General features: G+C 70.1%; 55 protein-coding genes (2 of these 55 only partly in view). 39 read left to right on the top strand and 16 right to left on the bottom strand.

Translation table 11 applies throughout. The features are described 5' to 3' along the window. The 4 genes from cysC to G361_RS0117180 all read left to right on the top strand — a co-directional run. A protein-coding gene (gene cysC / locus G361_RS0117195; protein ID WP_019928339.1) for an adenylyl-sulfate kinase crosses the window boundary here: on the top strand, nucleotides 1–1,319 show its 3' portion. Its footprint begins 598 nt before the window's first position; the window shows 1,319 of its 1,917 coding nt (coding positions 599–1,917); the start codon falls outside the window, past its left edge; its stop codon occupies nucleotides 1,317–1,319. A gap of 150 nt (nucleotides 1,320–1,469) precedes the next feature. Further along, entirely contained in the window at nucleotides 1,470–2,690 is a 1,221-nt protein-coding gene (locus G361_RS0117190) for a hypothetical protein (RefSeq protein WP_019928338.1), read from the top strand. Between the two features lie 5 nt (nucleotides 2,691–2,695). Further along, nucleotides 2,696–3,463: an SDR family oxidoreductase gene (locus G361_RS0117185; RefSeq protein ID WP_036495165.1), complete on the top strand. Its 768-nt coding sequence runs from the start codon at nucleotides 2,696–2,698 to the stop codon at nucleotides 3,461–3,463. A 9-nt stretch (nucleotides 3,464–3,472) separates the two neighbouring features. Further along, on the top strand, nucleotides 3,473–4,606 hold the full coding sequence (locus G361_RS0117180) for a sulfotransferase (RefSeq protein ID WP_026343145.1): 1,134 nt from the start codon (nucleotides 3,473–3,475) through the stop codon (nucleotides 4,604–4,606). Between the two features lie 14 nt (nucleotides 4,607–4,620). On the opposite strand, the gene G361_RS0117175 is transcribed toward G361_RS0117180, so the two are convergent. Continuing rightward, complete coding sequence (locus tag G361_RS0117175; protein WP_019928335.1) at nucleotides 4,621–5,277, bottom strand: TetR/AcrR family transcriptional regulator; 657 nt, start codon at nucleotides 5,275–5,277, stop codon at nucleotides 4,621–4,623. 130 nt (nucleotides 5,278–5,407) lie between these two features. On the opposite strand from G361_RS0117175, the gene G361_RS0117170 reads away from it, so the two are divergent. The 5 genes from G361_RS0117170 to G361_RS0117150 all read left to right on the top strand — a co-directional run bounded on the left by G361_RS0117170 (nucleotide 5,408) and on the right by G361_RS0117150 (nucleotide 10,589). Then, a complete protein-coding gene (locus G361_RS0117170; RefSeq protein ID WP_019928334.1) occupies nucleotides 5,408–6,559 on the top strand; it encodes an acyl-CoA dehydrogenase family protein in 1,152 nt (383 codons plus the stop codon). 17 nt (nucleotides 6,560–6,576) lie between these two features. Next, on the top strand, nucleotides 6,577–7,335 hold the full coding sequence (gene fabG / locus G361_RS0117165) for a 3-oxoacyl-ACP reductase FabG (RefSeq protein WP_019928333.1): 759 nt from the start codon (nucleotides 6,577–6,579) through the stop codon (nucleotides 7,333–7,335). Between the two features lie 128 nt (nucleotides 7,336–7,463). Continuing rightward, the gene (locus G361_RS0117160) at nucleotides 7,464–8,621 is read left to right on the top strand and encodes an acyl-CoA dehydrogenase family protein (protein ID WP_019928332.1); all 1,158 of its coding nucleotides are present in this window, start codon (nucleotides 7,464–7,466) and stop codon (nucleotides 8,619–8,621) included. Between the two features lie 31 nt (nucleotides 8,622–8,652). Continuing rightward, complete coding sequence (locus tag G361_RS0117155) at nucleotides 8,653–10,140, top strand: long-chain fatty acid--CoA ligase (RefSeq protein ID WP_019928331.1); 1,488 nt, start codon at nucleotides 8,653–8,655, stop codon at nucleotides 10,138–10,140. Continuing rightward, nucleotides 10,137–10,589 (top strand): MaoC family dehydratase, encoded by a 453-nt coding sequence (locus G361_RS0117150; RefSeq protein WP_019928330.1) that lies wholly within the window; start codon nucleotides 10,137–10,139, stop codon nucleotides 10,587–10,589. Before G361_RS0117155 ends, G361_RS0117150 begins: the two co-directional genes overlap by 4 nt. Before the next feature lie 311 nt (nucleotides 10,590–10,900). Here G361_RS0117150 and G361_RS0117145 read toward each other — a convergent pair whose 3' ends face one another. Continuing rightward, complete coding sequence (locus G361_RS0117145) at nucleotides 10,901–11,770, bottom strand: NAD(P)H-binding protein (protein ID WP_019928329.1); 870 nt, start codon at nucleotides 11,768–11,770, stop codon at nucleotides 10,901–10,903. Between the two features lie 80 nt (nucleotides 11,771–11,850). Between G361_RS0117145 and G361_RS0117140 the strand changes: the two genes are divergently transcribed. Next, nucleotides 11,851–12,306, top strand: coding sequence for a MarR family winged helix-turn-helix transcriptional regulator (locus G361_RS0117140; RefSeq protein ID WP_019928328.1), 456 nt, complete (start codon nucleotides 11,851–11,853; stop codon nucleotides 12,304–12,306). 10 nt (nucleotides 12,307–12,316) lie between these two features. Here the strand turns inward: G361_RS0117140 and G361_RS0117135 are convergent, their stop codons facing one another. From G361_RS0117135 to G361_RS0117125, 3 genes are all read right to left on the bottom strand, one after another. Next, nucleotides 12,317–12,655 (bottom strand): hypothetical protein, encoded by a 339-nt coding sequence (locus G361_RS0117135; RefSeq protein WP_231387032.1) that lies wholly within the window; start codon nucleotides 12,653–12,655, stop codon nucleotides 12,317–12,319. A gap of 478 nt (nucleotides 12,656–13,133) precedes the next feature. After that, the gene (gene trpD, locus G361_RS0117130; protein WP_019928326.1) at nucleotides 13,134–14,192 is read right to left on the bottom strand and encodes an anthranilate phosphoribosyltransferase; all 1,059 of its coding nucleotides are present in this window, start codon (nucleotides 14,190–14,192) and stop codon (nucleotides 13,134–13,136) included. 87 nt (nucleotides 14,193–14,279) lie between these two features. Beyond that, a complete protein-coding gene (locus G361_RS0117125) occupies nucleotides 14,280–14,678 on the bottom strand; it encodes a hypothetical protein (RefSeq protein WP_019928325.1) in 399 nt (132 codons plus the stop codon). A gap of 258 nt (nucleotides 14,679–14,936) precedes the next feature. Here G361_RS0117125 and G361_RS0117120 point away from each other — a divergent pair, with 258 nt between their 5' ends. The 5 genes from G361_RS0117120 (at nucleotide 14,937) to G361_RS0117100 (ending at nucleotide 19,783) form a co-directional block, all read left to right on the top strand. Continuing rightward, nucleotides 14,937–15,548: a heme-copper oxidase subunit III gene (locus G361_RS0117120; RefSeq protein ID WP_026343143.1), complete on the top strand. Its 612-nt coding sequence runs from the start codon at nucleotides 14,937–14,939 to the stop codon at nucleotides 15,546–15,548. Between the two features lie 59 nt (nucleotides 15,549–15,607). After that, nucleotides 15,608–16,486, top strand: a complete 879-nt coding sequence (locus G361_RS0117115) for a c-type cytochrome (RefSeq protein WP_019928323.1) — start codon at nucleotides 15,608–15,610, stop codon at nucleotides 16,484–16,486. A gap of 26 nt (nucleotides 16,487–16,512) precedes the next feature. Then, nucleotides 16,513–17,643: a ubiquinol-cytochrome c reductase iron-sulfur subunit gene (locus tag G361_RS0117110; RefSeq protein ID WP_026343142.1), complete on the top strand. Its 1,131-nt coding sequence runs from the start codon at nucleotides 16,513–16,515 to the stop codon at nucleotides 17,641–17,643. Then, the gene (locus G361_RS0117105; RefSeq protein WP_026343141.1) at nucleotides 17,640–19,271 is read left to right on the top strand and encodes a cytochrome bc complex cytochrome b subunit; all 1,632 of its coding nucleotides are present in this window, start codon (nucleotides 17,640–17,642) and stop codon (nucleotides 19,269–19,271) included. Before G361_RS0117110 ends, G361_RS0117105 begins: the two co-directional genes overlap by 4 nt. 152 nt (nucleotides 19,272–19,423) lie before the next feature. Next, entirely contained in the window at nucleotides 19,424–19,783 is a 360-nt protein-coding gene (locus G361_RS0117100; protein ID WP_155981477.1) for a hypothetical protein, read from the top strand. A gap of 9 nt (nucleotides 19,784–19,792) precedes the next feature. Here G361_RS0117100 and G361_RS0117095 read toward each other — a convergent pair whose 3' ends face one another. Both G361_RS0117095 and G361_RS43895 read right to left on the bottom strand, forming a co-directional pair. Beyond that, the gene (locus tag G361_RS0117095; RefSeq protein WP_019928319.1) at nucleotides 19,793–20,068 is read right to left on the bottom strand and encodes an Lrp/AsnC family transcriptional regulator; all 276 of its coding nucleotides are present in this window, start codon (nucleotides 20,066–20,068) and stop codon (nucleotides 19,793–19,795) included. 65 nt (nucleotides 20,069–20,133) lie between these two features. Next, nucleotides 20,134–22,125 carry a DEDD exonuclease domain-containing protein gene (locus tag G361_RS43895; protein ID WP_019928318.1) on the bottom strand — a complete coding sequence of 664 codons (1,992 nt, stop codon included), beginning with the start codon at nucleotides 22,123–22,125 and terminating at the stop codon, nucleotides 20,134–20,136. A gap of 537 nt (nucleotides 22,126–22,662) precedes the next feature. Here G361_RS43895 and G361_RS0117085 point away from each other — a divergent pair. The 10 genes from G361_RS0117085 (at nucleotide 22,663) to G361_RS0117040 (ending at nucleotide 31,359) form a co-directional block, all read left to right on the top strand. Next, entirely contained in the window at nucleotides 22,663–23,301 is a 639-nt protein-coding gene (locus tag G361_RS0117085) for a C40 family peptidase (RefSeq protein WP_019928317.1), read from the top strand. Nucleotides 23,302–23,473: 172 nt separating this feature from the next. Further along, nucleotides 23,474–24,508: an NlpC/P60 family protein gene (locus G361_RS0117080; protein ID WP_036495162.1), complete on the top strand. Its 1,035-nt coding sequence runs from the start codon at nucleotides 23,474–23,476 to the stop codon at nucleotides 24,506–24,508. Between the two features lie 34 nt (nucleotides 24,509–24,542). Continuing rightward, entirely contained in the window at nucleotides 24,543–25,541 is a 999-nt protein-coding gene (locus G361_RS0117075; RefSeq protein WP_019928315.1) for a hypothetical protein, read from the top strand. 86 nt (nucleotides 25,542–25,627) lie between these two features. Beyond that, entirely contained in the window at nucleotides 25,628–26,791 is a 1,164-nt protein-coding gene (locus G361_RS0117070; RefSeq protein WP_019928314.1) for a glycosyltransferase family 4 protein, read from the top strand. A 10-nt stretch (nucleotides 26,792–26,801) separates the two neighbouring features. Then, on the top strand, nucleotides 26,802–27,206 hold the full coding sequence (locus tag G361_RS0117065) for a hypothetical protein (RefSeq protein ID WP_019928313.1): 405 nt from the start codon (nucleotides 26,802–26,804) through the stop codon (nucleotides 27,204–27,206). Nucleotides 27,207–27,265: 59 nt separating this feature from the next. Further along, nucleotides 27,266–27,703: an SRPBCC family protein gene (locus G361_RS0117060; protein ID WP_019928312.1), complete on the top strand. Its 438-nt coding sequence runs from the start codon at nucleotides 27,266–27,268 to the stop codon at nucleotides 27,701–27,703. Then, nucleotides 27,700–29,058, top strand: coding sequence for a TRC40/GET3/ArsA family transport-energizing ATPase (locus G361_RS0117055; protein ID WP_369797916.1), 1,359 nt, complete (start codon nucleotides 27,700–27,702; stop codon nucleotides 29,056–29,058). The genes G361_RS0117060 and G361_RS0117055 overlap by 4 nt, the downstream gene beginning before the upstream one ends. Next, nucleotides 29,051–29,419: a hypothetical protein gene (locus G361_RS0117050; RefSeq protein WP_019928310.1), complete on the top strand. Its 369-nt coding sequence runs from the start codon at nucleotides 29,051–29,053 to the stop codon at nucleotides 29,417–29,419. The genes G361_RS0117055 and G361_RS0117050 overlap by 8 nt, the downstream gene beginning before the upstream one ends. Then, nucleotides 29,416–30,474 carry an ROK family glucokinase gene (locus G361_RS0117045; protein ID WP_019928309.1) on the top strand — a complete coding sequence of 353 codons (1,059 nt, stop codon included), beginning with the start codon at nucleotides 29,416–29,418 and terminating at the stop codon, nucleotides 30,472–30,474. The genes G361_RS0117050 and G361_RS0117045 overlap by 4 nt, the downstream gene beginning before the upstream one ends. Nucleotides 30,475–30,633: 159 nt before the next feature. After that, nucleotides 30,634–31,359 carry a 1-acyl-sn-glycerol-3-phosphate acyltransferase gene (locus G361_RS0117040; RefSeq protein WP_019928308.1) on the top strand — a complete coding sequence of 242 codons (726 nt, stop codon included), beginning with the start codon at nucleotides 30,634–30,636 and terminating at the stop codon, nucleotides 31,357–31,359. 18 nt (nucleotides 31,360–31,377) lie between these two features. Here G361_RS0117040 and G361_RS0117035 read toward each other — a convergent pair whose 3' ends face one another. Further along, nucleotides 31,378–31,878, bottom strand: a complete 501-nt coding sequence (locus G361_RS0117035) for a polyadenylate-specific 3'-exoribonuclease AS (protein WP_026343139.1) — start codon at nucleotides 31,876–31,878, stop codon at nucleotides 31,378–31,380. Between the two features lie 143 nt (nucleotides 31,879–32,021). On the opposite strand from G361_RS0117035, the gene G361_RS0117030 reads away from it, so the two are divergent. After that, entirely contained in the window at nucleotides 32,022–33,407 is a 1,386-nt protein-coding gene (locus tag G361_RS0117030; RefSeq protein WP_019928306.1) for a class II 3-deoxy-7-phosphoheptulonate synthase, read from the top strand. A gap of 18 nt (nucleotides 33,408–33,425) precedes the next feature. Beyond that, nucleotides 33,426–33,725, top strand: a complete 300-nt coding sequence (locus G361_RS0117025) for a hypothetical protein (protein WP_019928305.1) — start codon at nucleotides 33,426–33,428, stop codon at nucleotides 33,723–33,725. Between the two features lie 4 nt (nucleotides 33,726–33,729). Here the strand turns inward: G361_RS0117025 and pknB are convergent, their stop codons facing one another. Next, nucleotides 33,730–35,691 (bottom strand): Stk1 family PASTA domain-containing Ser/Thr kinase, encoded by a 1,962-nt coding sequence (gene pknB / locus G361_RS0117020; RefSeq protein WP_019928304.1) that lies wholly within the window; start codon nucleotides 35,689–35,691, stop codon nucleotides 33,730–33,732. 137 nt (nucleotides 35,692–35,828) lie between these two features. Between pknB and G361_RS0117015 the strand changes: the two genes are divergently transcribed. Then, nucleotides 35,829–36,197 (top strand): Rv2175c family DNA-binding protein, encoded by a 369-nt coding sequence (locus G361_RS0117015; RefSeq protein WP_026343138.1) that lies wholly within the window; start codon nucleotides 35,829–35,831, stop codon nucleotides 36,195–36,197. 29 nt (nucleotides 36,198–36,226) lie between these two features. Here the strand turns inward: G361_RS0117015 and G361_RS0117010 are convergent, their stop codons facing one another. After that, the gene (locus G361_RS0117010; RefSeq protein ID WP_019928302.1) at nucleotides 36,227–37,144 is read right to left on the bottom strand and encodes a hypothetical protein; all 918 of its coding nucleotides are present in this window, start codon (nucleotides 37,142–37,144) and stop codon (nucleotides 36,227–36,229) included. 84 nt (nucleotides 37,145–37,228) lie between these two features. After that, nucleotides 37,229–38,149 carry a methylenetetrahydrofolate reductase gene (locus G361_RS0117005; protein WP_231387028.1) on the bottom strand — a complete coding sequence of 307 codons (921 nt, stop codon included), beginning with the start codon at nucleotides 38,147–38,149 and terminating at the stop codon, nucleotides 37,229–37,231. Nucleotides 38,150–38,432: 283 nt separating this feature from the next. On the opposite strand from G361_RS0117005, the gene G361_RS0117000 reads away from it, so the two are divergent. The 4 genes from G361_RS0117000 to G361_RS0116985 all read left to right on the top strand — a co-directional run bounded on the left by G361_RS0117000 (nucleotide 38,433) and on the right by G361_RS0116985 (nucleotide 44,028). Further along, a complete protein-coding gene (locus tag G361_RS0117000; protein WP_026343135.1) occupies nucleotides 38,433–39,572 on the top strand; it encodes a polyprenyl synthetase family protein in 1,140 nt (379 codons plus the stop codon). 16 nt (nucleotides 39,573–39,588) lie between these two features. Next, nucleotides 39,589–41,367, top strand: coding sequence for a phytoene desaturase family protein (crtI, locus tag G361_RS0116995; protein WP_019928299.1), 1,779 nt, complete (start codon nucleotides 39,589–39,591; stop codon nucleotides 41,365–41,367). Nucleotides 41,368–41,533: 166 nt separating this feature from the next. Continuing rightward, nucleotides 41,534–43,096: an alpha-(1->6)-mannopyranosyltransferase A gene (locus tag G361_RS43890; protein WP_019928298.1), complete on the top strand. Its 1,563-nt coding sequence runs from the start codon at nucleotides 41,534–41,536 to the stop codon at nucleotides 43,094–43,096. Further along, nucleotides 43,093–44,028, top strand: a complete 936-nt coding sequence (locus G361_RS0116985) for a phytoene/squalene synthase family protein (RefSeq protein WP_019928297.1) — start codon at nucleotides 43,093–43,095, stop codon at nucleotides 44,026–44,028. Before G361_RS43890 ends, G361_RS0116985 begins: the two co-directional genes overlap by 4 nt. Nucleotides 44,029–44,345: 317 nt before the next feature. On the opposite strand, the gene G361_RS43885 is transcribed toward G361_RS0116985, so the two are convergent. The 5 genes from G361_RS43885 to G361_RS0116955 form a co-directional block, all read right to left on the bottom strand. Next, on the bottom strand, nucleotides 44,346–45,539 hold the full coding sequence (locus G361_RS43885; protein WP_019928296.1) for a glycosyltransferase family 2 protein: 1,194 nt from the start codon (nucleotides 45,537–45,539) through the stop codon (nucleotides 44,346–44,348). Next, nucleotides 45,536–46,171, bottom strand: a complete 636-nt coding sequence (locus G361_RS0116975; RefSeq protein WP_155981695.1) for an LppM family (lipo)protein — start codon at nucleotides 46,169–46,171, stop codon at nucleotides 45,536–45,538. Before G361_RS0116975 ends, G361_RS43885 begins: the two co-directional genes overlap by 4 nt. A gap of 189 nt (nucleotides 46,172–46,360) precedes the next feature. Then, the gene (locus tag G361_RS50985) at nucleotides 46,361–47,401 is read right to left on the bottom strand and encodes a carotenoid biosynthesis protein (RefSeq protein WP_231386894.1); all 1,041 of its coding nucleotides are present in this window, start codon (nucleotides 47,399–47,401) and stop codon (nucleotides 46,361–46,363) included. Nucleotides 47,402–48,006: 605 nt separating this feature from the next. Then, nucleotides 48,007–49,611: an NAD(P)/FAD-dependent oxidoreductase gene (locus G361_RS0116960; RefSeq protein WP_019928292.1), complete on the bottom strand. Its 1,605-nt coding sequence runs from the start codon at nucleotides 49,609–49,611 to the stop codon at nucleotides 48,007–48,009. Then, nucleotides 49,608–50,234: an N-acetyltransferase gene (locus G361_RS0116955; protein WP_019928291.1), complete on the bottom strand. Its 627-nt coding sequence runs from the start codon at nucleotides 50,232–50,234 to the stop codon at nucleotides 49,608–49,610. The genes G361_RS0116960 and G361_RS0116955 overlap by 4 nt, the downstream gene beginning before the upstream one ends. Before the next feature lie 240 nt (nucleotides 50,235–50,474). Here G361_RS0116955 and G361_RS0116950 point away from each other — a divergent pair, with 240 nt between their 5' ends. From G361_RS0116950 to G361_RS0116920, 7 genes are all read left to right on the top strand, one after another. Continuing rightward, a complete protein-coding gene (locus G361_RS0116950; protein WP_052172674.1) occupies nucleotides 50,475–50,915 on the top strand; it encodes an SAV_6107 family HEPN domain-containing protein in 441 nt (146 codons plus the stop codon). Between the two features lie 125 nt (nucleotides 50,916–51,040). After that, a complete protein-coding gene (locus G361_RS0116945) occupies nucleotides 51,041–51,460 on the top strand; it encodes a DUF3040 domain-containing protein (RefSeq protein WP_026343131.1) in 420 nt (139 codons plus the stop codon). A 427-nt stretch (nucleotides 51,461–51,887) separates the two neighbouring features. Beyond that, a complete protein-coding gene (gene mraZ, locus G361_RS0116940) occupies nucleotides 51,888–52,319 on the top strand; it encodes a division/cell wall cluster transcriptional repressor MraZ (protein ID WP_019928288.1) in 432 nt (143 codons plus the stop codon). 150 nt (nucleotides 52,320–52,469) lie between these two features. Further along, on the top strand, nucleotides 52,470–53,510 hold the full coding sequence (gene rsmH / locus G361_RS0116935; RefSeq protein WP_019928287.1) for a 16S rRNA (cytosine(1402)-N(4))-methyltransferase RsmH: 1,041 nt from the start codon (nucleotides 52,470–52,472) through the stop codon (nucleotides 53,508–53,510). Further along, on the top strand, nucleotides 53,507–54,367 hold the full coding sequence (locus tag G361_RS0116930; protein ID WP_019928286.1) for a hypothetical protein: 861 nt from the start codon (nucleotides 53,507–53,509) through the stop codon (nucleotides 54,365–54,367). Before rsmH ends, G361_RS0116930 begins: the two co-directional genes overlap by 4 nt. After that, a complete protein-coding gene (locus G361_RS0116925; protein WP_081635406.1) occupies nucleotides 54,364–56,271 on the top strand; it encodes a penicillin-binding protein 2 in 1,908 nt (635 codons plus the stop codon). Before G361_RS0116930 ends, G361_RS0116925 begins: the two co-directional genes overlap by 4 nt. Nucleotides 56,272–56,425: 154 nt before the next feature. After that, on the top strand, nucleotides 56,426–57,046 hold the start of the coding sequence (locus G361_RS0116920) for a UDP-N-acetylmuramoyl-L-alanyl-D-glutamate--2,6-diaminopimelate ligase (RefSeq protein WP_036494136.1). The gene runs 975 nt beyond the window's last position; the window shows 621 of its 1,596 coding nt (coding positions 1–621); the start codon lies at nucleotides 56,426–56,428; the stop codon falls past the right edge of the window.

Here is a 57,046-nt window from a genome sequence, read left to right as displayed (position 1 = left end):
GGGCTCCCCTGCTGCGGCATCTCGAGGATGTGCACATCGCCTCCGATCGCAATCTGATCGATGCCCGGTTGCCGGTGCAGTATGTGATTCGGCACGCGGTGGCGGGGCCGCCGGATGGGTCGGTGCCGGGTGGGAATGTGACGGGGACTGCCGAGGCGCTCGCGAACGATGTTGTGGCGCAACGCAGTTATGCGGGCACGGTGTCGGGCGGGATCTTCAAGCCGGGCGACGAGGTGGTGGTACTGCCGTCCGGGCGCAGCACCCGGGTGTCGCGGATCTGGGGACCGGGCGGTGCGCCGGTGACGGAGGCGTTCACCGATATGGCGATCGCGCTGACCCTCGACGACGATATCGATGTCGGCCGCGGTGACATGATCGCGCGGCCGGGGAACCGGCCGCATCTCGATCGCGATCTGGACGCGATGGTGTGCTGGTTCTCCGATTCGACCGTGCTGCGCGTCGGCGGCGAATACGCCGTCCGCACCGCGGGACAGACGACTCGGGTGCAGGTGACCGGGCTGGACTATCGGCTCGACGTCAACACCCTGCATCGGGTCGAGGGTGCGGAAAGCCTGGCGCTCAACGATATTGCGCGGCTGAGCCTGCATGCGCGGCAGCCGTTGCTGTTCGACGCGTACCGGGACAATCGGCGCACGGGCAGTTTCATCCTGATCGACGAGGCGACCGATCAGACGGTCGCGGCGGGCATGATCCTGGCCCGCGACACCGGGGTGCGCCACGAGCGGCCCGCCGAGGTGGTGTGGCACGGGTCGGCGGTCGGCCGGGAGGACCGGCCGCATGCCGGGGCGACCGTGTGGCTCACCGGGCTGTCGGCGTCCGGGAAGTCCACCATCGCGGTGGAATTGGAGCGGCAGTTGGTGGCCGCGGGCCGTCCGGCCTATCTGCTGGACGGGGACAATCTGCGGCACGGGCTGAACGCGGATCTCGGGTTCGGCGACGACGATCGGCGGGAGAACATCCGCCGGGTCGCCGAGGTGGCGTCGCTGTTCGCGGATGCCGGTGTGGTCGCGATCGTCTCGCTGATCAGTCCGTTCGCGGCGCAGCGGGACCAGGCGCGGCAGGTGCACGCGGACAAGGGATTACCGTTCGGCGAGGTATTCGTCGACACTCCGCTGCGAGTGTGCGAGAGCCGGGATCCGAAGGGGCTGTATGCCCGCGCTCGCGCCGGGGAAGTGCGAGACTTCACCGGCATCGACTCGCCCTACGAACGGCCCGAGAACCCGGAACTGATCGTCACCCCCGACGACGGTGATCCCGCCCTGATCGCCGCGCGGATCCGCGACCGGTTGCGACTCTAGGCACGGCGGTGGCGCCGCCGCGCGGTCACAGCAGCGCGGCTGTCCGTGGTGGCGCCACCTCGTGGTCATCCCGGCGATCCGTGGTCGACGGCGATCACAGCAGCCCTACTCGCATCGACCATCGTTCCATCCAGTGCAGGAGGACAATTCATGGAACAACCCGTAACCGACACCCGGGAGGCTCTCGCCCCACCCGACCCGCCGTTGACCGAGCCGTTCCTCGCCGCGGTCGCCGAGGCCGAGAAGCTGGTCGCCGCAGCGGATTTCATCACCGATGAACACGATCTGGCCGAGGGCTACGACTATCTGGCCGGCAGTATCGCGGCCTGCGTGCAGCTGGCCCGGGTGCACGGCACCAGCCATCCGTCGTTCGTCGCCTCGACCGGGCCGACCACGAAAATGGCTCTGGACAACCCGGATACGCTCTACTACCACGCCGATATCGAGCCCGGTGCGGAGTATCTGCTGACCGGGACTCGGGGCAGCACAGTGGATCTCAGCTTCCAGGTGCTCAAGGGTGACTACACCGCGGCGAATGTGCCCGGTGGGGACGACGCCTTCGACGATCGGCGGCTCGAGATCGACGCGGACGGCAGCTATCGGCTGAGATTCGGCCCGCCCAAGGAGGATCCGGGGCCGAACTACTTCGTACTCGGCGAGGGCTCCTCGATGCTGGCGGTGCGCGAGGTGTACGGCGATTGGAATGCCGAGCGCAAGGGGACGATTCGGATCGAGCGGGTCGACACCGTCGGCACCGCGCCGGTCGAACCCGATCTGGCGGTGCTGCGCAAGCGGTACAAGGTGGCGGGCCGGATGCTGGTGCAGCGCATCCACACCTGGTTCAACTTCCCGAAGTGGTTCTACCTGGACCTGCCGGTGAACACGCTCACCCAACCCCGGCTGACGCCGGGCGGACTGGCCACCCAGTACTCCTCGGTCGGTCACTTCGATCTGGCGGAGGATCAGGCGCTGGTGGTCACGGTGCCGAAATCGGATGTGCCGTATCAGGGTTTCCAGCTGGGCAGCCGCTGGTACATCTCGCTGGACTACGTCAACCACCAGACCAGCCTGAACAGTACGCAGGCGCAGGTGGATCCGGACGGGATGATCCGGCTGGTGATCTCGGCGCGCAATCCCGGCATCGCCAACTGGGTGGAGACCACGGGGCGCCGCCGCGGCATCATGCAGTTCCGCTGGCAGCGCACACACCGGCCGATCGGGCCGGCGGAGGGGCCGACGATCGCGCTGGTGCCGATCGACGAGGTGGCGGCGCAGTTGCCGTTCCACGACACCAATCGAATCGACGAGGCCGGCTGGCGGGCGCGGATCGCGCAGCGGCAGCGGGGATTCGCGGAAAGGATGCTCGCGTGAAGGCGATGTTGGACGACAAGGTGGTCGTCGTCAGTGGGGTCGGGCCGGGACTCGGCCGCTCGGTGTGCCGGGCGGCGGCGGAGGCCGGGGCGAAGGTCGTGCTGGCGGCCCGCACCGAATCGCGGCTGCGGGACGTGGCCGCGGAGCTGGCCCCGGCGCAGACGCTGGTGGTGCCGACCGACATCACCGACGACGCCGCGGTGGCCAATCTGGTGGACCGCGCCGTCGACAGTTTCGGCCGGGTCGACGCGCTGGTGAACAACGCGTTCGCGGTGCCGTCGATGAAACCGCTGGAGCGCACCGACTTCCAGCAGATCCGGGACAGTCTCGATCTGACCGTGCTCGGCGGGCTGCGCATGACCAAGGCGTTCACCCCGGCGCTGGCCGAGAGCCGCGGTGCGGTGGTCATGATCAATTCGATGGTGCTGCGCCATTCGGAACCGCGTTACGGCAGCTACAAGCTGTCCAAGGCGGCGCTGCTGGCGATGTCGCAGACGCTGGCAACGGAGTTGGGCGGCAAGGGGATCCGGATCAACAGCGTCGCGCCCGGCTACATCTGGGACGACCAGTTGAAGTGGTACTTCGCCGAGGTGGCGAAGAAGTACGGCATCACCGCCGAACAGGTCTACGAGCAGACCGCGAGCCGGTCCGATCTCAAGCGGCTACCCGAACCGGACGAGATCGCCCGTGCCGTGGTCTTTCTCGCCTCCGACTGGGCCAGCGCGATCACCGGCCAGACCCTCGACGTCAACTGCGGCGAGTACCACGTCTGAGGAGTGAACATGGCCCCCCGTACCGATGTCGGCACCGTCGAGGATCTGCACTTCTCGGCCACGAAGATGTGTGGCCTGCAGGATTTCGGGCCCGACGACTACACCGAGGCGCTCGGTGTGCTGCTCGAGTCCTATCGCCGCGATGCCGATCTCACCGAACTCGGCAGCAAGATGAATCGCTACTTCCTGCGGGGTGCGCTGGTGGCCCGGGCGCTGAGCGAGGCTGCCTGGCAGGCGAATCCGAGTTATGCGGACACCCCGATCCAGCGGCCGATCTTCGTGACCGGCCTGCCGCGCACCGGCACCACCGCGCTGCATCGGCTGCTGGCCGCCGATCCGCGGCATCAGGCCCTGGAGCTGTGGCTGTCGGAATTCCCGCAGCCCCGTCCGCCCCGGGAGACCTGGGCGGACAATCCGGTGTATCAGCAGCTGGAGGCCGGCTTCGCCCAGCATCATGTGGAGAATCCGGAATTCATGGGCGTGCACTACATCAGCGCCGCCGATGTCGAGGAATGCTGGCAGTTGTTGCGGCAGACGGTGAAATCGGTGGCGTACGAGAGCCTCGCGTATCTGCCGACCTATTCGCAGTGGCTGCAACGCCAGGACTGGACGAATGCCTATGTGCGGCACCGGAAGAACCTGCAACTGATCGGCCTGCACGACACCCGGCGCTGGATCCTGAAGAACCCCAGCCACATGTTCGCCCTCGACGCGCTGATGGCGACCTATCCGGATGCGCTGATCGTGCAGACCCATCGGGATCCGGTGATCGCGATGGCCTCCTCGTGCAGTCTGTCCGACCATGCCGCGCGCGGCTGGTCGAACACCTTCACCGGGGCCTGTATCGGGGAGACCCAGTTGGAGCTGTGGTCGCGCGGGTTGCGCGAATTCACCTCCGCGCGTGGTCGTTACGATCCGGCGCAGTTCATCGACGTCGACTTCGCGGAGCTGCGTTCGGATCCGCTGGGCACGGTGGAGCGGATCTACCGCAGCTTCGGCCTGGAGTTCACCGAGCCCGCCCGCGCCGCGATGTCGGCGCTGGACGCGGCGAGCCGCACCGGTGACCGCAAGCCGGACCACCGCTACACGCTGGCCGATTACGGTCTGAGCGAGGCGCAGGTGAAGGAGTTCTTCCCGGGCTGACCCGGCCGGGTGGTTCAGGACCGGCGGCGCCGTGCGGCCCGCCGGTCCTGAATCAGCGTGTACCGCACCCGAAGTCCGTCCACGAACGCCTGCAACGCCAATTCGAAACTCTGCGAGTCGATTTCGTCGGCCTTGGCCCGCAGCAGATGCGCCTGCTCCAGATGCGGGTAGCGATCCCGGTACACCTGTACGTCGTCGACGAAGCCGCGGGAGAACGAGCCGATCGTCGAGCCCAGCACCAGATAGCGGGTCGAGGCGCCGATCATGGTGGCGTCGCGCGGCGGCCAGCCGGCCCGCACCAGCCCGCCGTGCACCGCGTCGGCCATCCGCAGCCCGGCGTCGCTGCGGCCCGGCCCGGTGGCGAGATACGGCACGAAATTCGGGTGCGCGACCAGCGCCGACCAGTACGAGCGGGCCCACGCGGTGAGCCCCTGCTGCCAGGGCGTGGTCTCGAAGGCCGAGGTGTCCACCCGTTCGATCACGTCGCGGGCGATATCGCCGAGCAGATCGTCCTTGGTCGGATAGTGCCCGTACAGCGAGGCCGCCGACACACCCAACTCGGTGGCGAGTTTGCGCATGGACAGCTCCGGCAGACCGTCCCGATCGATCAACTCCAGTGCCGCGTCGCGAATGCGTTCGCGACTGAGCAACGGCACGCGGGGCCTGGCCATGGTGCACCTCCTCCACAGGTTGAACGAACGTCGAACCTATCACCGACCACCCGCGGATCTTGAATAAACGAACGTTGTTAGGATATCGTGCAGCAGTAACCTAACAACGTTTGGTTAGGAGATTCCGGACATGGACCTCGAGCTCGGCGACGACCATCGGCAGCTGCGCGATGTCGCCCGCGACTGGGTCGACACACACGTCGTGCCGCACGCCGCGGACTGGGATCGGGCGGAATCCGTCGACCCGGCGATCGTCGGCGCACTCGGCACCATGGGCTTCCTCGGCATCGAGATCCCGGAGGAATTCGGCGGCTCCGGCGGCGACGCTCTGGCCTACTGCGTGCTGCTCGAGGAGCTCGGCCGCGGCGACAGTTCGGTGCGCGGCATCGTCTCGGTATCGCTGGGGCTGGTCGCGAAGACGATCAAGACGTACGGCACCGCGGCCCAGCAGAACCGGTTCCTGCCGCGGCTGTGCGCGGGGGAGGCGCTGGGCTGTTTCGCGCTGACCGAACCGGGTGTGGGCTCCGACGCCGGCAATCTGACCACCAAGGCCGTGCGCGACGGCGACGACTGGCTGCTGTCCGGCACCAAGATCTTCATCACCAACGGCACCTGGGCCGAGGTCGCGCTCGTCTTCGCCCGCACCGGCGGGCCGGGGCCGAAGGGCATCACCGCCTTCCTCGTACCCACCGACCTGCCCGGATTCACCCGCACCGAGATCCACGGGAAGCTCGGCCTGCGCGGTCAGCGGACCGCCGAGCTGCACTTCGACCGGGTCCGGGTGCCCGACGCGTTGCGCCTCGGCGACGAGGGGCAGGGCTTCCGGATCGCGATGGCGGCGCTGGACAAGGGCCGGATGGGGGTCGCCGCCGGTTGCGTCGGCGTGGCCCGCGCCGCGCTGGAGGCCGCCGTCCGCTACTCCACCGAGCGCGTCCAGTTCGGCAAGCCGATCGCCTCCTACCAGCTGATTCAGGAGATCCTCGCCGATATCGCGGTGGAGGTCGACGCGGCCCGGCTGCTGGTGTGGCGGGTCGCCGACCTGGTCGATCGCGGCCGGCCGTTCGGCACCGAGGCCTCGATGGCCAAGCTGTTCGCCGGCGAATGCGCGGTGAAGTCGACCAACAAGGCGCTCGAGGTGTTCGGCGGCTACGGCTTCGTCGACGAGTATCCGGTCTCGAAGTATGTGCGCGACGCGCGAGTGCTGACGCTCTACGAGGGCACCGCCCAGATCCAGAAACTGCTCATCGGCCGCGCCCTCACCGGCGTGAACGCCTTCGTCTGAACCCTTCCAGGAGAATCATGACCGACAAGCGCAAGGTAGCCCTCGTCACCGGAGCGGCCCGCGGCATCGGCGCCGGCACCGCGGCCCGGCTGGCCGCCGACGGTATCGCCGTGGCCGTCGCCGACCTCGACGAGCAGGCCTGCCGCGAGACCGCGGACCGGATCGTCGCCGCCGGTGGCACCGCGATCCCGGTGGCGATCGACGTGACCGACGAGCAGCGGGTGACCGCGGCCGTGGAACAGGTTGTCGCCGAACTGGGTTCGGTGGACATCCTGGTGAACAACGCCGGTGTCATCCGCGACAACCTGCTGTTCAAGATGTCGGTCGACGACTGGGACACCGTGATGTCGGTGCACCTGCGCGGCGCGTTCCTGTGCAGCAAGGCCGTGCAGAAATACCTGGTCGAGCAGAAGTACGGCAAGATCGTCAACACCTCCAGCGTGTCCGCCCTCGGCGCTCGCGGGCAGGCCAACTACTCGGCCGCCAAGGCCGGTATCCAGGGCTTCACCCGTACGCTCGCCATCGAATTGGGCCCGTACGGGATCAATGTCAACGCGATCGCGCCGGGCTTCATCGTCACCGAGATGACCGCCGCCACCGCCGCTCGGGTGGGTGTCACGCTCGAGCAGATGGCCGAGCGGGCCGCGGCGGTCACCCCGGTCCGGCGGGTCGGGCAGCCCGCGGACATCGCCAATGTCGTCGCCTTCCTGGTGTCCGACGAGGCGTCCTTCGTGACCGGCCAGACGCTCTACGTCGACGGTGGCCGCAAGCTCTGAATCCCGTTGCGCGGCACCGTCTCCGAGATCCCACGGCGACGGTGCCCGCTTCCCGCGGCGACCGTCCGCCGCCCTGTTCCCCTGGCGACCCCGTCGCCGCGCAGTACCGATTCATCCAGGAGTCATCCGTGCAACGCACCCTCTACAACGACGATCACGAAGCCTTCCGCAAGACCGTCCGCTCGTTCCTCGAGTCCGAGGTCGTGCCGTATCACGACGAGTGGTACGCCGCCGGCCTCGTGCCCCGCGAGTTCTATTTCAAGCTCGGTGAGCTGGGCATCTTCGGTATCGAGGTGCCGGAGGAGTTCGGCGGCGCGGGCATCGAATCGTTCAAGTTCGAGGCCGTCCTCGTCGAGGAGGTGCATCGCGCGGGTGTGTCGCTCGGCGGCTCCGGCGTACACGTCGGGCTGTGCCTGCCGTATCTGAAGAAGCTCGCCGGCGAGGAGCAGAAGCAGCGCTGGTTCCCCGGCTTCATCTCCGGCGAGACCATGTTCGCGATCGCGATGACCGAGCCCGGTACCGGTTCCGATCTGGCCGGGATGAAGACCACCGCGAAGTTGTCCGAGGACGGCACCCACTACGTGCTCAACGGCGCGAAGACGTTCATCACCGGTGGCGTGCACGCCGACCGGGTGATCGTCTGCGCACGGACCGCCGCGCCGCGTGGGGAGGATCGCCGCTACGGCATCTCGCTGCTGGTCGTGGACACGAAGTCCGCGGGGTACACCGTCGGCCGCAAGCTGGACAAGCTCGGCCTGCGGACCTCCGACACCGCCGAACTGTCGTTCACCGATGTGCGGGTGCCGGTCGAGGATCTGCTCGGCGAGGAGCACCGGGGCTTCTCCTACCTGGGCCAGAACCTGCCGCAGGAGCGGCTGTCCATCGCCGTCGGCGCGTACGCGCAGGCCGTGGCCGCGATCCGGTTCGCCAAGGAATACACCCAGCAGCGCAACGTGTTCGGCAAGCCGGTGGCGAGCTTCCAGAACACCAAGTTCGAGCTGGCCGCCTGCCAGGCCGAGGTCGACGCCGCCGAGGCGGTCTCCGATCGCGCGATCGAGGCGCTCGACGCGGGCACCCTGACCGCGGCCGACGCGGCCTCGGCGAAGCTGTTCTGCACGGAGGTCGCCGCGCGCGTGATCGACCGCTGCCTGCAGCTGCACGGCGGCTACGGATTCATCAACGAATATCCGATCGCGCGCCTGTACGCCGACAATCGGGTGAACCGGATCTACGGTGGCACCAACGAGATCATGAAGACGATCATCGCCAAGGATATGGGCCTGTAGGGCGAATTCGCCTGGTAGGGAGGAATATTCGATGACCGCGACGCTGTCGGTGGCGAGCATCCTGGCCGAGCCCGCCTGGCGGGTGCCGGACAAGATCGCCCTCGTGGAGGGTGCGCAGCGGATCACGTTCGCCGAGATGTGGCGGCAGGTGCGGGAGCAGGCCGCCGCGCTCATCGAGCGCGGGATGCGGCCCGGTGACCGGGTCGCGCTGATGTGCCCGAACGTCGCGGACTTCCCGCGCGCCTACTACGCGATTTTGGCCGCGGGCGGCGTCGTGGTGCCGGTGCACCTGCTGCTGTCCGTCGACGAGGTGGAACACGTTCTGCGCGACAGCGGCGCGACGCTGCTGCTGGCGCATCCGATGGTGGCGCCGGTCGGTGAGGCCGCGGCCGCGCGGGTCGGCATCCCCAGCATCGACCCGGCGAGCCTGGTCGCGGCCGAGCCGATCCCGACCTTCGTGACCCGCGGCCCGCTGGATCCGGCGGTGATCTTCTACACCAGCGGCACCACCGGCCGGCCCAAGGGCGCCGAGCTCACCCACCTCAACATGGTCATGTGCGCCACGGTGAACACCTACGACGCCAACCACGTCACCGCGAGCGATATCGCCCTCGGCGCGCTGCCGTTGTTCCACGTGTTCGGGCAGACGGTATCGCTGAACTCGCAGTGGCGGGTCGGTGCGCCGCTGGTGCTGCTGCCGCGGTTCAGCGCCGAGGCGGCCGTCGAGCTGATGGTGGCCGAGGGGGTGAACATCTTCCACGGCGTGCCGACCATGTACGTCGAGCTGATCAAGGTCGGCCGGGCCGCGGATCGGTTGCCGCAGTTGCGTTTCTGCATCTCCGGCGGCGCCTCGCTGCCGCCGTCGGTGCTGGAGGACTTCGAGGCCGTGTACGGCGCGCCGGTGCTGGAGGGTTACGGCCTGTCGGAGACCTCGCCGACGGTGACCGTGAACCAGCCGCTGCTGGGCATCAAGCCGAACACCGTCGGCCTGCCGGTATGGGGTGTGAACGCCGAGATCGCCGATCCGGTCGTGCGCGAGGAGATCGTCTTCCTGCCGCAGGGCGAGGTCGGCGAGGTGGTCGTGCGCGGGCACAGCGTCTTCGAGCGGTACATCGGTAATCCGGAGGCCACCGCGGCGGCGGTGGTGGACGGCTGGTTCCGCACCGGCGACCTGGGTGTGAAGGATGCCGACGGCTTCCTGACGATCGTCGACCGGATCAAGGAGATGATCATCCGCGGCGGGTTCAACGTGTATCCCACCGAGGTGGAGGCCGCGCTGCTGCGGCATCCGAAGGTCGCCCAGGTCGCCGTGATCGGTGTGCCGGACGAGAAGTACGGCGAGGAGGTGGTGGCGGTCGTGGTACCCGACGGCGAGGTCACCGCCGCGGAGATCATCGACTACGCCAAGGAACACGTGGCCCGGTACAAGTACCCTCGCCGGGTGGAGTTCCTGGCCGAACTGCCCCTGGGCCCCACCCTCAAGGTGCTCAAACGCGAACTGAAGGAGCGATACCTGTGACGGATTTCCCCGACTTCGACACCTTCCGGGCGGCGATCGGCACCGAGATCGGGGTCAGCGACTGGCTGACCGTCGATCAGCAGCGCATCGACACGTTCGCCGACGCCACCGACGACCACCAGTGGATCCACGTCGACCCGGAACGCGCGGCCGAGGGCCCGTTCGGCCGGCCGATCGCGCACGGCTTCCTGACGTTGTCGCTGTCGGTGCCGCTGGTCAACCAGGCGGTGTCGGTGGGCGGGGTGCGGATGGGAATCAACTACGGCCTCAACAAGGTTCGCTTCATCACCCCGGTCCCGGTCGGCGGCCGCATCCGCGCCCGGGTCACCCTGGACTCGGTGAAGGACATCCCCGGCGGGATCGAATCGGTGCGTGCGGTCACCATCGAACTGGAGGGTGCGGTGAAGCCCGCCTGCGTCGCCGAAAGTATCGTCCGGCTGCTCGGCTGAGATTTCCAATCGCCCCGGGGCGCAGTAGCTTCCGGACGGTACCGAGGAGCCTGCCTACGTCGCCGCGAGTATTGTCCGGCTGCTCGGCGAAATCCGGATTGCCCCGGGGTGCAGCACCTTCCAGAGAGGCTGCCTGTCGCCGAGACTATCGGCCGCTGCTTCGGCTGAGATCTCGGATTGCCCGGGGGCGCAGTAGCTTCTGGAGGGTGCCGAGAAGCCTGCCTACGTCGCCGCGGGTATCGGCCGCCTGCTCGGCAGAGATCCGGTTTGTCCCGGGGTGCAGCACCTTTCGCGTATCGCCGGTGACTCGATCACCGGTGTGATTCCGCCGGGTTCCGGAACCGGTCGGCGTTGCGGGTGCACCAGTCGGCGAAGCGGGCCGGTCGGCGGCCGAGCAGCTTCTCGACGGTGTCGGTGCGCAGGCCCATGGTGTCGGCGCGCATCAGGGTGAAGCCCTCGAGGATGGCCTCGGCCAGCGCGGGCGGGGCGCCGTTCGCGTAGCGGGCGCGGACGGCCTCCTCGGGGGTGGCGGCGGTGCGCACCGGGATGGTGCGGCCGAGCGCGGCCGACAGGACCGCGACTTGTTCTGCGGTGGTGAAGGTTTCGTCCCCGGTGAGGACGTACTCCGCGCCGGCGTGGCCGTCCTCGGTGAGCGCCACGGCCGCGACCGCCGCGATATCGGCCGGATCGATCGGCGCGTACCGGCCCGGACCGCTCGGATCCAGTACCGGTGCACCGGATTTCACGGCCGCCACCCATTCCAGCGCATTGGACATGTAGCCGCCCGGCCGCAGGATCGTCGCCGGGATGCCGCTGCCCCGGACGATCTCCTCCCGCTCGTGATGCCAGCGGCCCATCGCGGGCATCGGATCGCCGAGCACGTTGAACGACGACAGCAGGACCAGCCGGCGCACCCCGGCCTGTAGCGCCGCGGCCACCGCATCGGCGGCCGGTGTCACGGTGAGGCCCGGGATCAGCAGGAACGCCGCGTCGGCGCCTTCGAAGGCCGGGGGGAGGGTGGCCGGGTCGGTGAGATCGCCGACGATCCGTTCCACGCGCTCGGGTGCGTCCGCGGCCCGTGCCGGATCCCGGACCAGCATTCGCACCGCGTGGCCCTGCCGATCGAGCGCGCGCACCAGTTCCCGGCCGACATTTCCGGTGGCACCGGTGACCAGTATCATTGTTCCTCCAGATCGTTTGCCGTCTAACGAAAAGAACGTTAGACGGCAAACGATCCGCTCGTCAACCCCGAAGGAGACCCGTGCCGGAATTTCTCGACCTGCACGGCCGCACCTCGAAACTGGTGCGCGCCTTGGCCGATCGCGATATGCGGCGGCACGGACTGCACCTGGGGCAGAACCTGGTGCTGGCGGTGCTGTGGGAGAACGACGGCCGCACACCGGGGGAGATGGCCGCCGCCCTGAACGTGACCACGCCGACGGTGGTGAAGATGGCCAACCGCATGACCACCGCGGGCCTGCTGGAGCGCCGCCGCGACGACCGGGATGCGCGCCTGGTCCGGCTGTGGCTCACCGAAACCGGTCGCGCACTACAGGATCCGATCGAACACGACCGGAAAGCCCTGGAGGACAAGGTGACCGCGCTACTCGGCCCGGACGAACTCGCGCAACTACTGTCGGCGCTGACCAAGATCCACGACGCCGCAGCCGAATTGGTCGGCGAACCGACCGATCACACCGCCGCGATCCCCGACTGAACCCTGCGAGTCAGTGTTTCGGCCGGGTGCTCCACAATGCCCACAGCACGAGCACCGGCTGGAAGAACAAGCGCACGAGCCGTTTACGGTCGGTGTCGAGTCCGAACGCGCTGCGCCGGCCCAGATATTGGGCGAGATTGCCGGGGAACACCGCGACGAAGAACAGCGCCAGCAGCCGGCCGATCCTGGCCCGGTCCTGGCGGGCCAGCAGCAGCATGGCGCCGAGGGTGACCTCGACGCCGCCGGAGGCCATGACCACGCCGTCCTTGTCCAGTGGTACCCAGTCCGGGACCTGCGCCTGGAAAGCGGTTCTGCCCCAGAACAAATGACTGAGACCGGCGAAGACCATCGCGCCGGCCAGGATCGTGCGCGCCAGTGTGCGCGCCGGAGGCGTCCGGTCCTCGGAGCGGGGCAGCACCTGCGACCCGCTCACCGCGATATCGTCCACGGAACTCGTAGTGGGCATCGAGCGCTCCTTCCGGTGGCCGCGCCGCGGCCGAAGTGGAGAACAGACCGTTCGAGGACCCGACCATGATCGGGAGGACGAGCCCACCGCAATCCTAGGCGCAATCCGGACATCCGCACCGTACGAGTTCACGCTCGCACCCCTCCGCCGGGAACAGCGCACGGTTGCCGCCGACGCGGGCCGTCCGGGTTATCGGGCCGGGCCGGAAGCACGAACCGCCACGGGCACTCCCGCCCCGGACGAGCCGCTCAGACGTCCGCGCCGAGTGCGAACAGCCACGGCCACTCGTGCCCCGACAAGCCGTTCAGGCCTCCGCGCCGAGCACGAACCGCCACGGGCACTCCTGCCCCCGACGAGCCGTTCAGTCCTCCGCGCCGAGTTTGTTGCTGATGGTGACCCAGCGGTCCAGCAGCGCGGTGGCCCTGCCCGAGTCGACCGCCCCGGCGGCGCGGGTGAGGTTGGCGGCCAGGGCGTCGTGGAGGTCGCCGGCCGCGATCTCCGGGGTGAGTTCGTAGGCCGTGATGGCGGCCGCGGAGTTCAGCAGGACCGCGTCCCGGACCGGGCCGGGTGTGCCGGCGAACATGTCGCGGGCGATGGCGGCGTTCACGGTGGCGTCGCCGCCGCGCAGGGCCGCGGGCTCGACGCGGGGGATGCCCAGGCGCACCGGGTCGATGACGATCTCGGTGGCGCGGCCGCCGGTGACCACCCAGCCCCGAGAGCGGTCGGCGGTGGTGATCTCGTCGAGGCCGTCGTCGCCGCGCACGACCAGGGCGTTGGCGCCGCGCTCGGCGAAGGTACCGGCGATCACCGGGAGCAGGGCGGGGAAGGCGCAGCCGATCAGGCCGGCCGCGGGCTGGGCCGGATTGGTCAGGGGCCCGAGCACGTTGAAGACCGTCGGGATACCGATCTCCTTGCGGGCGGCGCCCGCGAAGCGCAACGCCGGGTGGTACAGCGGGGCGAAGCAGAAGGCGATACCCGCCTGCTCGACGCACGCGAGCACGGCGTCGGGGCCCAGCGCGATCCGCACGCCGAGGGCCTCCAGGACGTCCGCGCCGCCGCTGCGCGAGGACAGCGCGCGGTTACCGTGCTTGACCACGGGAATTCCGGCGGCGGCCACCACCACCGACGACATGGTGGAGATGTTCACCGAGCCGGACCGGTCGCCGCCGGTGCCGACGATATCGATGGCCGGTGTGGTCAGCGGGACCCGGGTGGCGTGCCGGAGCATGCCGGTGGCCAGCCCGGACAGTTCGGTGGGGGTCGGGCCCTTCATCTTGATCGCGACGCCGAAGGCCGCGATCTGCGCCGAGGTGGCGTTGTCGGACATGATCTCGTTCATGGCCCAGGCAGCCTCGTCCGCGGTGAGATCGACACCATCGGTGAGGGACCCGAGGATCTCGGGCCAGCTGCGCGCGGTCATCGCCAATACTCCTGTCGCGACATCTGTCGGCCGCCGGCGCATGCCGGGAACCAGTGCCCCTGCAGCCTAGTGGGCACGGGCAACGAATTATCGCCCGGCGGGCGAACCCGGTTGCAGCGCCTCCCAGCCCAGGGCGGTGCCGTCGTGCCGCTGGGCCAGACCGGCCATCCGCGCGCGTTCCTGGGAGCAGTGCAGCGCGTCGAGGAGCTGTTCGCGCTGGAGCAACAGGATGCCGTCGTCGCCGGTCACGGGGGTGTAGCCGTCCTGGGCGGCGATGCGCACGACCTCGCCGGTCCGGTCGGCCGGGATGCGCAGGTGATGGCGCAACAGCGCCGATGTGCCCGGATCCCAGGCGGCGGCCCGGTCCAGGGCCGCCGAGCAGGACTCCGCGTCGTCGAAGCTCGCGGCGACCACGACCAGGTCGGAGCGGGTGTCCAGCGCCACCGCCGGTTCGCGCCGCCGCTGCCACCACGTCCGTACACCCATGCCGTCATCATCGCCCGCCCGGGCTCGTCCGGATCGCGCGGGGGGCCGGGTGCCGGCGGCAAATGCGCGTGTGCCGTGCCGCACATCACCGCGGGCCGGAAATCCGGTCGAAAAGGCTTCTACCAGGGCTGAAACGGTCACGAACGGGACACGCCGGGGCATTTCGAGTGCGGCTGGCGCGCTGCGGTTTCCGACACAAGGGTGCGAGATTCCCACCCGGCTACTCCTGTCGTACTACGACGAGTCATACTTACCGGCGTGACGACCGCAGTAGGGACCCCAGGATCGGCCATAACTCAGCGCGTGCATTCGCTGAACCGGCCCAACATGGTCAGCGTCGGAACCATCATCTGGCTGTCGAGCGAGCTGATGTTCTTCGCCGGCCTCTTCGCCATGTACTTTGTCGCGCGCGCGCAGGCCCACGGTAACTGGCCGCCGGAACCGACCGAGCTGAACCTGAAGCTCGCCGTGCCGGTCACGGCCGTGCTGGTCGCCTCGTCCTTCACCTGCCAGATGGGGGTGTTCTCCGCGGAGCGCGGCGACGTGTTCGGGCTGCGCCGCTGGTACGTGGTCACCTTCTTCATGGGCCTGTTCTTCGTCTGCGGTCAGGGCACCGAGTACCACGCGCTGTACTCGGAGGGCACCACGATCTCGAGCAGCGTCTACGGCTCGGTGTTCTTCATCACCACCGGTTTCCACGGTCTGCACGTCATCGGCGGTCTCATCGCGTTCATCTTCCTGCTGGTCCGCACCAAGGTCAGCAAGTTCACGCCGGCGCAGGCCACGGCCGCGATCGTCGTCTCGTACTACTGGCACTTCGTCGACATCGTGTGGATCGGGCTGTTCGCCACGATCTACTTCGTCCGCTGACCCGGACCTCCCATCCAGCCTTTGCACACGTCGGTTCCGTCTACTCCAAAGGGACACAGATGAGTTCATCTCCCCCGTCAGCGCCGGACCCCATCAGCGGGGTCGACGGCGTTTCGAGCGATCAGGCCACCAAGACCCGTAAGCAGCGCCGGCTGCGCCGCAAGCTGGCGGGCAGCCTGGTCCTTCTGATGGGCCTGGTCGGAGCCGGTTTCGCGGCGTCGGCGCTGACCCCGCACGCACAGGTCGCCACCGCCAACGAGGATCAGGCCGCCCTGATCCGCGAGGGTAAGCAGCTGTACGACACCTCGTGTGTCACCTGCCACGGCGCCAACCTGCAGGGTGTGCAGGACCGGGGTCCGAGCCTGATCGGCGTCGGTGAGGCGGCCGTCTACTTCCAGGTGTCCACCGGCCGCATGCCGGCCGCCGCCAACAGCTCGCAGATCGTGCGCAAGCCCCCGAAGTTCGACGAACACCAGACCGACGCGCTGAGCGCGTTCGTCGCCTCCAACGGCGGCGGCCCCTCGCTGGTGCGCGACCCGGACGGCAAGATCGCGGAGGACTCCCTGCTGCAGGGCGCCGATCTGGGCCAGGGTGGCGAGCTGTTCCGGATGAACTGCGCGTCCTGCCACAACTTCACCGGTAAGGGCGGCGCGCTGTCCTCCGGCAAGTTCGCGCCGCCGCTGGAGGCGGCCAGCGCGCAGCAGATCTACGCCGCGATGCTCACCGGCCCGCAGAACATGCCGAAGTTCTCCGACCGCCAGCTGACGCCGGAGGAGAAGCGCGACATCATCGCGTATCTGAAGAACCGGATGGATTCACACCCCGAGGGTGGCTACGGTCTGGGCGGACTCGGCCCGGCCACCGAGGGCCTGGCCATCTGGGTGATCGGCATCGTGGCCCTGGTGGGTTCGGCGATGTGGATCGGATCCCGATCATGAGTTCGACAGAACAGGAGCGCAGCGACATGCCCAGCGGGCACGACGACCTGAACCCCAGCGAGGACCGGCTCGACGAGATGTCGCAGGAGGAGCTGGTCGCCCTCGGCACCAAGCTCGACGGCGTCGACGTCGTCTACCGCGAGCCGCGGTGGCCCGTGCCGGGTACCCGCGCCGAGAAGCGCGCCGAGCGTCAGGTGGCGTTCTGGTTCCTGGTGTCGGCCCTGTCGGGCGCCGGTCTGATCGGCGTCTTCCTCTTCTGGCCGTGGCGCTACAAGTCCCGGGACGAGTCCGGTGCGGGCATCTACTCGCTGACCACCCCGCTGTACGGCCTGCTGCTGGGCCTGTCGGTGCTGGCCATCGGCGTCGCGATGGTGCTCATCCGGAAGAAGTTCATCCCGGTCGAGATCTCCATCCAGGACCGGCACGACGGTCCGTCCCCGGCGGTCGACCGCCGTACCCTGGTCGCCCAGCTGCAGGATTCGCTGGAGACCTCCACGCTGGCCCGCCGCAAGATGATCACCCGCACCGCGGGCCTCGGCATCGGCGTGCTGGGCGTCGGCGCACTGCTGGTGTTCGTCGGCGGCCTGATCAAGAATCCGTGGGCGCAGCGCGACAAGTCGCCGCTGTGGGTGTCGGGCTGGACCCCGGACTACCCGGGTCAGACCGTGTTCCTGCGCAAGGACACCGGCCGTCCGGACGACGTCGTGCTGGTCAAGGCCGAGGATCTCGACGCCGGCGCGATGGAGACGGTCTTCCCGTGGAAGGAAGAATGGCGTGGCAACGAGGAGGAGACCCTCCAGTCGCTGCGCGGCATCCGCAACGCGGTCATGCTGATCCGCTTCCGCACCGAGGATGCCCAGAAGGCGATCAAGCGCAAGGGCCAGGAGAGCTTCAACTACGGCGACTACTTCGCCTTCTCGAAGATCTGCACCCACCTGGGCTGCCCGACCTCGCTGTTCGAGCAGCAGACCAACCGCATCCTGTGCCCGTGCCACCAGTCGCAGTTCTCGGCGCTGGAGTGGGGTAAGCCGATCTTCGGTCCCGCCGCTCGCGCGCTGCCGCAGCTGCCGATCACCGTCAATACCGAGGGCTACGTGGTCGCCGCCGGCGACTTCATCGAGCCGCTCGGCCCGGCCTACTGGGAGCGTCGTTCATGAGCCCGAGTAAAGCGGCCGCACAGGCCAACGAAATGGACGAGCGCTATCGGGCAGCGGCTTTCGTCAAGCGGTCGATCAACAAGGTCTTCCCGACCCACTGGTCGTTCCTGCTCGGCGAGATCGCGCTCTACGCGTTCATCATCCTGCTGCTGTCGGGTGTCTACCTGACACTGTTCTTCGATCCGTCGATGACCGATGTCGTCTACAACGGCTCGTACCAGCCGCTGCGTGGTGTGACCATGTCGCGGGCGTACGAGACCGCGCTGAACATCAGCTTCGAGGTGCGCGGCGGTCTGTTCGTCCGCCAGGTGCACCACTGGGCGGCGCTGCTGTTCGCGTGCTCGATCATCATCCATCTGTTCCGCATCTTCTTCACCGGCGCGTTCCGCAAGCCGCGCGAAGCGAACTGGGTGATCGGCTCGCTGCTGCTGGTGCTGGCGATGTTCGAGGGCTTCTTCGGCTACTCGCTGCCGGACGACCTGCTGTCCGGTACCGGCCTGCGCGCCGCGTTCGGCGGTATCACGATGGGTATCCCGCTGATCGGCACCTGGACGCACTGGCTGATCTTCGGCGGTGACTTCCCGGGCACGATCATCATCCCGCGCCTGTACGTGGCGCACGTGCTGCTGTTCCCGGGCATCATCCTGGCGCTGATCGGCGCGCACGTCGCGCTGGTCTGGTACCAGAAGCACACCCAGTTCCCCGGACCGGGCCGCACCGAGAAGAACGTGGTCGGCGCCCGCATCATCCCGGTGTTCGCCGCCGACCAGGGTTCGTTCTTCATGTTCACCCTGGGCATCGTGGCGATCATGGGTGGCGTGCTGCAGATCAACCCGATCTGGAACCTGGGCCCGTACAACCCGTCCCAGGTGTCGGCGGGTTCGCAGCCCGACTTCTACATGATGTGGACCGACGGCATGGCCCGCCTGATGCCCCCGTGGGAGCTGTACCTGGGCCGGTACACCATTCCGGCGGCGTTCTGGGTCGCGCTGATCATGGGCCTGGTGTTCACGGTGCTGATCGCCTACCCCTTCATCGAGAAGCGGCTGACCGGCGACGACGTCCACCACAACATCCTGCAGCGGCCGCGTGACGTGCCGGTGCGGACCGCGATCGGCGCCATGTCCATCGCGTTCTACCTGGTGCTGACGCTGGCGTGCGTGAACGACATCCTGGCGATGAAGTTCGACATCTCGCTGAACGCGACGACCTGGATCTTCCGGATCGGCCTGCTGGTGGCCCCGCCGCTGGCGTACTTCGCCGCCTACCGGATGTGCCTGGGCCTGCAGCGCAGCGACCGCGCGGTGCTGGAACACGGCATCGAGACCGGCGTGATCAAGCGCCTGCCGCACGGCGAGTACATCGAGGTGCACCAGCCGCTGGGCCCGGTCGACCACCACGGTCATCCGATCCCGCTGGAGTACCAGGGCGCCCCGGTGCCCAAGAAGATGAACAAGCTCGGCGCGGCCGGCAAGCCCGGTATCGGGTCCTTCCTCATCGCCGATCCGCTCGAGCAGCAGCAGGCGCTGGTCGACGTGGAGCACGAGCAGGAGCACAAGCAGCTCGCGATCCTCGCCGAATACCAGTCGCAGATCGTCGGCGGCAGTGGGGATCACGACCACCACTGACGAGTATTCGTCCGGAACACCGGGGCCTCGAACCGAATTCGGTTCGAGGCCCCGGTGCGTTCCCGGTATGTCGCGCGCGGCCCGGGGCGAATTCGGCGCATACCGTGCGTAATTCTCCCGCCCGGCGGGTGACTCGGGTTACAGTCTGACCCGTGAACAGGCCGATTGCCCTGGAAGTGCGGGGCGACCGCGACCCGATGCCGGCGGCCGGCACCGGGACGAAGACCGGCGCCGCCCTGGTCCTCGGCGTATTCGCCGCGGCCACAATGATTTTCGCGGTACCGGCCGCGGCACAGGCGACCCCGTCCGGCGTATTGATCAACGAGCGTACGTATTCCGGCGCGCCGGGCTGTGTCACCGTGCGCGGCTTCCCGATTCGGCTGCGGGTGGACAACCGCAGCGCCGCGGCGGCCCGGGTCTATCTGCTGCCCGGTTGCACGGGCGGAGTCACCAAGTCGATCGAGGCGGGCAGGAAGGCGGCCCCGATCGGCGCCTCCGTCCTGTTCGGCTGACCGCCCCGCTCACTCGCCGAGGGAGAACCCGGCCTCGATATCCGCGCGCGAGTAGGACTTGAACGCGATGTGGGTATCGGTCCGCAGCACCCCGGCCGTCTTGTTGATCCGTCCGGTGACCACCTCGGCGATCCGCTCGTGATCGCGCACCCGCACGATCGCGATCAGATCGACGTCCCCCGCGCACGAGTACACCTCGGCAACCCCCTCGAGATCGGCCAGCGCCTGCGCGGTCTCGGGGATGCGGGCAGCCTCGGCGTGGATCATCACGATCGCGGTAATCATGCGACCGAGTCTAGATCGGCCCAGCTCCCCGCCCGGCCGCGACCGAGCCGATCCGGCCGAGCAAGCTACTCCTGCCCGGCACCCGCCTCGACCTGTGCCGCAGCCTCGGCCAGCGCCACCCACTCGGCCCACGCACCGGCCCCGAGCCGCGGCACCGCGTACCCCTCGGTCGTCCGCACGATCCGCACCCCCGGCTGTTCCAGCCACCGCACGATCAACCCGGTCTCCTCCGGCGAGGCCCCCCGCAACGGCGGATAGACCCCGTCCTGCCCGCACCATCCCCGCCGCATGTCCTCATCCTTGCCACACCGCGGACACCTGTCCCCGAGGCCGTCCAGCACACCGTCCAACGGCTCCGCACCGGAATCCGGAACGCGCCGGCCGATCTCGAGAGCACATGGGTAACTCCCCGGGAAACTCCCACCCGAGCGCCCGTCAGGTAGGACCTGCGACCGCCTGTCGAGGCTCCTACTCGTATGGCCTGAAACGCGGAGAGGCGGGCAAGCTTCTGCGGTGGCGGTCAGGGCTCTCACCACCGGCATCGGTGGGGTGCCGCGACCGGCGTTGCCGGCGGCGGCGAGGCGGCCGTAGCGGACGATCGCGAATTCCCACCCGCCCGCGCCATCGGGCCGGGCGGCGACGAATTCGGCGAGCCGGGCCAGTGCGGCCAGCCGCTGGGTCCGCCGCAGGGCGCGCACGACGGTGACCGTGCGGTCGCGCAGCCGGGCCGCGGCCTCGAATTGTTCTGTGTCGGCGTAGGTTTCGATGCGGTCGCGCATCGCGTGCAGTGGCGCGTCGGTGCGGCCGGCGAACAGGTCGCGGACCAGATCCGTCGCCGCCGCGTATTCCGTTGCGTCCGTATGCTTTCCACCGATACTCGCGGGGCAGCCGCCGACCGCCGCCGGCGGGCAGTCGGGGCCGTGGCGGCCGGTGCGGGGGATCCGGGTGGTGCAGGTGCGCACGCCGCACCAGTCGGCCAGGGTGCCCGCCACCGCGACGGCGTCGGCCCGGGAAGTGAACGGGCCCACCGCATCCGGGGCCGGGGTGCGGGTGGTGGTGAACCGCGGGAAGGGCTCGTCGGTGAGGGTGAGCCACCAGGCGCGGCGCGGAAATTTCGACCGGCGGTTGTACGGCGGGGTATGGGCGACCAGGAGCCGGAGCTCGCGGACGCCGGCCTCGAGTCCGTGCGCGCATTCGACATGTTCGACGCGGGTCGCGAGGGCGACCATCTCGCGCATCCGGGTGCGGGTGTCGGAACCGGTGAAGTAGGAGTGCACCCGGCGGCGCAGATTCACCGCGGTGCCGATGTAGAGGACCTCGTCGCCGGGCCCGCGGAACAGGTACACCCCCGGGGTCGTGGGCAGATCGGCGGCGAGGTGCCGTTTGGCGCGCTGCCGCCGGGTGACCTCCGGCAGATAGTCGATCAGTTCGGCGAGGGTGTCCACGCCGAGGTTGCCGACCCGCTCGATGAGCGCGTGCAGCACGTCCACGGTGGCGCGGGCATCGTCGAGCGCGCGATGGGTGGGCCGGGTCCGCGATCCCAGCACCTGTGCCAGCACCGACAGCCGCACCGAGGGCGCCTCGTCGCGGTCGAGGACGCGGCGGGCCAGCTGGACCGTGCACAGTACGGGGGCGCCCGGCCAGGGCGTGCCGCACTGCTGCGCGGCGGCCTTCAGGAACCGGGTGTCGAAGCGGGCGTTGTGGGCGACCAGTACCGCACCGGCGGCGAACTCCAGGAAGCCGGGCAGCACCGCCTCGATCCGCGGCGCGTCCCGGACCATGGCCGTGGTGATCCCGGTCAGCTGCACGACCTTGGGCGGGATCGGGCAGCCCGGGTCGACCAGGGTGGCGAACTCGCCCAGCACCTCGCCGCCGCGCACCTTCACGGCGCCGATCTCGGTGATGGCGTCGCCGTCCGCGCTGCCGCCGGTGGTCTCCAGGTCGACCACGACGAACGTGGTGTCGTACAGCGGGAGGTCCGGGTGGTCGCCGGGATGCTCGTCGGGGAACGCGAGGGCGAGCTGGGCCTGGCGCGGCCGCCGAACGGGCTGGGACACGGCCTGCAGCGTAGGGACGGGGTACGACACCCACCGGGTGTCGCGAAGGGTACCCGCGCCACCTGAAAGGTCCCTACGTGCGCGCTTCGGATCACCCGATTACACCTCTCTGTGACCAGAGTCACATATATTCACATTCGAGATCAGTCGCCGCCACGGCGGCGTGCGTGGGCCGCCCGCTTGTCGGTCGGTTCGGTGCCCGGCCGCTGATCGATTCTTTTCAAGAACCAGATGGTCTGTTTCTGGGTCGCGGAGACGTTGCCGACCTGGCGATCGGACGTCTCCGCCCGGTCGTCGCGGGGGTCTGCGCGCGGCCCGCCGACCCCGATCGGTGGCCTGCCGGTAATGCGAAGTTACACTTTTGTGATTGGTGTGAGATATGTCTCGAGGGTTATCGGGAACCTTTATGTATTTCCGGATCACCGCATCGTCCCTGCTTTACAGGGCACCGTTATGCGTTCGTAATTTCTCCGAGACCTCACGGAGTTCGACGCGTCACCCGGCGCAGTGCCGTGAGGCAGATGAGGAGAACGCAACATGGCGATCAAGCGACAGGGCCGGGTACACCGGGCCGTTGCGATCGGAGCCGTCGGAGCCGCCACCCTCAGCGGGCTGCTCGTGTCCGCGGTTCCGGCTGGGGCGCAGACGATCACGGTGGCCGGAATCGGCCGGATCGATGTGCCCGCCGATATCCCGGTGCCGGTCGACATCCCGGGCGTGGACGTCGGTCCCGCCGTCGGTGCTCCCGCACCCGTCGTCCCCCCGCCGGCGTTTCCGCCGCTGCCCTTCGCGTTGCCGCCGCTGTTGCTGCCGCCGCCGCCCCCGCCGTTCGAGACCCCGGGCCAGCGGGCCGTCGATGCCGCGCTGAGCAAGATCGGCTCGCCGTACAGCTACGGCGCCACCGGACCCGACGCGTTCGACTGCTCCGGCCTGGTGCAGTGGTCCTACGAACAGGCCGGCGTCGACGTGCCGCGCACCAGCTACGAGCAGGAGAACGCGGGTCGGCCGGTCTCGCTGGACGATCTGCAGCCCGGCGACGTCATCACCTTCTACGGCGGTAGCCATTCCGGCATCTACGTCGGTGACGGCAATGTGGTGCACGCGGCGGACTACGGCCAGCCGGTCGATATCGCGCCGCTGGACTCGATGCCGGTGACCAGCGCGCACCGGTACTGAGCGCACCGCACGAGACCGGCGGCGGCCGTGATCGATTCGCGGTCCACTGGACACGCGCCGCTGCCGTTTCGTAACCTCATCGAGACCTTCCGATCCACCTGAATATGAGTTCGAGAACGGGGCACGGCAGCTCGTGGCAGCACACCCGGACACCCACCGCACCAAACGCCTGATGAGCGGCTCGCTCGCAGTCGGGGCACTGGTCCTCGGCGTCTGTGCCGCAGGAGGGGTCTCGGCGGATCCGCCGAGCTCGGCCGGCGACGCCGTGCAGAAGTTGTTCGATCTGTCCCGGCAGTCCGAGGAACTCGGCCAGCAGGCCCTTGCCGCGCAGACGGATCTGGACGCGAAGGAGGCCGTCGCCCGCGACGCCGACGCCAAACAGTCCGTCACCGGCCAGGCGCTCGACGCGGCCGAGGCGGACGTCCAGCGCTACCAGCCCGATGTCGACCGGGCCGCCATCGCCGCCTACACCGGCGCCCGGACCGATCGGTTGTTCTCGGTACTGGTCAGCGACTCGCCGCAGCAGATGCTGGATCAGATGTCCGCCCTGGACGTGATTTCCGCGCAGACCGCGCAGCAGTACGGCGGTCTTGCCAAGGCCGACAAGGCCGCGACGGTCGCCGACACCGCGGCCCGCGCCGCCTCCGACGCCGCGCACACCGCGGCCCAGCAGGCCGACGCGGTGCGCACCGATCTGGAGAAGAAGCGTTCCGACCTGCAGGCCGCCATGGCACAGGTCATCGAGGCGTGGGGTCAGCTGTCGGCGGGGGAGAAGTCGAGCCTGAGCGCCTCGCTGTTCCCGCCCGGCTTCGATCGGGAGACGTTGCTGCGCGGGCTGGTCCCCGGCAGCGGCACCAGCGCGCTGGCCGCCGGGCTCACCCGGATCGGCGATCCGTACGTGTGGGGCGCGACCGGCCCGGACGAGTTCGACTGCTCCGGCCTGGTGCAGTGGGCCTTCCACCAGGTCGGAATCAACCTGCCGCGCACCAGCTATGCCCAGGCCACGGTCGGCACGCCGGTCTCCCGCGACGATCTGCAGCCCGGCGATGTGGTGTTCTTCTATTCGGACGCCTCGCATGTGGGCATCTACGCGGGCAACGGGCTGCTGCTGCACGCGTCGACGTTCGGCGTGCCGGTGGCGGTCGCGCCGATGGGCTCGACCCCGTTCCACTCGGCCCGCCGATACTGGATGGGTATGAAGCAGTAACAGCGAGCGGGGGCCATCGGACTCAGAGGTGAGGATGAGCGCACTGCGGCGGTTCCGGGGGTGGCTGGCGGCTCGGCAGCGATTCGAGTTCGTGGTCACCGTCGCGATGATGGTGGCGTTGACCGCCGTCGGCGGCGCGCTGATCCTGCTCCCGAAATCGGCGCTCCCCGCGGTCCGCCCGGCGCCCGCGGTGGCGCGGGCCGAGGACCTGCCCGCCGATCCGCAACTGCCGGAGGTGCGCAGGCTCATGTCCGGTTTCGGCCCGGTGGTGGCCCAGCAGGAGGCGGCCGAGGACGGCCGGGTCTCGATGGTCTTCGGACATGCCCGCCAGCGCGGTGACGTGGACCTGCTGGCCAAGGAGGCCGGGCCCGCGGTCACCGCCGTGACCGAACTGTGGGGTCCGGACTGGTCCCGGGCCGCGGTCGTGGTGGTGGCTTCCAGCACCGCGGAATTCGCGGCCCTCACGCATGCGACCGGAACGGTGTCGCCGGAGGTGGCCGCCGCGTCGGTCGCCGATCCGTTCCTGCCCGGCACCCGGCCGACCGGCCAGCGGGTGGTGTTCGCCCCCGACGCCGCGCGCCGGCTCGGGCCCGACGGGCTGCGGGAAACCCTGCGGCACGAGCTGACCCACGTGGCCGCCCGCGCGCGGACCGCCGACGGTTCGCCGCAGTGGGTGCTGGAGGGTTTCGCGGAGTACTCCGGACATCGCGGCGAACAGCGTTCCCTCGCCCAGCAGGCCCCGACCCTGACCGCACGCATCCGCGCCGGCGCGCTACCGGCCGACCTCCCGCCGGACGCGGATTTCGCCCCCGGCGCCGACGCGGCCCTGGCCTACGAGACCGCCTGGTCGGCGAACGCCTTCGCCGCCGCGCGATTCGGCGAGGCGAAACTGGTGGACCTGTACCGGCACGCGGCCACCGGCCCGAAGGATCCCGCCGCACTCGACGCCGCCTTCCGCGACACGCTCGGCATCGGCCACGACGAATTCGTCACCGGCTGGCGGGACTGGCTCGCCGCGCACACCGCGGCCTGAACGCCGCGATCCCCGTTGCGGCGCAAGCGGTTCGCGGTGGCGGGGGGTGGGAAACGGCGATTCGGGCAGGGCAATAGACTCGCGGGATGGCGCGCACCCTGTTGGTGACCAACGATTTTCCGCCGCGGCCCGGCGGCATCCAATCGTATGTGCACACCCTCGCGATGCAGTTGCCGCCGGATCAGCTCGTGGTGTACGCGCCGCGCTGGCGGGGCGACAGCCATCTGCGGTTCGACGCGCAGCAGCCGTTCCAGGTGGTCCGCCACCCCACCACGCTGATGCTGCCGACGCCGCCGGTGCTGCGCCGGGCGGCGAAGCTGCTGCGCGACGAGCGCTGCGACACGGTGTGGTTCGGCGCCGCCGCGCCGCTGGCGCTGATGTCGCCGCTGCTGCGCCGCGCCGGGGCCAGGCACATCCTGGCCAGTACGCACGGTCACGAGGTGGGCTGGTCGATGCTGCCCGCCGCGCGGCAGGCGCTGCGGGTGATCGGCGAGACCACCGACACCGTCACCTACGTCAGCAAGTACACCCGGCGCCGGTTCGCCGCCGCGTTCGGGCCGCAGGCGGCGCTGGAATATCTGCCGCCGGGGGTCGACAGCACGGTGTTCCGGCCGGATCCGGCGGCGCGGCAGGAACTCCGGGCCCGGTACGGCCTCGGCGACCGGCCGACCATCCTGTGCCTGTCCCGGCTGGTGCCGCGCAAGGGCCAGGACGCGCTGATCGTGGCGATGCAGCAGATCCGGGAGCGGATCGACGGCGCGGTGCTGGTGATCGCGGGCGGCGGCCCGTACGAGGACCGGCTGCGCGGCCTGGTCGCCGCCACCGGTCTGGCCGGCGACGTCGTGTTCACCGGCCGGGTGCCGGCCGCGGAACTGGCCGCGCACCACACCATCGCGGACGTGTTCGCGATGCCCAGCCGCACCCGCGGCGCGGGCCTGGACGTGGAGGGGCTCGGCATCGTGTACCTGGAGGCGTCGGCCACCGGCGTCCCGGTGGTCGCCGGAAGGTCCGGGGGCGCGCCGGAAACCGTCCTCGAGGGGCGGACCGGCTGTGTGGTCGACGGCCGTTCGCAGCGGCAGATCGTGGACGCGCTCGTCGACATCCTGTCCGATCGCGACGCCGCGGCGGCCATGGGTGCGGCGGGTCGCGCCTGGGTGGCGGAGCAGTGGCGGTGGGACGTGCTCGGGAACCGGCTGCGAGATCTGCTCGACCGCACCGTGCCGTCCGGTTCGGTGGGGTTCTCGAGCTAGGCTCACCGGCATGAGCAGTATCCAGATCGCCGACCAGACCTTCGTCGCGGCGCCGGGCGTCGCGGTGGCCGGGCTGCTCGCCGACCGCGGACGCTGGCGCGGCTGGTGGCCGGATCTGGCATTGGAGGTCCGGGAAGACCGCGCCGACAAGGGAATTCGCTGGACCGTGAGCGGGCCGCTGACCGGCACCATGGAGGTGTGGCTGGAGGCCTGCCTGGACGGTGTGGTGTTGCACTACTTCCTGCACGCCGAGCCGCAGCAACCGCTGTCGCCGCGGGCGTTGCCGGCCGCCAACCGGGCCCGCCGGGTGGCGGGCCGGAAGATGGCGTTCGAGATCAAGTCCCGGCTGGAGGCCGGCCGTCCCGCGGGCGTCGCCCCCGGCGCGCCGCCTCGGGCCGTTGCCGCCGTATCCTGAGTTCCGTTCCCGCACAACGTATTTCAGTCCCTACTACCGATAAGGAAGCGCTGTCTGTCATGGCCGACCGCACCCAGAGGTCGATCATCATCGACGCCCCGTCGGATCGGGTGATGGCCGTCATCGCCGACCTCGAGTCGTATCCGGAGTGGGTATCGGCGGCGCGTTCGGTGGAGATCCTCGACAAGGCCGGCGACGGCCGCGCCGGTACCGCGCGTTTCGTGCTGGACGCGGGGGTCGTCAAGGACACCTACGTGCTGTCCTACACCTGGCGGGCCGACGGCAAGGCCGTGAGCTGGCATCTGGTCACCGGTGAGCTGCAGAAGGCCCAGGACGGCAGCTACGAGCTGATCGACCAGCCCGACGGCGCCACCCAGGTCGTCTACGAGTTGACCGTCGACCTCACCATCCCGATGATCGGCATGTTCAAACGGAAAGCCGAGAAGGTCATCACCGATACGGCGCTCAAGGAACTCAAGAAACGGGTCGAAGGCTGACGGACGCTCCGGCAACTCCTCTGGAACTCTTCATCGGCAAGGGCGGGGTCGGCAAGACCACGCTGGCGTGCGCCACCGCGATCACCCGGGCCGCCGACGGCCGGCGGGTGCTGCTGGCCTCCCTGGACCAGGCGCATTCGCTCGGCGACGCGCTCGGTCGGCCGATCCCGCGCGATCCGGCGCCGACGCCGGTCGCGCCGGGACTGGACGTGCTCGAGATCGATTCGCTGGCACTGGTCGAGGACCGGTTCGCGGCGGCGGTTCCGCTGCTGTCCGGCGTCGGCCACGAGCACGGCGTCGACCTCACCGCCCTGGATCCGGCCGAACTGACCGGGTTGCCGGGAGTACAGGAGTTGTTGCTGCTGCTCGAGATCGCCCGGCTCGCGAACACCGGCGACTGGGACGCGATCGTGCTCGACTGCCCGCCGACCGCCGATCTGCTGCGCATCCTCTCCACGCCCGCGACCCTGCTCGGCTATCTCGACCGGGTGTGGCCCACCGCGGCGCGGATGCCCGGCCTCAGCGGCGGCGATCTGCGCCGGGCGCTGGTGGCGCTGGCCGTGGACCGGATCGCGGCCGAGGTGGCCGCCGCCCGTGACCTGTTCGCCGATCGCGACCGGACCGCCGCGGTGCTGGTCACCGCCGCCGAGCGGGTCGCGCTCGCGGAGACCGCCCGGGTGCGATCGGGTGCGGCGCTGCTGGGCCTGCGGCTGGATCGGGTGGTGGTGAACAAGGTGCTGCCGCCGCAACCGCCGGTCCCCGCCGACGCGCATCCGGCGGCCCACTGGTACGACCGGCAACGTGCGGCACAACTCGCCGCGATCGAGGGGCTGCGCGCGCGTTTTCCGGGTATCCCGGTGTCGACCATCGAATACGGCGGCGCCGAACCGATCGGGCTCGAGCAATTGGCCGTGCTGGTTCCGGCGGCGTCCGGCGGGACCGGCGACGGCCGGGCTCCTATGCTGGGCCACAACGTGGACACCGAGCGGCGTGGCGGCGTCGGCACCGAGCGGCACGACGATAGCGGCACCGGGCGGGCCGGCGGGGCCGACGCCGCATCCGGTATCGGCGCCCGGCGCACCGATATCCATGCCGGGGAGCCGTATGTCGGGCTCGAATCCGGCGCGGGCCTGGGTTCGGTGTTCACACTGCGGATGCAGGTGCCCGTCGCCGATCCGGCGACGTTGCGGCTGGGACGAGTGGAGGACGATTTGATCGTGGGAGCGGACGGGGTCCGGCGCCGGTTGCGCCTGGCGCCGGTGTTGCGGCGATGCCTCGTCGACACCGCCGAACTCGACGGTGATCAGCTGATCGTGCGCTTCCGTCCGGATCCCGGAGTGTGGCCCGATGAATGACGCCGGCGCCGGGCATTCGCCCGCGGACCACCTGGCCGAATTCACCGAGGAATTGCGGCTGCTCGCGGAGGCCGTCCTGGAACGGGTGGAACCGATCCTGCGCCGCGCCACCGAGGAGGACCGCCCCGAATGGGACGGCTGCGGCTGGTGCCCGGTGTGCGCGACGGCGGCGCTGGTGCGCGGCGAACACCACGAGGCGATCGCCACCATCGCGCAACACGGCACCGCCCTGATCACCGTGCTGCGCGAGGCCCTGGCCGGGGTACCGGTCGATCCGGTGCTGCCGGACGAACCCGAGCAGACCGCGGATCGGCCCGCACCCGCTCGCTACCAGCCGATTCCGGTCCAGATCAAGTCATGACCACACAGCTCGGGCGGGAACGGCCGCTGACCGTCGGCATCGATGTCGGCGGTACCAACATCCGGGCCGCGGTGATCGACGGCGCCGGTGAGGTGCGCGACACCGTGCAGGCCCCGACCCCGCATTCGGAACGGGCGCTGGAGGACGGGCTGGCGCGCGCGGTGCGGGAACTGCGGGCGCGGCACGCCATCGGGGCGGTCGGGCTGGCGGTCGCGGGCTTCGTCGACGAGACCCGGACCTCGGTGCGGTTCGCCCCGCACCTGCCGTGGGAGAACACGCCGGTGGCCCGGCGGCTGTCGGAGCGCCTCGGCCTGCCGGTGATCCTGGAACACGATGCGAACGCGGCGATGTGGGCCGAATACCGGTTCGGCGCGGCGGCCGGCGCACGCAACGGGGTGCTGGTCGCGATCGGCACCGGAATCGGCGCGGCGCTGCTGGTCGGGGGCGAACTGTATCGCGGCAGTTACGGTGTGGCGCCGGAACTGGGCCATCTGCAGGTGGTTCCGCACGGCCGGGCCTGCCCGTGCGGCAAACGCGGCTGCTGGGAACGGTATTGCAGCGGAACCGCGCTGGTGGACACCGCGATCGAGGCGCTGGCCACCGATCCGATGCGGTCCACCATCCTCGCCCGCGAGGTGACCCGGGATCCGGGCTCGCTGACCGGGCGGCGGGTGGCCGGGGCCGCGCAGGACGGGGATCCGGTGGCGCTGCAGGTGCTGGCCGAATTCGCGCGCTGGCTGGGACTGGGCCTGGCCGCGGTCAGCGATCTGTTCGATCCGGACCTGATCGTGATCGCCGGGGGTGTGAGTTCCTCGGCGGCGCTGTATCTCGACGCCGCGCGCGAACACTATGCGACCGCCATCACCGGCGCCCGGCACCGGCCGCTGGCCCGCATCCGGACCACCCAGCTCGGCGAGGCGGCCGGGATGATCGGCGCCGCCGAACTCGCCCGCACCGCACTGGCTCCCGGCGACGGCCGCGACGGTACCGCCACGGGCCCGGCTGTGATGGACCGGGATTCGGCCGGCGACGGCAAAGCTCCGGCACACCGCTGAACGTCTCGAAACCGCGGCGGTTCACCGTTGTGAATTCCCCGTTGCGGGCTTGGTCACGGCTGCGCCCCGGCGGTAGAGTCGGCAGCATATGGCGGGGACCGCGGGCGGCCGACGATGCTCCCCACGGATGGCGAGATTGATCCTCCGGGAAAGGACGCGATGTTCTACTGGCTGCTGAAGTTCGTGTTGGTCGGACCTTTTCTACATTTCTACAATCGGCCCCGAGCCGAGGGTGTGGAGAACATTCCTGCCAACGGCGCAGTCATCCTCGCCGGGAACCATCTGTCGTTCACCGACTGGTTGTTCACTCCGTTGATGAGCCCGCGCCGCATCACCTATCTGGCGAAGGCCGAATACTTCACCACTCCGGGGCTGAAGGGCCGCCTGCAGAAGTTCTTCTTCTCCGGCACCGGCCAGTACCCGATCGACCGCAGCGGCGCCGACGCCGCGGAGGACGCGCTCAACACTGCTCGCAAGTTGCTGGAGGAGGGCCGCGTCGTCGGCCTGTACCCGGAGGGCACCCGTTCCCCCGACGGCCGGCTGTACAAGGGCAAGACCGGCGTGGCCCGGCTGGCGCTGGAGGTCGGCGTCCCGGTGATCCCGGTCGCACTCACCGGCACCGACGAGGTCTGCCCGCCCGGACCGTTCAAGTTCCGCCGCCGCCAGGTCACCGTCCGCTTCGGTAAGCCGATCGACTTCTCCCGCTACGAGGGCATGGGCGGCAACCGATTCGTCGAGCGCGCGATCACCGACGAGATCATGTACGAGCTGATGCGGATGTCCGGTCAGGAGTACGTCGACGTCTACGCCGCCAGCCTGAAGAAGAATGTGCCCTCCGGCAGCACCTCCCAGCCCGCCCGCGTCCCGGAAGCGCTCGCGGGTTAGGTTCTCCCGCCGCGCTCCTCAGGAGCGCGCGCGCCGGTGGGCCTCGATGGCCTCGAATTTGGCGAAGTTGTGGCGGGCGTCCGCGAGCGCGTCGTGGGCGTCCGGGGGGACCGGCGGCAGCGGGGGGCGGCCGTGGTATTCCCAGTGCTGGCGCAGTTCGTTCGTGTAGCGCGGGAGACTCGTCGGCAGGTCGACCATCGAGCCCCACAGCTGGCACAGGGCGACGTGATCATAAGCACTCACCCAGGCCCACAGTTCCGGGTTGACACCGGGGCGGGGGATCAGGAAGCGGTAGAGGTCCTCGCGGATCCGTTCCCGGCTGCGCCACAACGGTGAATGCGGGGAGGGCAATTTCGGGAGGACGTTGCGGCGTACCCACGGGCCCGCCCGTTCGGGATCGAATTCCGTTGACACCGCGTAATATTCGCGTCCGTCCTCGCAGACCACGCCGATCGAGATCAGGTCGATGGTGATCCCGTCCTCGACGAATTCGCAATCGTAGAAATATCTGAGTGCGATCGGTCCGCTCCTCGCCGTCCGCGCCGCCGGATCCGTCCGATCCGGCGATCGCCTCGAGGTTACGACCTCGGCGGATCATGATCGTTCATCACCCCCTACCTCCGGGTTACCGTTCCATTCCCGGAGGTATCTATTCTTGACTGGTGAACTGGACTGTCGACGTACCCATCGACCGCCTGCCGGAGTTGCCCCCGCTGCCCACCGAGCTGCGCCGGCGCTTGGACGATGCCCTGTCGCGCCCCGCCCTGCAGCAACCGTCATGGGACCCGGAGACGGCCGGGAAGATGCGCACCGTACTGGAGAGCGTGCCACCGATCTGCGTGCCCGCCGAGGTGGAGGAGCTGCGGCTGCAGCTCGCCGAGGTCGCGCGCGGTGAGGCCTTCCTCCTCCAGGGCGGCGACTGCGCCGAGACCTTCGCCGACAACACCGAGCCCCACATCCGCGGCAACATCCGCACGCTGTTGCAGATGGCCGTGGTGCTCACCTACGGCGCCAGCCTGCCGGTGGTGAAGGTGGCGCGCATCGCCGGCCAGTACGCCAAACCCCGGTCCGCGGACATCGACGCGTTCGGCCTCAAGTCCTACCGCGGCGACATGATCAACGCGCTGGTCGCCGACGCGACGCTGCGCGAGCACGATCCGTCCCGGCTGGTGCGCGCCTACGCCAACGCCAGCGCCGCGATGAATCTGGTCCGTGCCCTCACCGGCGCCGGCATGGCCGATCTGCACGCCGTGCACGACTGGAACCGGGACTTCGTCGCGCAGTCCCCGGCCGGCGCCCGGTACGAGCAGATGGCCGAGGAGATCGACCGCGGCCTCCGGTTCATGACCGCCTGCCGCGTGCAGGATCCGAGCCTGCAGGCGGCGAAGATCTACGCCAGCCACGAGGCGCTGGTCCTCGACTACGAGCGGGCCATGCTGCGCCTGTCCGACAACGCCACCGGCGATCCGGTGCTGTACGACCTGTCGGCGCACTTCCTCTGGATCGGTGAGCGCACCCGGCAGCTCGACGGCGCGCACATCGCGTTCGCGGAACTGCTGTCCAACCCCATCGGCCTGAAGATCGGCCCGACCACCAGCCCCGAGCTGGCCGTCGAATACGTCGAGCGGCTCGATCCGAACAACGAGCCGGGCCGGCTCACGCTGGTCGCCCGGATGGGCAACGGCAAGGTCCGCGACGTGCTGCCCCCGATCATCGAGAAGGTGCAGGCCACCGGCCACCAGGTCATCTGGCAGTGCGATCCGATGCACGGCAACACCCACGAATCCTCCACCGGGTACAAGACCCGGCACTTCGACCGCATCGTCGACGAGGTGCAGGGCTTCTTCGAGGTGCACCGCGCGCTGGGGACCCACCCGGGCGGCCTGCACATCGAGCTGACCGGCGAGAACGTCACCGAATGCCTCGGCGGCGCGCAGGACATCTCCGATCTGGACCTGGAGGATCGCTACGAGACCGCGTGCGACCCCCGCCTGAATACGCAGCAGTCGCTGGAACTGGCATTCCTCGTGGCCGAGATGCTGCGATGAGGGACCGGTAGTCCGGCATTGTTCGTGCTCTTCCGCGGCGATTTCACCCGATGGGTGGAGGAGGCCGACCGAACGATTCTGCGGCTGCTGCGCGACCGCGACCGCGACGGTGTCCCGTCGGAGGTCGTCCTGCGCGACGGCAGCCGCCTGCTGACCTTCAACATCTCCTGGGGTTACGACCCGAAGGGGGCGACCGCGCAGGTCGCGACGAATATCAGCCCGAGCATCGAGGGCGTGGCCGTCGAGTTCTTCACCACCAACGCGGTGGTGGCGATCAACGATCCCGAGACCGGCGCCCCGCTGCTCGCCGTCGCCTGATCGGTCAGAACGGCAGTACGGTCAGCGAGACCGTACTGCCCGGCTCGACCCGCGCCCCGGCCCCCGGTGACTGGATGCGCACCGTACCGCGATCGTTGCTGAAGATCTGGCTCACGTTCACCTGCAGGCCCGCGGCCTCCAGCAGGGCGCGCGCGGCGGCCACGTTGCGGCCGCCGACGTCGGGCACCTTGACCGCGTTCGACACGAACAGGGTCACCGAATCGCCGGACAGCAGGCTCGTGCCGTTGTCCGGATCGGTGCCCACCACATCGCCCGCGTCGAAGCCGCGGTCGAACTGCGACTGGATGCCGCGCACGCTCAGCCCGGCGGCGGTCAGCGCGCCGGTGGCCTCCTCCTGCGTCTTACCGCGCAGATCCGGCACCTTCACCTGCTGGGAGCCCTTGCTGCGGTAGACGTTCACCGTCGCACCGCTGGGCAGGATGGTGCCGGGCGCCGGATCGAGCTGCATGACCGTGCCCTTCGCGGCAGTGCTCGGCCGCTCGCCGCCGTCCACCGGGACCAGGCCGGCGTCGCGGATGGCCTGGTTCACCGATTTGGTGTCCTGGCCGACCTGGAAGTCCGGCACCTTCGGCTGGCCGCTGGACACCAGCACCGCCACCGTGGAGCCCTTGACGATCCGGGTACCGGCCGGCGGATCGGTCCCGACCACACCGCCGACCGGGATGACGTCGGAGGCCTTGTTGCGGACCGTGGTCGCGAAACCGGCGTTCTGCAGCGTGACGGTGGCGCGATCGGCGTTCAGACCGGCGATCGGCGGCACCGCCGCGTACCGTTCCACGCCGAGCCACCAGCCGCCACCGCCGAGCACCAGCGCCAGCACCACGACCACCGACGACCAGATCAGCACCCGGCGCCGGGACCGCTCCCGTTCGGCCACATACGCGTGGTGCGGGGGCGGGGCGCCGTATCCGGGGCCGGGGCCGCTCGGGTAGCGATCGTCCGGGGCGTAGGCGGTCCGGGCCTGCGGTTGCGCGGCGGTCAGCACCCGGGTGTTGCGGGATTCGGCGGGTGGCATCCGGGTGGTGGCGTCGGTGTAGACCGGCTGGACCGCGGGCTGGATGCGGTAGCGGGCGGACTGGTGTTCGGCGGATTCGCGGGGTGCGGGCACCCGGTAGTCGGGCAGGCGCAGTGCGGTGGCGATCCGGCGCAGCTCGGCGGCCATCTCGGTGGCGTCGGCGAAGCGGTGCGCGGGCTCCCGGTCGGTGGCGCGCGCGACCAGCTCGTCGAATTCCGGCGGGACCCCCGCGATGAATTCGCTGGGCCGCGGCACGTCCCGCTCCACCCGCTGGTACGCGATCGACAGCGAGGTGTCGCCGGTGAACGGGGTGCGGCCGGTCAGCAGTTCGAAGATCAGGATGCCGAAGGAGTACACGTCGCTGCGGGCATCGGACTGCCCGGAGGTGACTTGTTCCGGCGCCAGATACGCGGCGGTGCCCAGAATGACGCTCGCGGAGGTCATATTCGAGGCCGCCACGGCCCGGACCAGGCCGAAATCGGCGATCTTCACATCGCCGGCGTCGGAGACGAGCACGTTCTCCGGTTTGATGTCGCGATGGACCAGCCCGGCGTGGTGTGCGACGCCGATGGCCTGCAGCACCGGTTCGGCGACCGCGCGCACCGCGTGCGGCGGCATCGGGCCGCGCTCGCGCAGCAGTTCGCGCAGCGTGCCGCCCTCCACCAATTCCATGATCAGGAACGGGTGTTCACCGTCGACGCCCTGGTCGTACACGGCCACCAGGGCGGGATGCTTCAATTTCGCGACCGCGCGGGCCTCGAATTCGAACCGGGTCAGGAACTGGGGATCCCCGGCGAATTTCGGGTCCATCACCTTGATCGCGACCGGCCGGTCCAATCGGGTGTCCACTCCCCGGAACACCATCGACATACCCCCGCGTGCGATCGGCGCGTCGATGCGATAACGCTCGTCCAGCAGTTGGCCGATCAACTCCGGTGCCCTCGACTTTCAACAGCGGTCTCGCTCTCGAGCGACAGCCGCCGGGACGACGGCTCACCCGATGGTAATGGTGTAATCCGCCAGGGGCTCTCAGGACGTGACTTCGGACACGAGTTAACGTTGTGGACGTGAGTGCATTTCCATGCAGCGATGACGTCCTTCCGGAGTCGGCGGCCCTGCTCCCGCTGCCGGATGTGGCCGATCAACTGGGTCTCGTGGTGACCCGAGTGCATCAGATGTTGCGCGATCATCAGCTTCTCGCGGTGCGGCGGGACGGCGTCGCCGGGATTCCGAAGGATTTCTTCGATTCCACCGGCGCGGTCGCCAAGCACCTCACGGGGCTGATCACCGTGATGCGCGATGCCAAATACACCGATCGGGAAATCCTCGAATGGATCTACACCGAGGACGATTCCCTGCCGGGCCGTCCGATCGATGCGATCCACGGCCCGCTGGCGCGCGAGGTGCTGCGCCGGGCCGCCGCGGCACCCTTCTGACCGAGCGCCGGACGTCAGATGCCTTGACGTCAGGGCACTTCGGTGATGCCCACGGTGGGCAGGAACCAGCAGGTGCGGTTCCCGTTGCGGACCGATCCGAAGACCGCGGCGAGTACCGTGCCGGATCCGGTCTCGACCGGCACCGCGCGGATGCCGCCGACAGGCAGGGCATACCCGAACACGCCCTGCACCACCTGTTCGGCCAGCGGCCGCAGCGCCGGTGGCACCTGCGGCGGGATCATCGTGCCCAGCACATCCGTCAGCGTGCCCATCGTGGCCGAGCCGGCGCGGTGGGTGTCGGCGTTCCACCAGATCACCCGCATCCCCGAGGTGTCGGTGCCGTCCTGGTCCACGCCGTACGGCACGAACGCGAACATGGTCTGCCCGGACTTCACCGCCGCCAGGTCGAGACCCGGCAGCGTGACGCCGGTCCGCGGCCACGGCCCCGGCACCGCCCCGGCATAGGCCGGCACCAGCCCGAGCGTGCTGCCGTCGTTGCAGAACGGGGCCGCCGAGGGGTAGAGGAACGGTTTCACTCCGAGCGCCTCGAGGGCATCGGCTCCGCCCGCGGTGGAGGAGGGATCGGCGATCTGCCCGGCGGTGGTCGGCGCGGTGCCGGTCGGGGCCGTGCCGGTCAGGGTGGTGCCGGCCGGAGCCGCGCTACCGGCGGCGGTCGGCGTGCCGCCGTGTCCCGAGACATCTGCGCCCAGGAGACCCGCACCCGGTCCGGCGGTGGTCGGCGCGGTGCCCGGCGTGCGACCGGCGGGCTGAGCGACGTCCGTACTCGAGGCAACAGCACCGGACGGGATCGCCACATCCTGGCCCGCGGCGGAGGTGGCGGTACCGGCGACGGTGGCCAGGATCGCCGCCGCGGCGACGATCGGCGCGGCCGCGCGAATACGGCGGCCATCGGGGGAGCGACGGGTGACACGGGACGGCAGGGTCATCCGGGACTCCTCGGATTCGGCACTCGAACGGGTCGAGCCGAACCGTAGCTAATGTCCAGCTAATTGCCCGGGTGAAACGCCGGATCAGGCCCCGACGGCGGCCGGTCGCACGGTGTAGCCGAGGTTGGCCAGCACCTCACCGGTCGCCTTGGCGAAATTGAGCGTGATGAAGTGCAGGCAGGGCGCGCCCTCGGCGATCAGCCGCTGCCCGAGCTCGGTGGCGATCTCGATGCCGACCTCGCGCACCGCGGCCCGATTCGCGTCGGGATCATTACCCGCCGCTCGTTCGAGCCGTTGCCGCAACGCCGCGGGCAGCGGCCGGCCGGACAACTCCTCCGCGCGCTGGACGGTGCGCAGCGAGGTGATCGGCATCAGCTCCGGGATGATCGGCTTGGCGCCCTCGACCGGATCGGCGGCGGTGACCCGATCGCGCAGCCGCAGATAGTCGTCCGCCTCGAAGAACATCTGGGTGATCGAATATTCCGCGCCCGCACGGAGTTTCGCGATGAGGTACCGAGTGTCGTAATCCAGATCGGGCGAGCGGTGATGGCCGCGCGGGAACGACGCCACGCCCACATGGAAATTGCCGAGGCCGCGCACCAGCCGCACCAGCTCCTCGGCGTACTCGACCCCCTCGGGATGCCGATGCCACTCGCCGAGCGGATCACCGGGCGGATCGCCGCGCAGGACCAGTAGATTGTGAATTCCGGCATCGGCGTAGGCGCCGACGATCGAGCGCAACTCCGCGATGCTGTGCGCCACAGCGGTGAGATGCGCCACGGTCAGCAGCGTGGTCTCCTGGGCGAGCCGTCCGGTCAGCCGGACCGTCCGGTCGCGGGTCGAGCCGCCGGCGCCGTAGGTCACCGAGGCGAATGCCGGGTGCATGCACTCGAATTCACGCGCGGCGCGCCACAACCGGTCCTCACCGGCGGCATCCCGCGGCGGATTGAATTCGACCGAGAACGGAATGGTTCCGTCCGGCCGCGGGCCCAGTTGACCCACCACCGAGCGGGTGGCGGTGACCGATGTCCGGGAATGCCGGCCGGTGACCGAGGGGCTGATCCGGCCGCGCGCCCGTACGTTGTCGACACTCACCGGTCCAGTGTAGTGGGAGAGGTGTCCGGTTCGGCCCGCCAACCGCCCTGATGTCGCCGCGGCAGGTCCCCGTCCGACCTGGACCGACGCCGTGGGGGAGCGCGCCCGGAATGCGCGGATGCGACTCGGTAGAGTTCCGGTCGGGACGCCCCCGCGCCCCGAACCACCTGCCGTAGCGGCAATCACGCCCGGCATGTCGAGGACACCCTGGGAGGTTCCGTTGTCCGCTGGACCGAGCGCCCCGCCCCGTCCGGCGCCGACCGACCGGGCGGCCGTGGTCGCGGCCGTCGAGCGCGCGCTGATCGAATTCTTCGCCGGCCGCCGGGCCGCCGTCGCCGAGATGGGCCCGGTCGTGGTCGCGGCGGCCGAGGCGTTGCAGGATTTCGTCCTGCGCGGCGGCAAACGGACCCGCCCGGCGTTTGCGTGGACCGGCTGGCTCGGCGCCGGCGGCGATCCGGACGGTCCCGCGGCCCCGGCGGTCCTGACCGCCTGCGCCGCCCTGGAACTGGTGCAGGCGTGCGCGCTGATCCACGACGACATCATCGACTCCTCCCGCACCCGCCGCGGTTTCCCGACCGTGCACGTGGATTTCGAACAGCGCCACCGTGATCGCGAATGGGGCGGCGACGCAGCACATTTCGGCGTCAGCGTGGGCATCCTGGTCGGTGATCTGGCGCTGGCCTGGGCCGACGACATGATCGCCGCCGCCGGCCTGGAACCGGTTGCCTTCGCCCGCTTCGGCCGGGTCTGGGCGGCGATGCGCACCGAGGTGCTCGGCGGCCAACTGCTCGACATCCACGGCGAGGCCGGCGCCGACGAATCCGTCGAGGCGGCGCTGCGGATCAACCGCTACAAGACCGCCGCCTACACCATCGAACGCCCGCTGCACCTCGGCGCCGCGCTCGCCGACGCCGATCCCGCGCTGATCGCCGACTACCGCGAATTCGGCACCGACATCGGTATCGCGTTCCAGCTCCGCGACGACCTGCTCGGCGTCTTCGGCGATCCGGCGGTCACCGGCAAGCCCTCCGGCGACGACCTGCGCGAGGGCAAACGCACGGTCCTGATCGCCGAGGCCCTCCAACGCGCCGACCGCAGCGACCCGGCCGCCGCCGACCTGCTCCGCCGCAGCCTGGGCACCGACCTGAACTCCGACGAGGTCACCCGCCTGCGCACCCTCATCGCCCGCCTCGGCGCGGTCGACGCCGTCGAACAACGCATCACCACCCTCACCGACCGCGGCCTCGCCGCCCTCGACCGCAGCGCCACCACCCCCACCGCCAAGAAGCAACTACGCGCCATGGCAGTAGCAGCCACCTCCCGCGTCGCATGACGGGTCGCCGGACCACATGACCAGCCGCCGGACCGCCACGGACGATACCGGGGCGGATACAGGTGACGGCCGGGCCGGTGTGGATGGGCCATGGATCGGCGTGTGCGACAGCCGGGTCGGCACGGATGGCCTCGGTGCGGGCGACGGCCGGACCGGTGCAGGCGGTGACCGGGCAGTTGCCAGCGAAGGCCGAGTCGGTGTGGAGGGCAGCGAAGTGGGCGTGGGTGGCGGCCGGATCGGCAGGGCGGCCCTGCCGCTCAGTGCGCGGTCCCGGCGGGCCCGAACCATAGGTGGGCCGACCGATCGGATCGTGGTGATCGGTGCCGGGCTGGCGGGTTTGTCGGCGGCGTTGTACCTGACCGGGGCCGGGCGGGCCGTGACGCTGCTGGAGCGCGCCGACCATCCCGGTGGCCGGGTCGGTGTGTACCGCGGTCCCGACTACGAGATCGATTCCGGCGCAACGATTCTCACCGTCCCGGAACTGATCGGCGACGCGCTGGGTGCGGTCGGCGCGCGGCCGGAAGCACTGGGATTGCGGATCCGGTCACTCGCCCCGGCCTACCGGGCCCGGTTCGCCGACGATTCCGTCATCGACGTGTACTCCGACCCGGAGGCGATGGCCGCCGAGGTCGCGCGCACCTGCGGACCCGCCGAGGCGGAACGCTACCGGCGGCTGCGGGCCTGGCTGGCGGCCGTCTACGACGCCGCCTACGCCGAGTTCATGGACACCAACTTCGATTCGCCGCTGGATCTGGTCCGGATCCCGGCCAAGCGTGCGGCGCTGCTGCGGCTGGCCCGGCTCGGCGGCTTCGGCCGGCTGGGCCCCCGGGTCGGCCGCATCCTCGGCGACGAGCGACTGGCCCGCCTGTTCACCTTCCAGGCCCTCTACGCCGGGGCCGCCCCCGCGCAGGCGCTCGGCGTCTACGGCGCGATCCCGCACATGGACACCTCGCTCGGCGTCTACTTCCCCGAGGGCGGCATGCGCGCGGTGCCGGCCGCACTGGCCGCCGCCTTCACTGCGGCCGGCGGGCACCTGGAACTCGGCACCGAGGTCACCGGCATCGACTACGCCGACGGCCGCGCCGAGCGGGTACGGACCGCCGACGGCCGCCGATTCGACTGCGACGCCGTGATACTCACCGCCGACCTCGGCAGCCTGGCGCGATTCGGCCTGCCGCCCAGGCGATTACGCGCCGCCCCCTCCGCGGTGGTCGCGCACGGCACGGTCCCCGCCGAGGTGGCGGCGCGCTGGCCGGTACAAGCCCATCACACCATCGACTTCGGCCGCGCCTGGGACCGCACGTTCGCCGAGATCGCCGCCCGGCCCGGCCGGGGCCGGACGATGAGCGATCCCTCGCTGCTGCTGACCCGCCCCGCGCTCACCGATCCCGCGATGTTCGTGGACCGCCCGACCGGCCGTCACGAACCGCTGTCGCTGCTGGCCCCCTGCCCCAACCTCGACGCCGCCCCGCTGGACTGGGATCGCACCGGACCGGCCTACCTGACCGGGCTGCTGACATTGCTGGAAGATCGCGGATATCACGGTATCGCCACATATTTCACTGTCGACCACCTCGATACCCCGGCCGCCTGGCAGGCGAAGGGAATGCTCGCGGGCACGCCGTTCTCGGCCGCGCACCTGTTCCGGCAGACCGGTCCGTTCCGCACCCGCAATCTGCCGCGGACGGCCACGAACGTGGTGCTGGCCGGTTGCGGAACCACCCCCGGGGTCGGGGTGCCCACCACCCTGCTCTCCGGAAAACTGGCCGCTGAGCGGGTCGCGGGTGAACTGTGACCGATGCCCGGGCGAGATCCGGGCGAACCGGCGCGCCAGTGCTGCCGACGTACCACTAAACTAGCGGCGACCTATCAGCCGCGGTTTCCCGACCGCACCGACTTTCCGGGGGGAACGACGAACTATGCCGACCCCTGAACCGGATATCGCCACCAGGCCCCGACCGATGACCGCCCAGGTCACCGGCCTGGAGTCGGTCGTGCTGCCCGACACTCCCCGCCGGCGGATGCGTACCGCCGCCGACTTCTTCCGCAGCCCCGAGGGACATGCCGCGCTGCTCGGCTTCTGGGGCTCCCTGATGATGACCGCCGGCGGGCTCGGCGCGGGCGCCGTCCGCCGCCGCGACCCCCTGCTCGAAGAGGCGCACCTGTCCTGGTTGCGATTCGGGCACGGCTACGCGCTCGCGACCATCGTGGTCTGGCTGGGCGTACTGGCGATGATCCTGGCCTGGGTGCGGCTCGGCCGTATCACGCTCGGATACGCCGGCTACGAGAGCACCGTGAGCCTCACCGAGCTGCGCTGGATCGTCGCCATCTGGATCTTCCCGCTGCTGTTCTCGGTCCCGATGTTCAGCCAGGACGTCTACTCGTATCTCGCCCAGGGCGCGCTGCTGCGCGACGGTTTCGACCCGTACAAGGTCGGCCCGGTGGTGAATCCCGGTGTGCTGCTGGACAATGTGAGCCCGGTCTGGACCACCACCACCGCCCCCTACGGTCCGATCTTCCTGCTGCTCGGGCGGCTCATCACCATGGTCACCGGCTCGAACGTGGTGGCCGGGACGATCGCGATGCGGCTGGTGATGCTGCCCGGCCTGGCGCTGATGATGTGGGCGGTCCCGCACCTCACCAAACACCTCGGCGGCAAGCCGACGGTGGCGCTGTGGCTCGCGGTGCTCAATCCGCTGGTGCTGATCCACCTGATCGGCGGCGCCCACAACGAGATGCTCATGGTCGGCCTGATGGCCGCGGGTATCGCGCTGGTGCTCGAACATCACCACGCGGGCGGGATCGTGGTGGTGGCGGTCGGCGTCGCCATCAAGGCCACCGCGGGGGTCGCGCTGCCCTTCCTGGTGTGGATCTGGATGATCCACGAACGAGAGAGACGCGCGGCCGAGAACAAGGGCCCGCTACCGCATCCGCTGTGGACCTTCGCGAAGATCGGCGGGCTGGGCCTGTCGGTGTTCGCGGCGGTGTTCGTCGCCTCCTCCGCGGCCGCCGGGGTAGGCCTCGGCTGGCTCAGCGCGCTGTCCGGCTCGAAGAAGATCATCAACTGGCTCTCGCTGCCGACCATCCTGGCGCACATGGTCACGTGGGTGACCCCCCTGCGTCTCGGTGACGTGCTCGTCTACACGCGCCTGTTGTGCATGCTCGGCCTGGTGGCGATCCTGGCGTGGGCCTGGTGGCGGTTCAAGAACTCCGAGCGGGAGGCCGTGCTCGGCATCCTGATCGCCTTCGTCGGCATCGTGATCCTCTCCCCGGCCGCGCTGCCCTGGTACTACTCGTGGCCGCTGGCGCTGGCCGCCGGCTTCACCCTGTCGGCCCCCACCCTCATGCTGCTGGTCGGCCTGTGCACCTGGCTGATGCTGGTCTTCCAGCCGGGCGGATCGATCGGCCTGTACAACTTCTGGCACGTCGCGGCCGCCACCTTCGTCGCCGTGATCGCGGCCTTCTCCCTGCGGACGGTGGACCCCCTGCGGTTGCGCGCCGACACGGGTAAACCCCGGCCGTGAACTCCGGCCCGGCAGGGTCCCTCACCGACCGGGAGACCCTGGCCGCCGCCTACCGGTATTGCCGGGCCGTCGCCGCCGTCCACGGCCGCACCTACTTCCTGGCCGCCCGCCTGCTGTCCCCGGACCGCCGCGTCGCGGTACACGCGCTCTACGCCTTCGCCCGGACCGTCGACGACATCGTCGACCACGGCGCCCCCGACGCCGCCGCCCGCCTGGACGATATCGAAACCCGCCTCCGCATCCGGCTGCGCGAGGCCCCGCACCCCGACCCGGACGACCCGATCCTGTCCGCCACCGCCGACACCGTCACCCGCTTCGGCATCTCCCCGGCCCACCTCCGCACCTTCCTGGACTCGATGCGGATGGACGTGCCCGGCACGACCCGATTCCGCAACCGCTACGCGACCATGACCGAACTACGCGAATACATGGCCGGATCCGCGGCCGCCATCGGCCTGCAACTGCTCCCGATCCTGGGCACGGTCGTCCCCGCCGCCGAGGCGGAACCGGCCGCCGCCGCCCTGGGCGAGGCGTTCCAGCTGACCAACTTCCTCCGCGACATCGCCGAGGACCTCGACCGCGACCGCATCTACCTCCCCCTCGACGAACTGGCCGTCTTCGGCGTGGACCCCGACGTACTCACCCACTGCCGCCGCACCGGCCACACCGACCTCCGCGTCCGCCGCGCCCTGACCCACCTGATAGCCACCAACCGAGCCCTCTACCGCTTCGCCACCCCCGGCATCGACCTCCTGCACCCCCGGGTCCGCCCCGCCATCCGCACCGCCGCCGTCCTGTACGCCGAAATTCTCGACCGAATAGAACAATCCGGCTACGCGGTCTTCCGACACCGTGCCACCGTCCCCCGCCACCGCCGATACCGCGTCGCCGCAACCCAATTCGCCACCGCCGCCCTACACCCGACCCGCTGACCCATCCGCCGCCGGGTACATCCTCGGGGCCTGATCGGCGCGGAGTCCCACCCGATTGCACTTCGGGACCGACGCAACCCAATTCGCGACCGCGGTCCTACGCTCGGCCCGCTGACCCCGTCCGATGCCTCGGTGCTACTTCGGGACCTGATCAGCGTGAACTTCACGCGGTTGCGCTTCAGTACCGATCTGCGCGCTGGATCGCTCACGGATGAGCCGATGAACCTCGGCCGCATTGCATTTCGGAAGTGTTGTGTCAGTACGCTTTCGCATCACGGACTGCACCGCATGTGGTGGACCCGGTGCTGCCGCGCGAACTACCGCGGCTGTGCGCTTTTCGCCGTATCGCCGATGGGCCGGGCGAGGGGGCGGCCCTTCCATTGCAGGGTGCCGGCGCGGTGGCGGCGGTGCGAGCGGGCCGAGAGGGTGAGGTAGGCGGCGATCGAGAAGGGGTGGGCCAGGGCGGCGCCGGTGTCGGAAAGGCTCGGGGCGCTGCCGGATTCGAGGGAGCGGGCCAGCAGGCGGCTGCCGACCGCGCTCGCGTACCCGAGCAGGCCGAGGCGGCGGGTGTCGCCGCGGCCGAGCAGTGCGGCCAGGGGCGGGACGACATAGGCGAGCGTCGTCATGGCGCCGACGGCGACGCTGCCGGTGGGGGAGCCGTACGCCGACCACAGCCAGCGGGTGTAGCCGTTCTCGAGTTCCGTTGCGCCGGAATACATCCGAGTGCTCGCCAGCCGGCCCGCGACGACCAGGGCGGTGCGGTGCCCGGCCCGGCGCAGCAGGCGGGCCAGGGCCAGGTCCTCGGTGACGGCGCCGGCGACCGCGGCATGCCCGCCGACCGCGCGGTACGCGGCGGCGTCGAGGGTGAGGAACTGCCCGCAGGAGACGACCGTCGACGGGCGCCGGCTGCGGTTGGCCAGCGCGATCGGCAGGGTGCCGGCCCAGGACCAGCACAGCAGCGGCTGCACCAGCGCCTCCGCCATCGATCCGGTGCGCTGGAACGGCCACGGTGCGACCAGAGCGACTGCGCCGGAACGTAATTCACCGACCGCCGCCGCCAGCGCGGTGGGCTCCAGCCGGACGTCGGCGTCGAGGAAGATCAGCACCCCGGTCGGTCCCTCCTCGGGATCGTCGGTGGCGTAGGCGAATTCGGCCAGGCGAGTGCAGGCGGCGGTCTTGCCGGTCCAGCCCGGCCCGGGTCCGGCCGCGCTGTCCAGGAGGGTGAACCGGGTGTCGTCGCCGATGGCCTCGAGCGCGGCGGCGTTGGTGTCGTCGGCGGAGTCGTCGTCGAGGATCAGCACCTGCAACCGCGAGATCCCGCGCTGCGCCTGGAGATCGGCGATCAGGTCCGGCAGCCGGCGGGCCTCGTCGCGGGCCGGGATGCACACCGTGACCGGTTCGATCACGGCCGGCGTCCGGGGGCCGAGCCGGCGCACGGTCAGCCGGTTCACCGCCGCGAGCACACAACCCGCGGCCGCGATGCCGGTCCCGGCGGCGACGAGGATCTTCACACGTGCTGCCGCCGCCGGGCCGGGCGCTGCGGGTCGGGATTGCGGCTGACATAGGCCAGCACGGCCGCGAGCGCGGCGGCGGCGAGCGTGATGCCGCCGACGATGCCCGCCCACGCGGCGAACGACCGGGTGTTCGGATCGGCGTACGAGGCCTCCGCGCGCAGCGTGCTCACATCACCGGCGGGCAGCTTCCAGGACACGACCGAATCACCCTCGCGGGTGCCGTTGGTGGTCGCCACCCGGGCCGGGAACGCGACCTTGAACTGGATGTCGGAACCCTGCTCCGGCACCGCCTTCAGATCGACCCGGCCGGTCAGCGAGACGTTGTCGCCCGAGCGGACGAACGAGAGGGTGAACATGCCCTGCGCCTGATCCGACAGGCCGCCCAGTTGCTGCACCTCACCGAAGGTCAGATCGTCGAAGTAGACCTGACTGCCGGAATAGCCGTCCTGCGAATACGGTTCGACCCGCACCTTGCTGGTGAGGGTGTCCGGCACCTTCAGCTGCGGCCCCTTGTCGGCCGGCCCGGTGGGCACCACCGCGGCGACGATCCGCCCCGACACCCGATCGTTGGACGACACGCCCATCGAAACCTGCACGCGAAGGCATCCGGCCAGTAGCGGCGTCAGCATCGCCACCAGCAGCAGCACCGGCCAGATCCGGCGGCGTCGCGCCCCCGGCGTAATGCCCCGTTCGTGCCGGGCTGGTTCGGGCTGAAAATGAGTCGGACTCGGCTGCACGGGTCTTATCGTGCCACGATCGGCCGGTCCGAGCCGCATACAGCGGGACGCAGCATGATCACGTTCGGCACGACCGGTTGGTCACGTTCGCCGGAAACCCGCGAGCGACCACACCAACGGCACCCCGAGCACCCCCATCCCGGCGAATCCATAGGCCGCCGACCACGGCAGGTGCAGAAAAACCGCATGCGCCAGCGCCGATCCGAGCCACGTCCACAGAAACATCCCCACCGGCACCGCAGCGAGCAGATCCACCCCGGCCCCCGGCCATCCACCCACACCGGCCCCGAGCCGCTCATCCGCAGCCGCTGTCAACCGTTCATCCGTGCCCGTCCACGGCCGCCCATCCCCACCGCCGACCAGTCGCTCATCCGTCCTCGCTGCCGACCGCTCATCCGCGCTTGCCCACCGCGGCCCATCCACGCCGCCCTCCCGCGCCCCCCGCCGATCCACCACCTCCCACAACCCAGCCATCACCAGTGCCACCCCGAACCAGCCCAGGAAGTTGGTGAACGGAATCCCCGCCAGCCCCGGCAATCCTCGCCACGCGGAACACCACACCCACTGCCCGTCGGCGACCATCTGCGGATCCAGGAACAGATCCCACCCCACGGCCCCCACCGCCGTCAGCACGACCCGCACCCCCGCCCGCCGGGACAACCGCCCCGCCACCACCCGCACCGGATACCACCCGCCGACCCACGCCAACGGCACCACCAACGGCACCCCCGCGACCTCCGGCCCCAGCCGCGCGGCCGCATACCTGTAACACCCGAACGGAAATCCCCAAGCGGTACCGACGATCTCGGCCACCAGCCCGACCCCCGCCACGACCACCAGCAACCCCGCGACCCGCCACACCCCACCGCTCACCCAGGCATGCCACCCCGCAATCCCCGCCGCCAGCAACACCACTACCACGGTCACCGCATCCCGCCCGGCCCCCGCGGTCAACGGATAAGCGATCTGCGCCAGGACCCAGACGCCCACCAGCCCGGCAGGCCCCCACCGCACCAGATCACCCCACCGCCCCCTGCCACCTTTCCCGAGCACCTCGACCGGCCGCGCGGATGCGATCACCCTGGTGGCCTCGGCCGTTCGAGCCATGTCGGCGGCTGCCATCGGTTCAGGCGTTCGTGCTGGTTCCGTGGTACGCATCTGATCGGCCGTTCGTGCTGGTTCGGTTGTCTGCATCGACTAGTCCGCTCGCGCCGAGTCGACTGTTCGGACCAGAGCGCCGCCCGAACCGATCGACCATTCGGACCTGAGCGCCCGGCGTGCCCGGAACCGATCGATACCAGCGGACTTGTGTTCCGTCGCACCGGACTTCTCGCCGGGTGCGAAGCGTCCGGCGACGGGAGGTAAGCCGCCCGGCCGGACGGTGCCGAGCGCCGGTTCCGGGAAGCAGCCCGGTCGAGCGGACCAGCAGCGTCGGCCGATCGCGCCACCTCGATCGATTGTGGCGATCAGTATCGGTGAGCAGATGCGGTTCGTTCGCCGGGTGGCCCGAATCTGCGGTGTCGTGATGTCAGCCGACGCCGCGAACCGAGCCGGCCGCACGCTGTCCACGACTCGATACGACCGGCCCGGGTCGCGCGAGGTGTCGGCAGGATCGGCGACCGGTACCGGATGCCCGAACGAAAAGAAAGCCGTGACGGCAATACGGCACGAATCGGATGGCATCGGGCCGTCACCACGAGCCGATTCAGCCTGGGCCGGCGGCGGATTCATCGGCGGCGGATCAGCCGGGGGAGCAGGGTGCGGCGGGTGCGGTCGCGGAGCACCAACCCGGCGGCGGTGCGGCCGCTGGCGCCGGAGACGCCGCCGCCCGGGTGGGTGGAGGCGCCGGTCAGGTAGAGGCCGGGTGCGCCGGGCACGCGCTGACCGGCGAGTTCGGGCAGCGGCCGCCAGAAGAACATCTGGTCCAGCGACATCTCCAGATGCATGACGTTCCCGCCGTGCAGGCCCAGCTCCCGTTCCAGGTCCGCGGGCGACTGCACGTAGCGGTCCAGCACGGTATCGGCGAAACCCGGTGCGGCCGCGTCGACCTCGGCGATGATCCGATCGGCCTCGCGCTCGGCATGATCGGCCCAGGTACTGCCGTCGGCGAGACGGTAGGGGTGCCACTGCGACCACAACGACATCTGATGCTGTCCCGGTGGCGCGATCGACGGATCGAGCGCGCTGAAGCTCATCGCCAGCACCACCGGACGCGGCGGCAGACAGCCCGCCAGCGCGGCGCCGTGGGCCAGGCGCAGCTGCTGCCGGTCGGTCGCGAGCAGTTGCAGCCCGTGCGCGGACTCCGCGGTGGTGGCGCCGGGGTAGTGCGGCAGGGCGCTGGTGGCCGCGCGGACCACCATGCCGATGCCCGGACCGACGCGGATACGCCGCCGCCAGTCGTCGAGCACGCCGGGATCGAAACCGCCGCGCTCCAACAGATCCAGGGTGGTCAGGATATGGGTGCCCGCGATCACCGTGCCGGCGGCCAGCTCGCGCCCCCCGGCGGTCCGCACCCGCCAGCCGTCACCCGACCGCCGCAGTTCGGTGACCGCGTCCCCGGCGGTGACCGTGCCACCGTCGGCGCGCAACCGCGACACCAGCGCGGTGGTCAGCGCGCCACTGCCGCCGATCGCGCGGCCCGGCGGCAGCGTATGCATGGCGGCGGCGAAGCCGACCATCGACGCGGTCCCGGGTTCGGACATCGGCGGCCCGGACTGCGCCCCGAACCAGGCCAGCGCGGCCTTCAGCCGCTCGTCCGTGAACAGCTGATCCAGCAGCGCGTCCCCGGGTTGCAGGAAATCGCGGGACAGCGCGCTGCCGGCGGCCGCGCTCGGCCGGCCGCCGCCGGTCCCGTTCATGTCCAGCCCCCAGAACGCCCGGAGGAACCGTCCCGGCCCGGGTGCGCCGGCGAATGCGCGCATGATCCGTTCCGCGCGCGGACCCCACACCCGGACGAAACGCCGGTAGGCGTCGGCGTCGCGGGCCCCGCACGCGGCCTCGATCGACGCGCAGGTGCGGTCCGAGTCGCGATGGAAGACGATCGGCGGCAGATCCGAGCCCGGCGGCGCGGGCGCGAAACCCCAGGGGTCGCAGTCCAGATAGCGCAGGCCGTGCCGTTCCAGCCCGAGCTCCTCGACGATCCCGGTGTGCCGGATCATGATGTGCGCCGAGGATCCGCGATCGACCAGATGCCCGGGAAACCGCGCCACCGTCGACACCGCGCCACCGAGCACCTCGTCGCGCTCGAGTACCTCCACCAGCTGCCCGGCCCGCGCCAGATAACACGCCGCCACCAGGGCGTTGTGCCCGGAGCCGACGACGACGATCGTCACTGCGGGGGGTCTTCCAGCGGCAGCCGGCGGCCCAGCACCGCGAACCGGCGGGTGTCGCCCGCGAAGACGAAATGCCGCACCACATCGGTGAATCCCTGCCGGCGATACAGCCGCCAGGCCCGGTTGTCCTCCTGGTCGACCTCGGGGGTGGACAGCAGCGCGGCCCGCTCGGGACGGTCGTGCAGCAGCCGCATCAGCAGATTCTCCCCGATGCCGAGACCCTGTGCGGCCGGGTGCACGTGGAGTTCGGTGAGTTCGAAGTAGTCCGAGAGCAGTTCGCGGATGGCGTATTCGGGCCAGCCGCTGCGGCGCATCCCGTTGTGCACCTGCTGATGCCACCACTGGTGCGGCGCGCCGTGGTAGCCGTACGCGATCGCGATCAGTGGCGAAGTGCGCAGGTCGACGGTGCCGCTGTCGTCCGGGATCACCGCGCCGACGGCCTGCCAGCCGGGCCGGGTGGTGTGCTCGGTCCACATGGGGGCGCGGTGGTATTCGGTACCGCGCGGATAGTCCATGGCCGCGACGTAGATCGACAGCGCGTCGTGCAGCCGGGCACGCAACGCCGTGACGGACAGGTCGACGACGACGGGGGCTGGGGTGGAGCGGGGTCTGGCGGCGGTCATGTGGGTCGGCGCGGCTCTCGTGATCCGAGTTTGTCGGTGGTCGTCTCTATATTCACACCTGTCGAACATTCGAATGCCTGTTCGGTCCCTTGGATGTCCGCTCTGTGCCCGCGCGGTCGGTTTGATCCGCAGGCATGGTGACGTGTCATCCGGGGTCCGCGTTCGCCGGACACGCCGGGAAAAGCCCTGGCACGGAGGGTCGCGCGGCCGACGGGCAGGAGATGGGCTGGAGGAACGGCAATGGCAGGTCGAGTGGAGCGCCCGGCTTACTCCGGGCGCGCAGGTGGGTTACTGGATCGTGCGGACGGGCTCCTGCTGCAGGCCGGGGCCGAGCCCGATCCCCGGGAGCGGTTCCGCACCGCGTATCTCGCCGCGCTGCGCGGCGCGGGTGCGGTGCTCGCGCTCACGGGGGCCGACCGCGCGCCCCGGGCACGGTCCCGTAACGCCTGGGTGCTGATGCAGCAGGCCGCACCGGAATTCGTGATGTGGGCGGACTACTTCAGTTCGCACTCCGAAACCCGGGCCGCGCTGGAAGCGGGCCTGGACAGACCCGTCGACACGGCACGTGCCGATGAGTTCGCATCGAGGGTCGGCGCCTTCCTGCACGACGTGGCAGATTTGATCAACGCGGCGGCCCGCTTGCGACCCGCCACGGAATGGCTTGCGGACGGTACCGCTTGAAGATGTGAGACTAGGTGGTAGTGCACTGATCGAACTCGTATCATTGGTGACAGATAGCCGCCAAGGTCGGCTATCTGTCGTCTACCCGGAGACGACAACCACTACCTAGTGCCGGGGGAGGTACCGTGCCACTCTCCGAGCACGAGCAGCGCATGCTCGAACAAATCGAGAGCGCGCTCTATGCTGAGGACCCCAAGTTCGCATCCACCGTCCGAGGCGGGCGGCTCCGTTCGGCCACCGGTAGACGCAGACTTCAGGCGGCGGCGCTCTTCGTCCTCGGCCTGGTCCTACTCGTCGCGGGAATCGCTCTGCCCGTCAAGCCGGGCGGCTTTCCCGTGATCAGCCTGCTCGGGTTCATCGTGATGTTCGGTGCGGGCGTCCTGCTGTTGATGGGCGGCTCCGGTATCCCGGGCGTCGGCCGTCGTGGTGGTGACGCACAACCCGGCACGGGTCCCGCCGGCGGCCGCGGTAAGCAGCGCAAGTCGGGCGGATTCTCCGCCCGGATGGAGGACCGCTTCCGTCGCCGCTTCGAACAGGACAACTGAATCCGTGCCCGGGCTCCGGCCCGGGCGAGGTGGGAGCCGCGGCGACCGCGCCGTGACACCACCGGAAATCGACTGAGCCACAAGCGACACGCCGTGCCATGCGCGGCGTGTCGCTTTTGTGTGTCCGGACACTCGGCAGCCCCTCGCGGGCCCGCCCGCCACCACTCCCCACTCCGCCCCACCACAGCCACCCACCGGGGGGATTGCTGCTGGTTGTCGGGGCCGTGGCCGTGTCATGGCCGCGTGTCGCGGGAACTCGCAGAAACCTCCCCACCCCGGTGATAGCTGACATGACCTGCGAGATTCGTGTCGCCGGGACCCGGATCGGCGACGCTTTCGATTGAAAGTGGGGGAAAGTGGGGTAATGTGGAGCCCGCACTGACGAAGACCGACCAGGCCGAGGTGATCGAGCGGGAGGTGTCGAGACGTGTTTCTCGGTACCTACATGCCTCGGCTGGACGACAAAGGGCGACTGACGTTGCCTGCGAAGTTTCGCGACGAGCTGGCGGGAGGGTTGATGGTCACGAAGGGCCAGGACCACAGCCTTGCCGTGTACCCCAAGGACGAGTTCACCGCGCTGGCGCGGCGGGCCGCCGAGGCGTCGCGAAGCAATCCGCAGGCGCGGGCGTTCGTCCGGGCACTCGCGGCCTCCACGGACGAGCAGCGTCCGGATGCGCAGGGCCGGATCGTGTTGTCGGCGGAACACCGTCGCTACGCGAATCTTTCGAAGGATTGCGTGGTGATCGGCTCGGTCGACTTCCTCGAGATTTGGGACAAGCAGGCCTGGGAGTCCTACCTCGCCGAACACGAGGAGGACTACTCGCAGGCCGGAGACGAGTCGCTGGGCGGAATCTTCTAGCCCCGCGCGAGGCGGATGCCCTGCGGCCTCTGCCCGACGGCGGACCCTGACGTACTTCCCCAACGCCAGGTGCCGTCGCTCGGTCAGAGACCAGGGGGCATCGGTCACCGACGCGCGCACCATCGTGAGGCAGGATCCCGGGAGGTCGAGGTGAACCGTGAGAACACCAGCTCCCGCCATGTTCCGGTGCTGCTCCGCCGAGCCGATGAAATCCTCGGTCCCGCACTGGAATCCGGCGGCGGAGACATGCCCGGGCCGGGTGGTGTCCTGATCGATGCCACGCTCGGATTGGGCGGGCACGCCGAACATTTCCTGCGTACCTACCCCGGGATCCACCTGGTCGGGCTGGATCGCGACACCGAGGCGCTGCGCCTCGCCGCGGACCGCCTGCAGCCGTTCGCGGACCGGATCACGCTGGTACACACCCGATACGACGGTATCCCCGACGCGCTGGCGCAGGCCGGCAGGCCCGCCCGGCGCTCGGTGCGCGCGATCCTGATGGACCTGGGTGTGTCGTCCATGCAACTCGACGAGGCCGACCGCGGGTTCGCCTATTCGGTCGACGCGCCGCTGGACATGCGGATGGATCCCAGCACCGGGCCCACCGCCGCCGATGTGCTCAACACCTACACCCACGGCGATCTGGCCCGGGTGCTGAAGGTCTACGGCGAGGAGCGGTTCGCCGGGCGGATCGCCTCGGAGGTCGTGAAACGCCGGACACGGCAACCGTTCACGACCAGCGCGCAGCTGGTCGAGGTGCTCTACGACGCCATTCCCGCGGCCACCCGCCGCACCGGTGGTCATCCCGCCAAGCGCACGTTCCAGGCGCTGCGCGTCGAGGTGAACCGGGAGCTGGAATCGCTCGAGGCCGCGCTGCCGGCGGCCCTGGACGCGCTGGAGATCGGCGGGCGCATCGTCGTCATGTCGTACCAGTCCCTGGAGGACAAGCTGGTCAAGCAGCTGTTCGCGCAGGAGTCCGCCTCCCGGACCCCGGTCGACCTGCCCATGGAGTTGCCGGGTATGGGACCGGCGTTCCGGGTGCTGACCCGGGGCGCGGAGAAAGCCACGCCGGACGAGATCGAGGAGAATCCGCGCGCCGCACCGGTCCGGATGCGAGCGGCGGAACGGATCACGGACGGTACGGGTCGGGGCGACAGTCATCCGAACAGGTCAGGGGAGGCGAGACGATGAGCGTGCGGACACGGGTGGACGCACCGAAGCGGCGAACCGCGGCATCGAAGCAGGCGTCGGGTCAGAATCCGAAGCAGGCTCCGAATCGAGTACCGCATCCGGCGATGCCGAAGCCGGTGACCGGGCTGCCGGCGGTATCGCCGGACACTCCGGTGGGTCCGCGGCGCGTGGCGGCCGACCGGGAGAAGTCCGGTGCGGCCGAACGGGCCTACGAGCGGCGGCGCAACCGCACCACCAGCCGGGAGAAGCTGCCCCCGCTGCCGGCCCGGACCGGGTCGGTGATGTCGGGCCGCATCCCGTTCGTGACGGCGATCCTCGCCATGCTCGGCTGTGGTCTGGCGGCGACGCTGCTGCTGACCACCCGGGCCGCGGAGGACAGCTACCAACTCGGCGATGCCCGCCGCACCAACCGCGAACTCGCCGACGAGCAGGCGGCGCTGCAACGCGAGGTGGCCAAGGACGATTCGGCCCCCGCGCTGGCCGACCGCGCCCGCGAACTGGGCATGATCCCGGCCAAGGATCCGGTGCGCCTGGTGGTGGCGCCGGACGGCAGCGTCACCGTGATCGGTAAGGAGATACCGCAGCAGGGTGGCCCGGTGCCGCCGCTGAACGTGTCGCCGACCGCGCCGGCCGCCGCGCCGCCGAAACTGGCTCAGGCCCAGGGCGAACGGGTCGTCCCGGTCAGCCCGCCGCGCTCGGCCACCAGCGTGCAGGCGGCGCCGACGCCGGGTGTGCCCAATGCCGTCGCCTCGCCCGCCGCGCACGCGGTGGCCCCGCAGGCGGCCCAGGCGGTGCCCGGTCCGGTCACCCCGAACCAGCTGGTGACGGTTCCGGCTGCCGACGGGGCCGTGCGATGAGTCCCGGCGGCCGGGCCCAGCAGCCCCGCGGCCGGGCTCCGGCTCGGGTGCGGCGGCCGGGCCGGCCGCGCAAGTCCACCTCCCGATCCGGAGCCGCAGCTGATTCGTCGCTGCGGCTCCGGTTCGGAGTGGGCCGGATCATCATGCTGATCGCACTGCTGATGGTCGCGGTGCAGCTGCTCTGGATCCAGACGGTGTCCGCGCCGAAGCTGTCGGCGGAGGCCGCCAGCCAGCGCATCGTCAACACCCCGGACTACGCGCTGCGCGGGCCGATCACGGATCGGTACGGCAAGTCGCTCGCGTTCACGATCACCACGAAATCGCTGACCTTCCAGCCGGTGACGGTCCGCAAACAGCTGGCCGCCGCGCACGCGAAGAATCCCAAGGCGCCCGAACCGGATCAGCGGTTGCAGGTAATCGCCAAGGGCATCCGGCAGCGGCTGGGCCCGGACGGCCCGTCGGAGAACGATCTGCTGGCGAAACTGCGCAGCGACGACACCTTCACCTATCTGGCCCGCAACGTCGATGCCCGGGTGGCCACCGAGATCACCGACCAGTTCGCGGAGGTGGGCGGCGACCGGCAGGACACCCGCATCTATCCGGGTGGTTCGCTGGCCGCGAACGTGCTCGGCGCCACCGGCTGGGACGGGCACGGGCAGATCGGCCTGGAGTCGTCGCTGGACGCGGTGCTGGCCGGCACCGACGGTTCGCACACCTACGACCAGGGGTCCGACGGCGCGATCATTCCCGGCAGCGAGCGCGACCGCCAGCCCGCGGTCAACGGCAACGGTGTGGAGCTGACCCTCGACTCGGATCTGCAGTACTACGTGCAGCAGCAGATCCAGCAGGCCAAGGAGATGTCCGGCGCGCAGGACGCGTCGGCGGTCGTGCTCGACGCGCACACCGGGCAGGTGCTCGCGATGGCCAACGACAGCACCTTCAATCCGAGCCTGAACGCGCAGTACTGGGGTTCGTCGAATATGGGCAATCCCGCGGTGACCGACGGTTTCGAGCCCGGCTCGGTGAACAAGATCGTGACCGCGGCCGCCGCCATCGAGTACGGGCTCACCACCCCGGACGAGGTGTTCGAGGTGCCGGGCAGTATCGATATGGGCGGTGTCACCGTCGCCGACGCCTGGCAGCACGGGGTCACGCCGTTCACCACCACGGGCATCTTCGGCAAGTCGTCCAACGTCGGCACCCTGATGCTGGCGCAGCGGGTCCGCGAGGACCGCTACGCCGATATGCTCAAGCGCTTCGGCCTCGGCCAGCGCACCGGCGTCGGCCTGCCGGGTGAGAGCGCCGGCATCGTGCCCGCGCGCGACCAGTGGTCCGGTTCCACCTTCGCCAACCTGCCGATCGGCCAGGGTCTTTCGATGACCCTGTTGCAGATGACCGGGATGTACCAGGCGATCGCCAACGACGGTGTGCGGGTGCCGCCGCGCATCGTGCGGGCCCGGGTCGGGCCGGACGGCTCCCGCACCGAGGAACCGGCGCCGGCGGGCACCCGGGTGGTGAGCGTGGACACCGCGCGCACCCTGCGGCAGATGTTCGAGGCCGTGGTGCAGCGCGATCCGATGGGGTACCAGCAGGGCACCGGTCCGTCCGGCGCCGTGGAGGGCTATCAGATCGCCGGGAAGACCGGGACCGCGCAACAGATCGATCAGCACTGCAAGTGCTATTCCAACGATCGCTACTGGATCACGTTCGCGGGAATCGCGCCGGCCGATCAGCCGCGCTACGTCGTGGGCATCATGCTGGACGCGCCGATCCGCAGCTCCGACGGCAGCGGCGGGCAGTCGGCGGCGCCGCTGTTCCACAACATCGCCTCCTGGGTGTTGCAGCGTGACCGCATCCCGCCGTCCACGGAACCGGTGAAACAGCTTGTCCTACAGGCCATGTAGCCTTCGCGGGGATGGGCCCGCAGCGCGGCGGTGCGGCGATTCGGCGGCCGCGTTGCCCGACCGTGATCGATCGTCGGTAACCTGACTCGTCGATCCGATTCCGTCCGTTGTGAGATAGCACCACCAGACCCATCACCCGATCGAGAGGAGCCACGTGCCCGTGCCGCCCAGCCCGCAGGCGCTGCGCCCGGCCGTGCCGCCGTCGACGGCGTTGCGCGCGGTCGCCGACCTGGCCAGAGCCCGCTACAGCGGCGATCCGGACCGGCTGGCGCGGGTCGTCGTCACCGGTGTCGAGCAGCGCTCCCAGGCGGTGCGGCCGGGCGATCTGTTCGCCGGGCTGGCCGGGGCGCAGGCGCACGGGGCCCGCTTCGCACCCGATGCGATCGCCGCCGGTGCGGTGGCGGTGCTGACCGATCCGGCCGGGGCCGAACTGATCGGCGCGGTGGACGTTCCCGTGCTGGTGCACGACGATCCGCGCGCGGTGCTCGGCGGGCTGTCCGCCGCCATCTACGGCCACCCGTCGCGGCGGTTGCAGATCATCGGCATCACCGGCACCTCGGGCAAGACCACCACCTCGTATCTGGTGGAGGCGGGCCTGGCCGCGGCCGGCCTGCGGACCGCGCTCATCGGCACCATCGAGACCCGCATCGACGGGCAGCGGGTGCCGAGCGCGCTGACCACGCCGGAGGCGCCGCAGCTGCACGCCATGTTCGCGCTCATGGTCGAGCGCGGGGTGCAGGCGGTGGTCATGGAGGTGTCCAGCCACGCGCTGGTG

This window comes from Nocardia sp. BMG111209, from assembly GCF_000381925.1.
Lineage (GTDB): Bacteria > Actinomycetota > Actinomycetes > Mycobacteriales > Mycobacteriaceae > Nocardia.
The sequence above is the reverse complement of the archived record's forward strand: the minus strand, read 5'-3'. Positions and strand labels throughout refer to the sequence as shown.

Bases quoted from the DNA above. Each gene is read 5' to 3' on its own strand.
- G361_RS0117190 (WP_019928338.1), top strand. From the start codon at position 1,470: ATGGAACAACCCGTAACCGACACCCGGGAGGCTCTCGCCCCACCCGAC.
- G361_RS0117185 (WP_036495165.1), top strand. From the start codon at position 2,696: ATGTTGGACGACAAGGTGGTCGTCGTCAGTGGGGTCGGGCCGGGACTC.
- G361_RS0117180 (WP_026343145.1), top strand. From the start codon at position 3,473: ATGGCCCCCCGTACCGATGTCGGCACCGTCGAGGATCTGCACTTCTCG.
- G361_RS0117175 (WP_019928335.1), bottom strand. From the start codon at position 5,277: ATGGCCAGGCCCCGCGTGCCGTTGCTCAGTCGCGAACGCATTCGCGAC.
- G361_RS0117170 (WP_019928334.1), top strand. From the start codon at position 5,408: ATGGACCTCGAGCTCGGCGACGACCATCGGCAGCTGCGCGATGTCGCC.
- fabG (WP_019928333.1), top strand. From the start codon at position 6,577: ATGACCGACAAGCGCAAGGTAGCCCTCGTCACCGGAGCGGCCCGCGGC.
- G361_RS0117155 (WP_019928331.1), top strand. From the start codon at position 8,653: ATGACCGCGACGCTGTCGGTGGCGAGCATCCTGGCCGAGCCCGCCTGG.
- G361_RS0117145 (WP_019928329.1), bottom strand. From the start codon at position 11,770: ATGATACTGGTCACCGGTGCCACCGGAAATGTCGGCCGGGAACTGGTG.
- G361_RS0117135 (WP_231387032.1), bottom strand. From the start codon at position 12,655: ATGGTCTTCGCCGGTCTCAGTCATTTGTTCTGGGGCAGAACCGCTTTC.
- trpD (WP_019928326.1), bottom strand. From the start codon at position 14,192: ATGACCGCGCGCAGCTGGCCCGAGATCCTCGGGTCCCTCACCGATGGT.
- G361_RS0117125 (WP_019928325.1), bottom strand. From the start codon at position 14,678: ATGGGTGTACGGACGTGGTGGCAGCGGCGGCGCGAACCGGCGGTGGCG.
- G361_RS0117115 (WP_019928323.1), top strand. From the start codon at position 15,608: ATGAGTTCATCTCCCCCGTCAGCGCCGGACCCCATCAGCGGGGTCGAC.
- G361_RS0117110 (WP_026343142.1), top strand. From the start codon at position 16,513: ATGCCCAGCGGGCACGACGACCTGAACCCCAGCGAGGACCGGCTCGAC.
- G361_RS0117105 (WP_026343141.1), top strand. From the start codon at position 17,640: ATGAGCCCGAGTAAAGCGGCCGCACAGGCCAACGAAATGGACGAGCGC.
- G361_RS0117095 (WP_019928319.1), bottom strand. From the start codon at position 20,068: ATGATTACCGCGATCGTGATGATCCACGCCGAGGCTGCCCGCATCCCC.
- G361_RS0117085 (WP_019928317.1), top strand. From the start codon at position 22,663: ATGGCGATCAAGCGACAGGGCCGGGTACACCGGGCCGTTGCGATCGGA.
- G361_RS0117080 (WP_036495162.1), top strand. From the start codon at position 23,474: ATGAGCGGCTCGCTCGCAGTCGGGGCACTGGTCCTCGGCGTCTGTGCC.
- G361_RS0117075 (WP_019928315.1), top strand. From the start codon at position 24,543: ATGAGCGCACTGCGGCGGTTCCGGGGGTGGCTGGCGGCTCGGCAGCGA.
- G361_RS0117070 (WP_019928314.1), top strand. From the start codon at position 25,628: ATGGCGCGCACCCTGTTGGTGACCAACGATTTTCCGCCGCGGCCCGGC.
- G361_RS0117065 (WP_019928313.1), top strand. From the start codon at position 26,802: ATGAGCAGTATCCAGATCGCCGACCAGACCTTCGTCGCGGCGCCGGGC.
- G361_RS0117060 (WP_019928312.1), top strand. From the start codon at position 27,266: ATGGCCGACCGCACCCAGAGGTCGATCATCATCGACGCCCCGTCGGAT.
- G361_RS0117050 (WP_019928310.1), top strand. From the start codon at position 29,051: ATGAATGACGCCGGCGCCGGGCATTCGCCCGCGGACCACCTGGCCGAA.
- G361_RS0117045 (WP_019928309.1), top strand. From the start codon at position 29,416: ATGACCACACAGCTCGGGCGGGAACGGCCGCTGACCGTCGGCATCGAT.
- G361_RS0117040 (WP_019928308.1), top strand. From the start codon at position 30,634: ATGTTCTACTGGCTGCTGAAGTTCGTGTTGGTCGGACCTTTTCTACAT.
- G361_RS0117010 (WP_019928302.1), bottom strand. From the start codon at position 37,144: ATGACCCTGCCGTCCCGTGTCACCCGTCGCTCCCCCGATGGCCGCCGT.
- G361_RS0117000 (WP_026343135.1), top strand. From the start codon at position 38,433: ATGTCGAGGACACCCTGGGAGGTTCCGTTGTCCGCTGGACCGAGCGCC.
- crtI (WP_019928299.1), top strand. From the start codon at position 39,589: ATGACCAGCCGCCGGACCGCCACGGACGATACCGGGGCGGATACAGGT.
- G361_RS43890 (WP_019928298.1), top strand. From the start codon at position 41,534: ATGACCGCCCAGGTCACCGGCCTGGAGTCGGTCGTGCTGCCCGACACT.
- G361_RS0116975 (WP_155981695.1), bottom strand. From the start codon at position 46,171: ATGCTGACGCCGCTACTGGCCGGATGCCTTCGCGTGCAGGTTTCGATG.
- G361_RS50985 (WP_231386894.1), bottom strand. From the start codon at position 47,401: ATGGCAGCCGCCGACATGGCTCGAACGGCCGAGGCCACCAGGGTGATC.
- G361_RS0116955 (WP_019928291.1), bottom strand. From the start codon at position 50,234: ATGACCGCCGCCAGACCCCGCTCCACCCCAGCCCCCGTCGTCGTCGAC.
- G361_RS0116950 (WP_052172674.1), top strand. From the start codon at position 50,475: ATGGCAGGTCGAGTGGAGCGCCCGGCTTACTCCGGGCGCGCAGGTGGG.
- G361_RS0116930 (WP_019928286.1), top strand. From the start codon at position 53,507: ATGAGCGTGCGGACACGGGTGGACGCACCGAAGCGGCGAACCGCGGCA.
- G361_RS0116925 (WP_081635406.1), top strand. From the start codon at position 54,364: ATGAGTCCCGGCGGCCGGGCCCAGCAGCCCCGCGGCCGGGCTCCGGCT.